This window comes from Marinagarivorans algicola (assembly GCF_001292705.1).
Classification (GTDB): Bacteria; Pseudomonadota; Gammaproteobacteria; order Pseudomonadales; family Cellvibrionaceae; genus Marinagarivorans; species Marinagarivorans algicola.
Genome location: NZ_LGAK01000011.1, coordinates 57,672 through 115,342 on the forward strand (window position 1 = coordinate 57,672; position 57,671 = coordinate 115,342).

Genomic DNA, 57,671 nt, shown 5'->3' on the forward strand with positions numbered 1-57,671 from the left:
CACGCACAAATTGCTCCATTTGTGTATCCACAACCCATGACTGATACCAGCGATGGCTTGTTTGACCAATCCAATGGCTTGTTTGAGCACCCAATTGGTTTTGGATCATCAGCTTCTCTTTACTAATGACCCGGCCAGTCCAATCACCGGGCACTAACACGCCAATGGCAATAATCTCCAGCATAAGTGCCAGACACAGTAGCCAAACCGACTTATGCTTGCTCATGCCAAATCTCCTCTTCTACTCGGGCCAGCATGGCTGCAACGGTTGGCGTCATAATACGGGCTTTAATCACTTGTTGAAGCCGCTTTGTCGTCGTATGGCCACTGACATAACGCACGTCGATGCGTCCTTCAACCAAATACGCCATCCGATTTGGACGATTACGAATCCAGGAGTAGAAATACACACCATCTACGGCAGCCCACTCGAAATGGTCAGGATCACGCAGGCGAATCCCTGTTAAAGCACTGGCGGCAGTCCAGGTCAGTGCCTCAATGAAATGCCACAAGCGTACACTATCATCACAACTGACTCCTTCATAACTACCCAAGCCATTACAAAGGCACAAATCAAAGATGGAATGGCCATCTAACCTGAACGCATCCGTTAAATAGTCCGCCAAGCAATAGACCGAGGCCAAAGCATGAGGCCAGTCTGTTTCAAGCAGTCTTAAGGTTTCCTTGAACTGGGGGTTATGTTGCTGCCACTGAGCAAGCATTTCTTTACTGGAAAGTGTTGTCATTTTCAGACAGACAGAATGATGCATACAGACTCCTTATGCTGCCTGTGTAGAGCTGGTTAAAATAGGAATGCGGCCTTTGATCACACGTCCACCAGAAAGCTTGGCGATGTACTCCAGGTTGGGGAGCTGGCCTAATAACTGCGGTGGAAACATATCGCCTTCTTCCTCCATCAAGCGCTCACCATGATTGCCGGTAAACAATGCTGGACTGTCCGAGTTGGAAGACATACCTTGAGTTTGCATGATGTACTGCAATCGAGTTTTGGGCAGATTGTCGGTAATGTACTGCTGCGTTTCGGCGTCCATCACCCGAAGGGCTATCAAGTTGTTGATGTTACCTAACACCTGGCGAGCTTTAGCTTCACTGCCAGTACGAGCAGCAAAGTCAGCAAAGGTCTGAGTAGCAATCACACAACGCATTTTTGCGCCACGGCCTTTGTTGAGCAGTTGAATGAAGGGATCATTGACGACTTCAGCCGCCTCATCGATGAAGATATTTACGGGACGATTTTCAACACCATAGTTATAGCGGTCCCCGGCTACGGCGGTGAGATCTGATAAAAGCAACGAACCAATGGCACTGCCCACCATGGCGTCAGTTAATGAATCCAAGCCGATATACGCCACTTGGGCATTGTTGATAATTCGGCCAGAATCCGTAATTAACCGGCTGTCATCCACATCGTTTGCAATAGGTGATAGCAGTGGACCTAGTTCACTTGATGTGAGCATATTGAGCACCGGCATCAGTGAAGCCACCATTTTGGAATAGTGGGTTCTATCATGTTCAAACATGCTCAAAAGCCCCTCCAAATCGGTATTGGCAGCAACGGGCTGAATGCGTTCGTAGTAGAAAAGCAGCATCGCCATAGTTTGTTTAGCCAAGGTGTTGGCCTTTTCGGTAAAGCGTTTAATCTCCACACTAAAGTTCGGATACACCTGCTCACCCCAGGCTGTGACGGCTTTTACTACCAAGCCTTCTGGACCGCCTTCCAAGAATCGTCTCAGTGTTTTCAGATCAGGACGTTGTGACGTAAGCAACAAACCTTGCACGATGTTATTCAGTGCCATTTGGCCAAAGGCTTTAAATGGATCAGCACCGGTTTCAGATGGAATTAATGCCGCAATTCGGCTGGCGATTTCAGTGCCCCGATTAAAGTTTCTAAGGGGATTGAGACGAACCGAATACTCTGGAAAACCCGGATGAAAATACACAAAGCGCTCAGGACTACCGGCGGCAATACAGGCTCGCTGTGCATTATCCTTAAGCTCTTTATCTCCCTTGGGGTCAATAATAATCACGGCTTCATTGCGCAAAATGGCCTGAGTGATCATCGCATCAAAGCATCGGGTTTTTCCGGCACCGGTCGTACCGACAATTAAGGTATGCCCCTCGGTGTGACCAACTGGTTGGTACACATCTTCTTCTTTCGGCTCCACACCATGGATCCAGGGCGAACCCATTTGCTTGCCGTGACCTTGGTTAAGCAAGGTTTGCTTATCCCGCTTTAAGATTTCATAAGCGCGTTGAGCATGTCGTTGGTCCCATTCAAAGCCATAACCTAACCACAATTCATCAGGATGTTTTGCCATCACCTTTTGCAAATGCGACAGCTCCATAAAAGTCAATGGTTTGCCTTTTAGTCCCTTTTGCAACTTATAAAGACGGTAAGCCTCAGGCAGGCGGTACAACGCCATGCCCGAGGAAATCCCTGTCATCCACCAAAATGGCTCAGGTGGTAGCTCAGTGAGCATTTCTGCGGCAATCGCCCCAGTGGCCCCAACCAGCCAGCCTGCTGCTGCCATGGCTTCATAGTTCGTGCGCCAGGGCATCTCGTATGCGTTTTCTTTCATTCATGCTCCGCAAAATAACCGTTTGCAATCGCTTAATTTCAAAAGGATTAACGTTTAGCGTGAGCGGTAAACAGAACCGTTTCCCCCTCATCAAACTGGCATTGGTCACTGGCCGAGATCCCCCGAAGCAGCTGTCCGGCTGGAACGCCATGCTTATTGGCGACTTGGCGTAAAGTTTGAATCGTGACGCGAATACCATCGGCACTATGATCCACGCCTGGGTAATCGCCATCGGTCAGTAAGATGGGCAAATCTTTCACAAAATTAACCATCTGTTGCCGCTGCGCGTGTTTGAGGTCTGTACTTGAGTTCGCATTGGGCTCAATCGGCTTTTGATTACGCTCCGCTCTTTTGGCGGGCTCTTTTGCTTGGACATTGGTTGTCTCAGTTCGACTCGGACGCTGTGAAGCCTCTTCGATCTGAATTTCTGCCGCCGGTTCTGCGTCTTGTTTGGATAGGTCTATCAGTGCAGTGAGCCCTTTAGAAACTGGCACTTTTAGCAGCAACCCTTGCTCCTGAACACCATCATTCGTAGTCACAGTTCTAGCCTTACGTGTCGGGTTTGCGGGATCTAATTCAAGCCAATCTAATCGACTGAGTTCAGCAAGCAATTTTCGGGGAGCACACCAATGTCTTACGGCATCGGGATAGCGGATCAATATCTGTTCACCAACCATGACCAACGCACTGCCTGCCTCTGGGAGCCACGCCAAAGAATCAGGGAGATTCAATGCTTCTACATCGTGCTGGTTTGCGTTATTCGCGATTGCAGCATCGCTTGAATGGTGAGGCTTTTCGCATCCATCACCTGGAGCGTCTTCAATTATCTGAGGATTTTTAACATTGTCTGCATGACGAAGTTCATCATCTTGTTCGGACGGTTTTGTCGATGGCAACTCAGCCGATTTGCTGTGTTCAATTGATGATGACGCTTCAGGCAAGTCTTGCTGCTCACTGGAACGACTCTGAGGTTCTGCTTGTGTTTGCTGTGTTGCTTCCCACTCAGGTTTACTAAACAGCGTAACACCACTTGGCACATTCGAGCTGAACAATAAATCGGCCTCAGAAATATGCAGCATGGGTAGCCAGATTGGCTTGCCGTCTTTGATCAGCACTTCAGGGGCAAAGCTTTCATATCGCTCATTTGAGGCGGATTTAGTGGCCAATCTTCGCTCAATGAGGATGTCCGCAAGGGTATCGGGATCTCTTGGGATGCCAGGTATCTTGTCTTTGGCCAATAGCTCAATGATGTCCTTAGCCGCGCTTTTCCAAACCAAGTAAAGATGGGTTGATTGATTCGATTTTCGTAACCAGACTCTGGCGTCTCGCTGATTGACCAGCCACTGGGAACTGGCAAGTAATCGCCTCATGGCATCAAGTAGATAGCGTTCTACTGGGACACCAAGGGCATTGTCGTCAACGGAAATTCGTTGAGCTTTCAGGTCTCGCTGAACACTGGTTTGGTCAGCTTCAATGACCAGTTTAGACAGGACATGCTCGGGATCGGTATTGCCAATCGCTTCCAGCATGGCTTGCAAAATTTCAGGGCCCGGTTGGGTTAACCAGGCGAGCAACTCAGGTGTCATCACCCGGTTTAACACCAGAATTGAAAATTGCTCGTGCCGCTTGCACCGTCCGTCGCGCCAGCGAATGAAATAGCGTTCAATGCTGTTATTTGTGGTCCACTGGGATAAGGTTTCTAAAAAAGGGTTCCACTGATAGCGTCCATCTTCGTCTGTGATGGACAAGTCTGAAACTGGCTTACCAATATCATGGAACAAACCGCCTAATGCCGCCGCAACACGCCACCTTGGTTCTAGCTCTTTTTTCTCAATCGGTGTGCCACTGGCAACAAAGATGATCCCTTCAGCAGCTTGTGCCGCCCAGAAAGCAACTTCCAAAGAATGACGTAATAAACCACCAGCACCACTGTGATGATGATGCTCAGAAGCTGGCAACAAATGAACATAAGCAGCCAGATGATCAATGCAGGGCTGAATCAGCCTTTGAAAATCACGCTGATTAAAGCCAAGTACCTGGCGCAGTTTGGCAATTAGCTCGTCTTGTGTGGACTGCACATCTTCAGGTGACGCAGCTGGCAAACCCTTCAGGAATGGGGGGTAGCGTGGAATTTCTGTATTCAGTTGCGATGACAGGTCTGGTAGTGCTTTGGTTTGAAATAATAGGTTTTTAAACATAGTGAACCTCCGACACGATAGTGTGAAGGCTCAACCACGGTTGTTCAGTTCGATAGATTCAAGAATATTGCATTAAACTATCTCGCCTATTTCAGGCCACTTAGTAGCTCGAGCTCGATTGTTAATATTTTGTTGGTTATATTGATACTTACGTATTGTGCATAAAAGAGGAAGAAACTATCATACATAGTAGAAGGGCTTAAGGTGTACTTCAGTTTGGCCCTTTCAACAGTTACTAAGCTCTACTTCCCGCTTCTCTATATTTATAACGCTCATTATTAAAAACTCAAATCTCATGTCAATAATGGCTGGGTAAAGCAGATCGAAACTCAATGTAAACCTAGTTCAGTTATACGCGCAAATTAACAAGTCAGCGCTCGACATGTAGATCACTTTGCGACTTTCGTTCCGTACACAGTTCTCAGATCGGCTTTATGTTCTTCCTGTACAGTGTACACAACAGTGGACCGCGTACCGCTGCAATTTGTAATTCACCAATCAGCAGGCTCTATCAACGAAGTAATTAAAAAGATACCTAAATCGACAAACAACACTTTATATCGACGTGAGACTCTATCAATATGCAGTTCAATGTCTATGCAGCACCGATTGCTATCAAACTTAAACAATGTTGACTGGTCGAAATCAAGATACCGTTTCACTCTCGGAAATACGGCCTTAAACAAGGTTTCCTTGGCCGAAAATCCTATAGTAAAACTTTCAACCTTGCTTAACCCATTCTGAGCTAATAAAGTCAATTCTTTGTTACTGAGTATGTTTGATAGCGATTCCGATTGCTCGGAAGCTATCTGATGCTCAATATCCATTCCTACAAGCAGATTATTATTCCGTAACACCAATACGCCAATTATGTTCTTAGAATGGGTGATGCTGCCAACAAAACCTGATGGCCACAAGGGTTCACGATGGATCCCTATCGACACATCGGTATGAAAACTTCCAAGCTCCTCTAGTGCCCGTTTCGCCAACAATCGGCCGGCGAAAAACTCAATCTGACGACTACGTACCGCATTATCAATGTTTTTCGGAAACAGGATGTCTTTGTGCTCTTGGCGAATGTAGTCAAACCCCTTATCGTTAGTTCGCATCATTAAACAAATTGCTCCGTAACGTTCACAAACCGGCAGGCGCTCAATTCGCCAAGGGCAACTTAACATGACTTATAATATCTCAACCAACTGTGCCCTCCCTTGTTCAATGTCGGTGAGTTCCACAAAGTTTGCGCATTGCCAGATTTTAGATCGCTTAGCCTGCTCTGCCATCGGTACAGTCCAAGGCGCGTAAACCCGAAACGCGCGCTTACCCCCTTCTAATTTCTTAGAGAAAATGTCCTTTTTTACCAACTGTTGACGCTGGAAAACAAACACACCAAAGCGTGGATGTTCATCTGCGAATATGATCACCCTGTCAATTCCATCGCTGCAGTCAAACGGCGCAATTTCGCTGGACGGTGTCGGACGTTTCCAGAGAGTAACAAACTGACCGATTTTTTTGGGGGTATGTTTAGCCTGACGATACAAGCATGTCTGTCCATCCATCTCAAAACGGATCGCCCCATACTCAGCACTTTCTTGTTCTCGCTCAATGTTAATGGCTGTTTTACCTAACGGTTTTAAGAACTGTTCCTGAAACAGTCCAAATGAATTGGGCACGCCACCCAGCGACGGATCTGTCTGCCAAGGTACGTCTTTGTTATCCAACAGCGCCATTCTAATCTCCTTAAATTTAAATTAATTCTAGTTGTAACAAGCCGGACCAAGTACGTTCATTAGGATAACCAAATGCGTTGTTCACGTATTTAATTCCTTGATGAATTGTTTTCGTGTTGACGTGACTGTGTCCATAAATGTGTATATCTGGTCGTAACCGCTCAACTTGTTCTCCCAACGTAGTGGAACCCAATACAGGCCATAAATAGGCAAGCCGCTTTGGTATGTAGTCCGGCAGCAATTCAATCCGCGGCATAAAATGTGAGACACTAATGCGCCATTTGCATTCTACCATCTCACACAAGGTAATCTCATTCATATTATGAAAATGTGCGGCTAGATCTATCACTGACATTGGCCAATTGCACAGTCTAAAGTCAGACCAAGACTCTTCAAGCTGCTCATTGAGTGGTGCGAATGAGTAATCGTACCAGCTGTATAAAGGAACGACATCTATACCATTTAGTGTTACTCGTTCCGTTACCACCCCCAACTCATCAGCGGCCTTCAACACCCAGTAAAACTTCTCCAGTGAATTACTAAACCGACTACGATGCACCCATGCCTCATGATTACCAGGAACAAATACCACCCACTGAAATTTATGTGTCAGTGTGGTCAATATTTCGGTCAACAAACGTTCATCATCGGTTAAATCACCAGCGACGATCAACAAATCGTGCTGGTAATCGAAGTCGCTCAACTGTCGAACCCATTGCCGATTGGGGCCGAAGTCCACATGCACATCCGAGACTGTAAATACTCTCATACGCCGTACGCAATCTTATACCGATCGCCCATCATCAACAGCTCGTCTACTTTACTAGACAAGCTGCTATTGAGCGGCGGGTAGACGTGCTGACCTGGGTGGTGGTATGCAATCAGATTGGTGAATGAACGAGCAAACTTCGGTGCTGCTTCAATGAAAACCGGCATGTCGTTATCGCCGACGATCTGCAATACCGGAAGATCTAAACTGAGTCCCTCATCAAACAACCCGTCTTTTACAAACAGCGGAGGTTGCCACGGTGAAATCGCAAGAAAGAACTGGATGTCCTTCAAGCCATAGTCTGCGCCCATCGCTTCCAAGTGCAAAGCGGTGGTTAAGATCGCAGCCCCTTCGCAGAAGCCTGCCACGCCGTCAAATGGACCGTATTTATCCAGAAGCGTATGCAGATAGCCGAGTGAATAATTCCAATTTTTCCTAACTTTAATTGGCTCTGCAGGATCTGAGTTGCCATGAAACTCTGCCCACAATGTTTCGAAACCAGCACGCCATTCTCGATAGGTCGCAGTACGGTCATAAACCCCCAGTGATACCAACCCATCGAGTCCTACTTGTCGTAGCTGCTCTTCATTGGTGAAGGCTGGCAACTCAAATGGTGCATCTGGTACGGTAAATTCCAAATCAGTTCGAGCCAGCCAGCCAGTTCGCTCCAAAAGTGAACGAGCCAGACGTCCATTTGTTCCCTGTCCAGGTAAAAACAGAACGCGTTTCTTACGTGGCGTAAATACTGAAAATTGGCCGAACTTTTCCGATTGCGTTCGCTGTTCCAAAGGGGAACTAGGCAGACGACGCGCCAGAATACTGTGCACTGGCCGCAACAGCGACCACATTGATGAGGATGAGGATGACAATCCCAACAGTTCACTGTACTGCTGCCATTCACGCTCACGTTCAACAATAAAGCGATCAAATGGTAGTAACTCCTGCGTACGCTGCGCTGTTAGCTTTTTCGCAGGTTCGATGAAGTCCCACAGTTCCATGAAAATCCGCTCGGCGACGGTTTTGCCCTGTTGATCGTTACCAATGCGACGCAGTGCCGACTTAAACAAATCGGGATGACGTCGAAAATGGATGTAGGCTTTGGCAAAAACTTGGACAAAAAAAGCATAACTGGAACACAGCAGGGTTTTCACCTGACGAGGTACTTGTGCGCCATCATTATAGGTAAACAGATTGGCGTCACCGTTAATCCACAACCCCCGAACATCTGCGTCCTCTCCAAACAACTGATTGATTCTTGGCTCAGTAGAAAAGCCCAGACATTTGAGCAAGATGTCCGCCGACAACTGCTGACCTTGCTTTGTCGTAACACCGCGCGAATTAACGGACTCGATTTCATCCACCACTACAGACACTTTTCCCGCCATCTGCGCCAGGAAAAAAAGATCTGAACCAGGTGGTACAGTGGTCTGATCAAGTACCCTCTCCCCGGCGTCATCGAAGGTGAATGACGGCAAGTCATCAATGTTGATGCCAGTGGCACGATAAAACGGTCGCATGACTTCCATAACATCGCTCACCGACATGACCCCAGGAGCACTGTTCAATAACCAGTTACAGAAGGTGGACATAACCAGATTACGTCTTCGACATAGGATCGTGACGTGGTTTGCCCCGTTTTCCAGTGCAGTGCGCATATTCTCCAGCGCAAAAGCACCGTGCCCGACGATAACGACGTTGGCACCGTTGAATTTTTCTCGGGAGAGGTCGTTACCTATGCCATAAGCTATCGCCCCCAGAAATGAGGCCTCCTGCGGGAATTCGTGCCGCTTCGGCGTATGTAAACCGCCGGTCATAGAGACCACCCCGGAATAGCGTTTCTCCGAGGTTACGTCGTTGCTTAAGAACCTGACCTGATATTCTTGCTCTCCTGTTTTCTCAATTGCGGTAACTTCGGTTTGATATCTAACAGGTTGATTCAGCTCTTGCGCAATACGATTACTATCTTCGTGGATTTTCGGTTGTGCAGGGAAGGCAACCTGCCATCGATGGTCGGTATCGAGCGGTAATTGAGTGCTGTCAAAATCGTAAGCGGGCGAATCGATCTGCAGTTTCGAATCCACATTGGCGTGCAGGTTCCAAACTCCACCAGCAGCACGCTGTTTATCAACAACTTCGACCTGCAATCCCGCCAGCTCCAGCTGTCGAGCAAAACTCAACCCCCCGATCCCTGCACCAATCACCAATACCGGCAATTCGCTGTCCTCGACGGCAGCTGACGTCGCGCCTACTTCCGCAGTGCCAGTCAACCCTACCACATGACGTACCATGCTGTTGATATCCGGGCACTCCACCACGAAGGCAGAAGGTAACGTGACATTCAGGCTCATCGCGATCTGATTGCGCAGCGACATACTGCCAAGCGAATTCAGGCCGTTTTCCATCAATGGCTGATCATCGTCGATGATCTCCCCCAACGCCTCATAAACCGCTTCTCGGATTAACTTACGGATCGTACTGTACTGAACGGGCGCGTGTGACGCAGGTGGTGCTTGGTCACCATTGACAAACGCATCCAAAAACGGTGTACGCAAAGAAATTTTTGACCAATCAAACGGTGACACGATCACTGAAGCCTGAGACGGAGAATTTGCCAGAACCGCTTGCAGAGCGTTCCCGCCCATCTCTGCATCAATCGATCCCAGGCCCAGTTGTTCGGCCCGTTGCACAGCCCCCGTCCGCACAGCCATGCCACCGCTGGACCAAGTCCCCCAGTTGATGGCCACAGCAGCGAAGTCAGTCTGTTGCCACTGCGCCATGAGCACATTCAAAGCAGCGTTCGCCGCTGCGTAACTGGCCTGTCCTGGTGAACCCAATTCACCTGCGAGTGAACCGTACCCGATAAAGAAGTCACTTGGTTGTAATGCTGATCGCAGATTGATGGCTCCGTTCACCTTAATGTCGAAACTGGTTTGGAACTGTTCGGGTGTCTGTGTCTCCAACACACCGTCGGTGAGCACACCCGCGGTATGGATCACGCCTGCGACCGATGGCAGCCCCTGCTGAAACAAATCACGGAATGTCCGGGTTAAGCGAAAACCATCGGCAATATCACAAGCCACCAGCGTCAGCTTGGCGTTGATTTGCAAACCCTTTAATGCGGATGATGCAGACTGAGAGTGGTCCGAACGGTTGATCAGTACCAAATGGCGAGCGCCCAGATCGACCAGTCGTTGTGCTGCGGCTAAACCGAGGTCGCCAGCGCCACCACTGATCACATAGGATTTCTCGGCTGAGAGCGTAATCGATGTGTCATTAAGGGTCACTCGCGACAATTTGGGCACTTTGAGTTGACCTTGATCATCGATCAACAAATCCTGTTCGGCATCGTTCAGACAGACGACAGGCCAAAGACTGTCCAAGTGTTCCCCCACCGTGACACAATTGAGAGACAAGGTCGGGCGCTCATGCCGTGCCGTACGCGCGAGCCCATACAAGCCTGCGTCGGATGCGTGCGCCTGTCGGCGTAAAAAGGTCACCTTCGCAGGAACTGCATCACTCTGCAGAAGGGCCAGGGCTAGGGCCGTCGATTGTTCACTACCGTCGCTGATCAGCACCACTCGAGGCCACCCCGTTTCTTGCAACACCCCCTCCAATTGCTGAGGATCGGATATGCGGGCATAGAGCCACGAATCTGGCAAGTTGAACGGACACTGGCCCGGTCCAATACAGAGTACGTTAGATTCCACGACCGAAGCCACCAATGACGAGTTTTGCCATCGCGTCGTATATAGATGCGACTTCGAACCTTCGGTGCCGGAATGACGCGCCGGACGCTGCTGCGCTGCTGGCGCAGCAGCCGGTGATTCATTTTCCCAGCTCAGTTTTGTGCGTTTAAAATTGGGTAATTTCTTAGACATGGATAATTCCTTTAATTTGGTGAACAGTCGGATCTACCGACTCAATCCATTGGGGATGCGCGCCATCGACGATGCGCTGCGCCATCTTGATCAGCGTGTTGCCTGGTCCGAGTTCAATCACTGTCGTGGGTTGTTCAGTCGATTCGAATAACGCTCTCACAGCGGCCAGGTATTTCACGGACTGCACCATTTGCTCACCCCAGTAGTCTGCATCGGTCAGCGCTTCAGCTTCAGCTTGACCTGTTAGCGTAGAGATAAATTTAACGTCTGTCGGGGTATGCAGTGAGTGGCTGCTCAAATGTTGCCTGAGCTTGTCTTGTGCTGGGTCCATCATCGGCGAATGGAACGCGTGTGAAACCGGCAGCTCAATGAACCCACCAGCGTGATGCTGTTGCAACCAAGGGATGAGGGTTTCTTTAGCACCAGCGACTATAGTTAGCTTCGGACCGTTTTCGGCTGCGCACACAATACCTTCTGGCAACGGTTCCAGTTCAGAACGCGCGACCATCAGTGCCGCCATACTGCCCGGTTCACAATCCATCATCGCCTGTCCACGAACAACGGCCAGTTCCAATGCTTGATCAGGGGACATAACACCGGCGGCGACGGCTGCGGCAAACTCCCCCACCGAGTGACCCAGCACGGTTGCCGGCCGAATACCGCGGTTTTGCCACATTTCCAGCATGGCCAATTGCATGGCGACCAAAGCGGGTTGCTGGGTACGTGTTGGCGTCAGAAACCGCGTATGTTCATCACTTGGCTCCAGCAATGCCGGCAACAAATCAATGCCATACGACTGCAACTTGCTCGTATAATTTTGTAGCGCATCACGGAACACCGCATCTGCCGAGTACAAGGCTTTTAAGACACCGGATTGCAGTGCCCCCTGACCTGTGAACAGCATGGATACCCCTTCGTTGGAGGAGCGACTCGCTGGTGATTCAGGGTTGGTACTCGCTTCCCCATACGACTCCAACACAACATGTGCGTTTGTGCCGCCAAATCCAAATGAGGAAACACCGCCGATGACCTTGCCAGTGGACAATGCCGTAGCTTCGGAACCAATGATGAGTTTAGAACCGGTCAGATCAATTTTCGGGTTGAGCATTTCAAAGTGCGCCAAACCTGGCACCTGACGTCGTCTCACCGATTCCACTGCCTTGATAAATCCAATAATACCGGCAGCACCTTCCAAATGACCGATGTTGGATTTGATTGTGCCGACAGCCAACGGTTTCTCGCGACCCTCACCGGTCACCCGCTGCAGCGCATCGATCTCAATAGGATCACCCAGAGGCGTCCCCGTACCATGGCATTCGACAAAGTCCAGATCTCGGCCGCGATAGCCAGCATCGTCCAGCGCGCGCTGAATCACTTGTTGTTGCGCTTTACCATTCGGTGCGGTCAACGATGCGCTGCGTCCGTCCTGGTTTACCGCGGTGCCCTTAATTACTGCGAGGATGTCATCGCCACAGGCTTCCGCGTCACTCAGCCGCTTGAGCACCACAGCACCCACGCCTTCCCCTCGGCTGTAACCATCAGCACTGGCATCGAACGAGGCACAACGACCGGCGTGCGACAGCATATTGGCGGCACAACAGCCAATGAACGAGCGATGGCTTAGCATCAGGTTCACACCGCCGACCAACGCGGCAGAGCAATCCCTCTGGCGTAATTTGTTCACAGCCAGATCCAGTGCAACCAGCGACGATGAACATGCGGTGTCCAACGTCATCGACGGTCCCGACAGACCGAACAGGTAAGAGATCCGATTGGAGGTAATTGACGCGGCAGACCCGGCGCCAAAATAAGGATCGTGCAGCAAGCGATCACCGTGCATATGCGCCCAGTCATGGCTCATCTGGCCGACAAAAACACCAATATCCTGCGATTTCAGAGAATCCATATCGTAGCCAGCCCGATAAAAGGCCTCGCAGGCCACTTCCAGTAGCAGTCGCTGTTGCGGATCCATGGCTCGAGCTTCGACCACCGGAATATTGAAAAACTCATGATCAAACGCATCAACGTCGTCCAAAAACGAACCATGCTTGGTGTACGTTTTGCCAAGGACCGCCGGATCCGGATCGTAAAAAGGGTCCAGATCAAATCGATGCTTGGGTACTTCACGCATCAGTTCGGGCTTAGTCAGCAGCATTTGCCACAGTTCGTCAGTATCTTCAACCGCCCCGGGTAGCTTGCAGGCAACGGAAACCACCGCGATGTCATGGTTTCCATTCGACGGTAACTCAACCGACGTCGTCGCCAACGTTGACACTGCCGCTCTTGACGGCACAGGTTGTTCAACAGTCGTGATTCGCTGAGGAGCCAGTGTCAACAACTCGGCCACCATGTCATTAATGGATGGGTGGTTGATGGTGAAAATGGCGCCGAGCGATAGCCCGACACTCCGACCTATCTCTTGGGCCAGCGCGACACCATTCAAGGAATCCAGGCCTTTCGCCATAAGAGGATCGTCATCGGATACATCCTGACCGAGAGCTTTGCGAACCGCACTTCGGACAATCAGTTTCAGTTCGATTTCGCTGATCGTCGCCACTGTGGTCTCCTGGCGATTCTCTGTCGGGGACACACGTTCGACCGGTTTAAACGCTTCTATCAATGGCGATGTGAGCATGACTCGAGACCAGTCAAAAGGGCAGTAACACCAAACACCGGATTGACCAGACCGAAGAATACGGTCCAACACTTGCAGGCCTTGGGCTGTCGATATGCTGCCAAAACCAGCATCGATTGAGCGGGCGGCGGCGCCGGAACGCACGGCCATGCCAGTATCAGACCACGCCCCCCATTGCACACTCACCACCTGTACACCCCGTCCGGACCAACGCTTAACCAGCGTGTCCATCAGCGCATTCGACGCAGCATAACTGCTTTGACCCAGTGAACCGAACACCGCTGACGCTGATGAAAACATCATCATCACATCGCTCGGTTGGCAGATTTCAAACAAATGTTCTGCCCCTACCACCTTTACAGCCATTGATTGAGCAAGCATTGATGGCGTCTGATTGGTTAGAATGGCATCGGTCAACACACCCGCAGTGTGGAATACGCCCGCCACTTCCGGCCAATGGGCCAACGTGGGTTGTATCGCGCTTTGCAGCCCTGCTCGTTGTGAAATGTCGCAAGCCACATAAGCCACCTGAGCTTTACCTTGGAGCACCTTCAATTGCTCTGCAACGGCAGCGCTTAGTTGCACTGACCGACCCACTAACAACAGGTGCGTCGCCCCCTGCGAGATTAACCAATTGGCCGTGGCCAGACCCAATGCCCCCAAGCCACCGCTGATGATATAAGTCGCCGAAGTCCGAACCGCCTGTTGCGCTGACCGAGGCAATGACGCAGGCATCAATCGGTCTACGTTCCAACCCTGCTCATTCGCACGAACAACCGGTTCGTCGCCGGGCAAGGGGTGTTCAAACAAGCGCGCAAGTGCTTCACTCGAAGTCAGCACCACACACTGTATAGAACGATCCGGATGCTCCAACAAAGCGCTTTGGCATAAGGCTTGGACATAGGCGGTCCAATCACTGCCCTCAGATAGCACCAAAATCACCGAAGGTATTGCCGGATGCGAGAATACAGACTGCAATAAGCTCAAAGCATCGGCGGCGCTTGCAAGATCCCGCGCATCCCAAATAAGCTGAGATGAATTAGAGGCCTGCACGCTGGGGGCAAGCGTCCAAGTCTTCCGGGAAATCATTTGCCAACCAAACGGAAGCTGCAACGTAGATTCCGATTGAGCTGTCACCAAGACACCGGTAGATACCTTGAGGTCAATGACGGGCGCATTCGCTGGCTGCTGAGTTACCTTGTATAAATGGTTCAGGACATCGCCCTCGGGCCGAAACTGCCGACATTCCAGTCCCTGCAGATGGGCCAGACATTGACCATCAGCCAGGAACAACCAGACGTCGCCGACCAAACCTTGCGCGTGGACATCGCTCACACGGGCGTAGGCAAAGAGCTCCGTCGGTTGCTTAGAGACGACATAAAAACGGGCCTCTGCCACTCGATAAGGTACCAGCAATCGATCGTCCTGCTCAGACAGGAGACCCAGTAATTGAATGCCTGCATCCAGCGTCGCCGGTGCAATCAAAGCTAATGACAGCGTGGTTGCATTCAATGCCACCTTCACATTGGCGACACCTTCACGACTGCCCACATAAAGTTGATGAATATTTTGATATCCAGCACCGAACTGAGCCCCCAAAGTGCCGAGCGCCGCCAGCCGGTCGTGGTAAGGAACTTCTGTGCATCGCTTTATGACTTCCTCGACGTCATGTTCAAAGGCAGCAGGATGCATCAGATCCACACAGCGACCCGCCTCAGCGACTCGGTACCATTGATCTTCTTGAGCCAGCTCAATGCTCAGCCCCGACGACTGAACACAGCGAATCTCTGCTCCTGAGCCATCAACAATGGCCGGTTGGGTAAAGACCACCTGCTGCACAGCCACGCCCTCGCCATTGCGCCGGCCAGTGCGCAAACGCAGGCCTGCCAGCATGGTCAAATGACTGGCTGCCGGCACCAAGACCTGATCGGAAAATCGATGATCGGAAAACAACGCCGCCAATTCCCCATTGAGTCGAGCGCCAAAGCCAGTGCCTGTCTGATAGCTCAACAGAGGATTGGGCAAACGTCGCCACGGCAGATAGACTGGTTGATATGGTGCTGCGGCACTAGGATGCTGCCGAACTCCGCGTGGATGGGTTGACAGCACCACATGCGCGTTGGTACCGCCGAAGCCAAATGAAGAGACGCCCGCGATCAGTCGAGCGCTGGCATTCAACGGCATACCTTCGGCGGAAAGGTGCAACGCGGTATCCTTCACGTTGATGTTTGGGTTCAGTTTTTGGAAGTGACAGATTCCGGGGGCGAGTCGACGATTCAATACTTCTGTGGCTTTAATCAAACCGACGATACCGGCGGCGCCTTCCAGATGTCCAATATTAGACTTAGCCGAACCTAACACTAAAGGCTTATTACGATGTTCACCGAGCACCTTGTTCAGCGCATCGACTTCTATTGGGTCACCTAATGGAGTACCCGTACCGTGGCACTCAACGTAATCTACAGACGCAGGATCGATGCCAGCATTCTGATAAGCCTTACGCAGCACAGCTTGCTGTGCTTTGCCGTTCGGTGCAGTCATGGTGGCGCTGGCGCCATCCTGATTCACCGCGGTTCCGTGGATGACTGCAACAATCGGATCGCCGCTGGCTTCTGCATCGCTTAATCGTTTTAGCACGACGGCGCCGGCACCTTCACCACGACAATAACCGTCAGCGCTTTCGTCAAAGGAAGCGCAGCGGCCGGAAGGTGACAACATATTCGCTGCGCAACTGCCGATGAAAGTACGCGCATGCATCATGACATTCACGCCACCGACCAGCGCGGCATCACAGTCATGTTGGCGCAATTTCTCAACCGCGACATCCAATGCCACCAATGACGAAGAACAGGCCGTGTCTATTGTCATACTTGGTCCAGTTAACCCCAACACATACGAAACGCGGTTTGCCATGATTGAAAACGAAACCCCAGGACCGAAGTACGGGTTATGTTCCTGCTCTGCACCTTGGGTGACCATCCAATCCTGGTTTGATACGCCGACAAAGACGCCTATGTTTTCGCCTTTCAGGTCGCTTCGCGAATAACCCAACTGGTGGAAGGCCTCAAATCCGGTGCTTAACATCAAGCGTTGGTGGGGATCCATCGCTTCAGCTTCGATTTGCGGGATGTCAAAAAAGACATGGTCAAAATATTCCAGTCCATCCACAAATCCGCCTTTACGCGTGTAACTTTTACCCACCGCATTAACATCCGGGTCATACACTTCATCAATGTCAAAGCGCGAGCGGGGGATTTCACTAATAGCGTCACTCTTGTTTTCCAATAACTGCCAAAAGTCTTGCGGCGAACACACTCCACCCGGCAAGCGACATGCTGTGCTGACGATGGCGATGGGTTCGCGTGCATTCGATCTTACTGAATATGACAAATCGTCGGCAGCTTGCATCAACGGCACGGCAGATCTTGTGTCTTTCATTCGGGTCATAGTTCTGGTCGGTGCCTTTTGTGCTAATTCAACCACCATTTCATCGATCGTAGGGTGATTAATCGTAAAGATTGCGCCGAGCGTCAGATCAAACATTTGACTGAGTTCTTGAGCCAGCACAACGCCGCTCAGTGAATCCAATCCGTTGGCCATCAATGAAATGTCATCATCGACATGTTTACCCATGGCTTTTACTGCCGCGCGGCGCACCCCGTCACGGATCTCAGATTCGCTCCATACCTGTTCGAATGCTTCTGTATCAACTACAGTTGCTTGCACATCTTGGACGGTAAACGCTTCAAAGTATGGCGCTTTGGAGTCAAATTGAACCCAATCCACTGGGCAGACGCAGACACACCCGTTAAATCCACGTTGAAGCAGATAATGAATGAAGGCTGTGCCTTGTGCGGGATCAATGCTTTGGTAGCCCCAAAGTTGAGCCCGTTCCAGTGCACCATGACGAGCGGCCATTCCGGCCTCAGACCAGGGCCCCCACTGGATGCTCAACACCCGCGCTCGGCCGCTTTGCCATTGACGGGCCAGGGAATCCAGTTGGGCATTCGCATAGACATAACTGCTCTGTCCTGGTGCCCCAAACACAGAGGCAGCGGATGAGTACAACAGCATAAAATCGGTCGGAGCGAGATACTCGCGAAGATGGACCGCGCCTTGTACTTTTGCCGCCGCAGCGGTACGGAACTTTTCCATCGATTGATTGGCCAGCGTGGCATCGGCTAGCACACCGGCGGTGTGGATAACACCCGCCACCGTCGGCCATTGTGCTTGTTGCAACCAGGAATAGAGTGCTTGCACTTCTTGTGCTGAAGACACATCACATTGACGAGTAATGACCTGTACGGCGGAATTAGTCTCTAATGACGGCAGGCTCTGCCGAGACAAACGCACCACATGCGTTGCCCCCTGTGCCAGCAAATACTGCGTCGCCACTTCGCCCAATGCTCCGTGACCACCACTGACGACATAGGTTCGGTTGGCCTGCACCGCGATGGCTTCTAAATCGGGAACGACTGCGTTGGAAAGACGGATGACCGACCCCTGACCTGCTTGCCAACGGTAATCCTCATCAGGCCCCCAGATATCGCGCGTTTGTGCGACGTGCACTATGTCTTTTCGCGGTCCTTGCAGACAGCGCAGATCGAGCGACGGATTTTCCAACCGAACACTACGTACCAAGGCGATGATCGGTGATGGTTCTGGATGTTCCGTCGGTACAAGTATTGCTAACGGAGTGCTCGGCTGACGATCATTAAACCACTGCAGCCAAGTCAACGTTGTCTCAATATTGGTTTCATCCGCAATCCAAACAATACGCTCGACAGAAGGTGACCACCACTCAGGCAACGATTCCATTTGATGAATCTCATAACCGCTCCAACCTGACGCCAAACCGGACAGGTCGTTCACAGAAGAGGACAACAACACACCGGAAGTGGTCTTTAGAGGCATGGGGGTGGCTTTCCAGTGCGTGTCGTACAAATGTCGTGCCAGTGGATTCTGGTGCTGCCATGCGCGACAGGTCACTCCCCTCAACGCCGCCAGGCATTGCCCTTGTTCGCTGTAGATATACACATCTCCGCTCACCTGTTTTTGATGAACAGCCTTTATCTCGACATAAAGCCAGACCGAATCGGGCTGATGTGAAAGTGTAGAAAATGTAGCTTCATCGACGGCGAATGGTACGCAAAGGCCTGTTTGCTCAAGATGAGGTAAGCCCAACAACTGCAAACCAGCATCTAGCACAGGCGGTGCCAACAGTGTCAGCGTCCATTCAATGGGCTGCAATCCAGAGACAGACACTTTAGCGAGTCCTTCACGGTCGTTGAGCCAAAGCTCATCCAGACGTTGATAACCGGGTCCAAAATCGATGCGCTCACCCACCGCACGAATTTTATCCTCGTAGCGCACCCGCTCAGTACGGGCCTGAACCTCGACTAGGTCGGGCATTGTCGCGGCGTTCATCACGGGTTCGGCTCTGGCTGTCTGGCTTTGAGCAACCATCTGCCATTGGGATGACCGACCGACCTCAATACAGGTGAAAGTATCCTGCTGAACGCAACGTATCGCCTCATGCTCGGAGAGGATCGCGGGGCTGGTGAATACCACATCGCGTATGCAAACCACACTTGAGTGATCGCCACCATGAGTTAATTCCAGGCCGGCCATCATCGTCAAATGACTGGCGGCAGGCACTAGGCTCATACCTTCAATTGCATGATCTTTCCACAGCTGCGCCAAAGGCCCGTTCAGACTGGCGCCCAAGTACCCATCAATCGTGCGACTTAACAATGGATTTGCCAAACGTCGCCACGGGAAAGCTGTTCGTTGAAACGCCACGGTCGGCTTCGCTTCATTTAATACAGGTTGTTCGTAGCTACTCAGCACCACATGCGCGTTGGTACCACCGAAGCCAAATGACGACACGCCGGCAATCAGCTCTCCATGAGGTTTGAGAAGCTGAGTCTCTGCCCCGACAAGAACCATAGGATGGGTCGAAATATTCGGGTTAAGTCTCTTGAAATGTACCAGCCCGGGTGCCCGGCGATGGAGCAAAACTTCCACCGTTTTTATTAGCCCGACGATCCCCGCTGCCCCCTCCAGATGACCTATATTGGATTTCACGGATCCCACCACCAAGGGGGTATTACGCTCTTTAGCCAAGACATTCTGCAATGATGCGATCTCGATTGGATCTCCCAGCGGTGTCCCGGTCCCGTGACATTCCACATAATCCACGTTCTTCGGTTCTACATGAGCATTCTTCAGCGCCTCAGCGATCACGGCCTCCTGTGCGCGACCATTGGGGGCGGTCATTGAAACACTTTTACCATCCTGGTTCACAGCGGTTCCGCGCACTACAGCTAGGATCGGGTCTCCGGCCTGCCGGGCATCACGGAGCCGTTTCAGAATTACAGCTCCGGCACCTTCGCCGCGGCAATACCCATCGGCGTCAGCATCAAAACTGGCACAGCGCCCCTGCGGAGACAAAGCCTTGGTGGCACAGGCACTGACATACATTCGAGGTGAGGCGATAATGTTGACACCGCCTACAATTGCCATGCTGCAGACTCCTCTACGCAGTTTTTCAACCGCCAGATCAACGGCCACCAACGACGAGGAACAAGCAGTGTCCACTGTCATGCTCGGACCGTTCAATCCATATAAGTAACTGATACGATTAGACATGATCGAGCTCGAAACGCCGGCACCGAAATACGGATTATGCGCCTCGTGATCACGCCCCATACTGCTCCAGTCGTCGTTCGCCAAACCCACAAAAACAGCCGTATCAGTCCCCTTTAGGTCTGATCGGTCTACGCCGGCTTCTGTTAACGCTTGGTGCACAACTTCTAACAAGACGCGCTGTTGAGGATCCATGACCTCCGCCTCGGCTTCTGACAGACCAAACAACCGATGGTCAAAAGATTCTGCCGAATCGATAAATCCCCCAACACGGGTATAACTTTTTCCTCGTGCATCGGGATTGGCATCATAGATGCTGTCGACATCAAAACGCGTTAAGGGTATTTCGCTGATACAATCCTCGCAGGCTTCTAGCATGGTCCAGAATTGTTCCCGGCTGTGCACACCGCCCGGCAACCGGCAGGCTGCTGAGACGATTGCAATCGGTTCATTTACCTCTTCCATTTGCGGCCGCATGTCAGTATGAATTTGTGCAGCCAGAGCCTCTCTGAAGCGATAGAGAAAGTTAAAGTGATGACCTTCGACGTGACGAGGCAGAAGATTTTCCAGCGTCGCTCGACAACGTTGCTCAATGTCGGCGTCTGACTGGAACGAGCGCGAGGCCTCTTTCATCATGTCCGATTGCTTGTCCCAATCCGGGATCGTGCTTCGGTACCAGTAAGCCGGAGCTTTAACCAGCGCCTGATAATGGTGCCCTTCGACCAAACGCTCAAATGGTGCGGCATCTTCCGGTGCGGTGAAAGGCGCCAGATGACGAGGGTCAAGCAGGATTAGCCCAGCCAGTGCATCCGGGCGTCTGCGTTCCAGTTGCAAGCCCATTTCGATGGCTAATGTCGCGCCAAATGACAGCCCGCCCAACCAAAAGCGAGGGTACAAGCATTGCTGTTCGAGCGTACCCAGCAGCTCTGCAGCGAAGTCTGACAATGACCGCCCCTGCAGCTCCCATGGGATTTCGGGCATGACGCCGTAGACAGGAACGTTCAATTCTGCGGCCAATGGACCAAACGTTTTCTCTATATTGCCCATGACGCCGCCAACCAGGAATAGAGGTTCGCCCTCAGTGACATCATTGAGGGATTGCCAAACATAACTGAGCTGCGGCATGTCTGTTTCTGATTCGTCAAAACCGACCTGCGCCAATTGTAATGCCAGATGTTCGACGACATCCTCAACGGTCGGGTAGTTGAAGACAAACTGCGTCGGAATATTTACCGTATCCGGTAACGCGTTGAGTAACGCTTGGCGGAACTGCACGAGATCCAGAGACGAAAGCCCGGCTTCCATGAACCCCATTTGTGCATCAATTTCACCGCTCACAAAGACCGACAAACTTTCTGTGACCGTATTGAGCACACTCGTTCGCGACCATTGAGAGGTTGGAACGTTTGGTGTCGCCACATTCACACTATTCTCCCGACGGGTTAACGATGACGGCCGTTTTTCCGATTCAATTGGCGATACACTGATGATGCCGCGAACACCGTTTAGTAACACGTGAGTTAAAATCTGATCGCCTTGTTCGGGTTCAACGATGCCAAAGCCTTCGTCAGCCAGCTTATCGACCAATCCAACACGATAGGCCATTCCGGTTTCTGACCATGCCCCCCACTGAATCGACGTAACCGGTTGCGATGCGTATTCCTCGACCAAACCGTCCAAAGCTGAATTGGCTGCGCAATAACTACTTTGCCCAACAGACCCCAAGCGAGCGACGATCGACGAATAGGCAACCATGAATTCGCTCGGTTGCAGCTCGTCTAATAACAAACGGCCTGCATCGACTTTGGCTGCAATGACACGTCGAGTCCGGGCAACTGTCTGATGGCTGATCAGACCATCATCGATGACACCCGCGGTGTGGATGATTCCGGCAACCCCCCCAGTCAGGGTCGCAGCGAAGGCGCGCATTGCCGAGGCATCGGTCACATCGAGTGAAACATAACGTACTTTCGCATCAGGCAACTCCGACTGCAGCGCGGTGAATCGCGGCTCAACCTGAGCCTGTGTCTTGCGACCAAGCAACAACAAATTGCGCGCGCCGCAGCGATGGAGTATGCGCACAGCGCGAAGACCCAAATCACCTAATCCACCGGTAATGACATACATCAGGGAGGAACTGAGTGCACGCGGCGAATCGTTAACCTGATCTAAGGTCTCATACTGCACCTCGAACCATTTCTGTTGAGCCGATCGCAGCTCAGGTTGTGTCAGCGACAGCGCCCCGCGAATAGCAACGGCAGGTAATTCGCTGTCGGTACTGACAACCTGGACCATCAGACCCATTTCGCACTCTGCTGCACGTGCCAAACCACGCACACCGGCGGCTTCTGGCAATGAATCAGGTATCACCACTACCAGTCGGGACGGTATTTGAGTATGTACAATCTCTTGTAAAAGCTGAAGTAAATAATAAACGTCGTTGCTACCGAGCCCGCATACGTATGCCAACGGTAGTCCAGACCGACCGTTTAGAAGAGTGGCGATTTCAGCGAATCCGTCGATGCGCCCGTGCGACCAGCCCATCGGAAGGTCATGAATATCCATTGGCGAAATCACCAATACATCGCTATCCGACGCTGGCGTGGGTGTGGATATGTTTATCCAACGCGGCCGCCTCACCCATTCTGGCAGAGGAGCAAGAGACGAGCTTGTGGATGAGAATGATGCGGATACTGGTTTGTGCAGCGGTTTCTTGGCATTCAATGCCGGCCAGCCGAGCGTCGCTGGTGCCAGCGGTACGATTGATGGCACACCGTCAGCCGTATCAATAGAATTCAGGTAACACACCCTTTTTTGATCTTCCAGCAAAACTCGGCTTAAATTCAGCAAAGTAGGGCTGGCACCGAACTCGATGATGGCTTCATTTCCTTTCAATTGCAGTTTAAGTGCCTTGACTGCATCCAGGAACTGTACTGTGGAAACCATCTGATTCGCCCAGTATTCAGCCGAACGCAATTCATGAGCCTCTTTCTCCACAGAGAGCGTCGAGATAAAATCAATGTCGGTTCTCGGCTCGCGCAGCGTATAGCTTGTCAGTACTTCTGCAAATTCCTCTGCTGCTGGCGCCATCATCGGCGAATGGAATGCATGTGAAACCGGTAAATGGAATACTTTGCCTTCGTATTCACCGTTGAGGTTTAAAGCGGATTTATCTGCACTGGCGATAACCGTTTGCTGGTATGCATTAACCGCACTGATTGAAGCATGAGCAGGTAATTTAAACTGCAAAACTTCAAACCGTTCATTTATCGCTGCCATGTGTCCTGGCGGACAATCCCCCATTAACGCACCTCGTTTGGCAGCCAACTGGATTGCATCTTCTGCAGACAACACGCCCAGTACGACAGCCGCAGACAGCTCACCGATTGAGTGACCGAGCACTGTTTTGGGGTGCAGGCCGCGTTGTTCCCACATTGCAACTTGCGCCAATTGTACAGCCACCAACGCCGGTTGTTGTAGCTGCGTCTGAATCATCGCACGCTTCGCAGCGTCACTCGGCGTTAAAATCATCTCTAACAAAGAACCGCGAAGGTGTTTCGCATCAATGTGTGCTTCTGCCACCGACAGGTATTCAGTCAACGCCAGACGGAAGGTGTCATTCTTCTGATATAGTGCATTCACCGAACCGGGAAGCAATGACCCCTGCCCGGAGAACATCCACACTGTGGGATTTTTCATAATACGTTCAGATCCTTCATAGGACTGGAGAATAAGATGTGCATTGGTCCCACCGTAGCCAAATGACGACACCGCACCGGTTAAGGTGCCCACTGAGCCCAACGCCGTCACCTCGGTCGGTATCTTAGCCTCAGAATCTGTTAGCTGAATCTTTGGATTGAGCCTCTGAAAATGGCGGTTCGGCGGAACTACCCGATGACGCATGACTTCAATGGCTTTAATGAGACCGGTGATGCCAGCGGCACCTTCCAGATGGCCCAGATTCGTTTTTAATGCGCCTAGAATGATGGGTTGCTCACGCTGCTCCGCCATCACTGTACGAATCGATTCCACTTCAATTGGATCACCCAATGTGGTCCCAGTACCATGACACTCCAAGTAGTCGACATCAGAACCTTTGAGTTCGGCGTCGGCCAATGCTGCCCGGTATACGGCCTGTTGAGCCAATCCATTGGGGGCAGTCAGCGACGCACTCCGACCGTCTTGATTGACGGCGCTTCCACGAATGATCGCCAGGATTGGATCACCGTCGGCTTCAGCGTCACTCAAACGCTTCAGCAACACGGCACCCACACCTTCTCCTCGAATGATGCCGTCGGCCTGCTCATCGAAGGTCGCGCAGCGTTCATTCGGTGACAGCATCCGCGACTGACAAGTAAATACATATGGTTCAGGGGACAAAATGAGGTTCACGCCGCCAGCAACTGCCAGCGAACAGTCCCCCTTACGTAATCGTTCCACAGCCATGTCCACGGCCACCAGCGAGGAAGAACAGGCGGTATCGACCGTCATGCTCGGGCCTTGCCAATCAAACACGTATGACAATCGATTGGAAGTAATCGACGGCGCACTGCCAGTGCTTGCGTATTCCCTCGAATAGTCGAAATCCATCATCCAATCGTAATTCATCTGACCGATGAACACGCCGGTATCAGAGCCCGTTAATTCCTCCACAGTATAGCCAGCATTGACGATAGCCTCATAGGTCACTTCCATCATGTGGCGTTGCTGCGGGTCCATGTAATATGCCTCGGCACGACTTATGCCAAAAAGGTCATGATCAAAGCCCGTGATATCACCGATAAATGCGCCGCGGCGAACGTAAGAACCACCGCCTTCACCGATTGACGGCGAATAAATTTGATCTATGTCGAAGCGAGATTTGGGGATTTCTGTAAACACATCATCACTGCGCAACAGCTGATGGAAGAACTCGTCGGACGAGGTCACTCCTCCGGGTAAACGGCAACTGGTGGCGATAATCGCAATGGGTTCGTTTGACCGATTCGCAGGTTTAGACACCTGCTTGGGTGAAGTTGCCAACCCCTGCACCAGATAGGCTGCCAACTTGTTAGCCGTTGGATAGTTAAACAGTAAGGTGTAAGAAAGTTTGGTTTGATAGGCCTGATTTAATCGGTTTACCAATTGCACGGCATACAGCGATGTCAACCCCTGCTCCGCCAGGCTTTGCGTCGGAGACAGCACATTAGCCGGAACATTTAAGACCTCCGCAGCCAATCCCAAAATGGTCTTCACATCTTGAATATAAATGGATTCGATTTCATGCGATTCGTTACCGCTGGCTTGCGCTATTAGCCGCAACTGCTTCATATCGACTTTACTGTTGGCTGTCAGTGGAATCGTCTCTAACTGAATCCAGGTGTTCGGAGCCATGTAATCAGGCAAGTGCTCTTCGACATAACGACGTACCTGCTGCTTCGCTGCTGCTCCAGTGTAGAACCCCACGACACGGGAACCTGCACCGGGAATGTGCACCACTGCAGCTCGCGCAACGTCATCAAGCCGTTCCGCACATCGTTCAATTTCAGACAGTTCCACTCTGTGACCACCCACTTTAACCTGGGAGTCTTTCCGGCCGATGATTTCGATTTCTCCATTGGCCAGATAACGACCTAAATCTCCAGTCTGATAGATGCGACCAAACTCACCGCTATCAATGAATTTCTCCGCTGTCAGCTCCGACTGGCCGAAATAACCCTTTGCGACTCCGATACCTCCAATGTAAATGTCGCCAACGACACCACAGGGTCGGTATCTGAGCTGCTCATCGAGCACCATCATGGTCTGATTGGAGAGCGGTTTTCCATAAGGCACCAAGTCGGTACCCATCAGGAAGGTGTCTGCTTTAACTGTGTGGTAATTTGACCAAATAGACGCTTCTGTCGCGCCACCCAGAGCATGAATCTGAAGGTTCGGAAACACCCTGCTGGCTTCACTCACCAAGTTGATGCTGATAGCATCGCCGCTTAAAAGCACAGACTGAATGGGCATTTCAACCTCTTCCGGGCGTGAATGCACAAGCATTTCAAAGGACGTCGGTACCGTATTCCAGACAGTCACCTGATGGGCCAGCACCTGCTGCCACCAGTAATCCGGATCGATGGTGCTGTTGGGACCGCACATTACCAGGGTGCCCCCCGCACCCAATGTGCCAAAGATGTCCCAAACAGAAAGATCAAAACCCAGTGATGAAATACCAAACGTGACTGTGTCCTGCCCGGGTGCAAACCGATCATTGATGTCCAAACAAGTGTTCACGGCACCCCGGTGATCGATCTCAACCCCCTTAGGCGTCCCAGTAGAGCCAGAAGTGAATATGATGTAAGCAAGTCGATCTTCACCAATATCCAGAGCGCTCCAGTCCCCGGTCGGGGTCAATGTGGTATCGACAACCATCAATTCCACCAGATATTGCTGCTCTTGTCGGTGCCAACTTCTGGGTTGCTCGTTATCGATAAGGGTTTTAGCCTGAACTAACGCAAACCGGCACCCTGCCATATGAATGATGTTGCGAATTCTATCGTCCGGATGGCTCGGGTTGAGCGGCAGGTAACTGGCACCAGCCATCAGGATCCCAATGGCAGAAGCAACCTGTTCCCATCCCTTTTCCTGTACGATAGCCACTGGCTCTTCAGCGCGGACCCCCCGCTGCGTGAGTAACTGTGCAATCGCCTGGGCATAGTCAGACAACTGTTGGTAGGTCATCTGAATATCTTGATCGATAACCGCCACTTTGGCTGGGTTCTCAGACACCTGTTGCAATACCATCTCATGCAACAACTTGGGGACGGGGGAGTCTTTCGCAAACTCCTTTTGCGTGGTGTTGCTCTGTTTGCGTAGTTGCATAGTCGCTTCATCTAACGTGGCGACCATGGGTAAATGCTGAGCACCTTGTTGTAGCGTCCGCCAGAAGCAATCCAACATTTGTTGCATCAGCGCCCCATCAAAAATGCTCGTGTCGAAGTCCCAGTTAATGTGCAACCGCCCATTGATTTCCAGGACCTGATGATCGAGTGACAGTTGCGGTGTTTGCGTCTGCTGATGCACCAGGGAGAAGTTGACACCATCAAAGCCTTCCAGACGATCCGTAATCCCCAGAAAGGAAGTGAATACGATTGGAAAACCTATGTGCGGATCTTTTTGAACTTCTCTAAGCAGACGCACCGTATCCAATCCGGTCAAGTCATCTTGCTCGAATGCCAGATTCAATTCGTTCTGTACTTGAGTGGCTCGCGTCAACAGCGGCTCTACCCCAATAACCGGACAGAGCACCACGTTCGTAAACTCACCGACAGCATGGTCATAGGACACATCGGCAGGTCGATCGGAGCGAGTAATGGTCAACGTAAAGTCACTGTTTTCAGAATAAAGGCGTACTACATCACTGAACACGGCAATCAGCAACGCGCTGGAAGTAATCCCATTGTCTTGCGCCAACTGTTTCAGCGAGGCCCACTCAGTGACATGCAACTCGCGCGATACCCGTGCAAATGATGCTGCGTTTTTGTCGTCATGTTTGCGGCGAGGTAACTGTGGAGCCTTCGGAAAACTGGCTAATCGCTCTTGCCATTGTGCAATGACATCGTCTGAAGGCTGACGTTTGGTTCTTATTTTGGCAAATTCCAGGAATGTCGCCGGCTCAACCTGGACTTCGCTAGTACGGCCAGCCAATCGTTCTTGATAACATCGAGATACGCGATTACACAGCTCAACGACACTGGTCGCATCCATGAACAACATGTTAACAATCAGCAATAACCTCACTTCTGAACCACTACGAGCAACCGCGACATACCAATAATTCCCGTTACGATGGAACTCATTCAATATCGTCTCACGATACACGGCAAAGTTTTCAACATCCGCCACTAGATGTGAAACGGACTGCCAGTCTGAACGCGGTTTTACGGTTTGTTGAGTGCCGCCCTCGATTGCGGCGTGACACATCGGCTCATTAAGCACCACTTGGTCCAACGCTTGCCAAAAGACATCAAGATTCAATCCATCGACTTTGAATTCCTGATACACCACGCAGGGACACCCCTCATCGCTGCCCATTAAATAGGACTGCTGAATATCAAGCACAGGGCTAATCAATACGTCGGATGTTGCTTCTGCTTTCGAGGAATCGTCTTCGATAATTATCAGCCGCTCTAAAACATTTTTTAAAGGCAAGCCATAAAGTTCCTGAAACGATGGCTTGGGTTCGAGGTTTTGTCTCAGGCGCGCCAAGTCGACTGAATCAAAACCAAAGGAGCTAACGAGCCGGGTTATATTCTTAACCAGTTCGTCTGTGTCGGTCCTTAATAGGACCGCTAATCGGTTTAGTCGAGAAAGCATGACAAGTCCTTTTAGTTGTATATCCGTGATATATCATTGAGTTATGAAAAAAAGTTCCAGGCTTTTAGCCAGTGATTCTGGTTGGTCCAGCATAATCGAGTGGCCCGCACGTGGGATCTTGACGGAACGCAAACTGGATAAATGGGTTTTCATCTGGGTGACTATTCCATCCGTCAGCACACTGGAAAGCTCCCCCTGAATGACCAAGACGGGCATCACCAGCCGACCGAGCAAAGACCAGACATTTTCCGACCGGAGAATGCCTCCTTCGCACAAAATAGCTTTCAAAAAGAGTGAATCGGTATTTGTGAAAATCAGTCTATCGACGATACGTATATTGGTAGCCGCCAGTCGTTCAATATCCTGATCAGAGCACAGCAAATAGCTGTTGCGTAAAAACGTCTTGTAGGTTTCGACAGAAGTGAACTTTGTTGGGCGCTCGTACTTATGCTTCAAAAATCTATACACGGTATCGTTCAAAATCGGAGCCGAATCCACCAATACCAAACTCAAAACCGACTCAGAATATTGCGCTGAATACTCCAGACAGATTTTGCCACCAAGAGAATGTCCCACCAGATGAAAACTAGATAAACTCAACTCGATACAAACCTGATGCAAATCCAGGCACAGCCGCTCAGTTTGATAGTTTCCCTGTTTTGCGTGAGCTGACAATCCATTTCCCCGTATGTCTAAAGCAACAACGAAGTAATGAACAGATAAGTACTCAGCGAAGGTAGACCAGACGATGGAGTTTTGATCAAGCCCATGAACTAAAACAACGGCAGGGTTCTGACAATCACCCCAAGTCCGAATCAGTAACGCCGTTTTGTCACAGGTTACGATAAAACGTTCAACAGGGCTCATCGAGCAATCGCAATTCAAACTGTTCTGAATGACTGTCTTTGAAACGAACTCCAATTCCAAGCAATCGAATGCTAGCATGTTTATCAACGAAGACTTCAAACTGTTCCGTGAGCTTTTCTAGGGATTCATCAGACCATGCTCGATGCTCTATCAAGTCACGGGACTCCACTTTTGTAAGTGGAATGGTTTTTGTCTTCGTGTTGAAATGCTCATCACGAAACTTTAAGATAGCTTGAGCGATCGTTCGCTGGTGAAAATGCGCATGGTCCAGTGCAGAAAATTTGTGGTGAAAGAGTACAGATAAATCGTCAATGGCTTTCTCAAGTCCACTGAATTCCAGTGGCTCGTAATACGTTGTCTCTGAAGTAAAGGTTTGACGCAACCGAAAGGGTTCAACTTCGGCATGGCATATCCCGTGACAAAACTTATATATTTTTGTTGCTTTGTTGGCACCCAATATACCGGTGAGCTTGGGTAAATGACTGTCCATGACATCCTGCGCTGTCGTTAGATTGATCGACTTCAAAAGACGTGCGCTGTTTGGACCAATGCCAGGAATTTTTCGAACTGGCAGAGACCCCATAAAATCGAGTCGCTGCTCAGGAGTAATAACACACATTCCATTCGGTTTGTTCCAGTCACTGGCGATCTTTGCCACGAGTTTATTAAATGAAACACCCGCACTGCAGGTTAATTGCGTGCGATTCCAAATATCAACCATGATTTGTTGCGCCAACAACGTCGCAGAACCATTACATGTTTGCACGTCGGTAACGTCAAGATAAGCTTCGTCTAAACCAACGGTCTGAACTTTGTGAGTATATTGTTCAAAGATCTTGCGAATTTCTGCTGAAATTGCCTTGTACAATTCAAAATTCGGATGCAGCAATCTCAGATGTTGGCATTTTTTAAAAGCCTCATAGGTAGATTGACCGGCACCAACGCCGAATTCCCTTGCTATGTAATTCGCTGTACATACAACGCCACGAGTTGGTGTGGGACCACCAATGATGATCGGGATATTTTTCAACTCTGGATGATCGCGTTCTTCAACCTGAGCGTAAAAACAATCCATATCAATATGGATGATCTTGCGAGTAGGAGAATACTCTGTGATATCCTTTATCGTATTTATATTCTGTAGCATTCCTTGCCTTATACATCTAAACTTTGCTTACATATTAAGTAGATAGGGCCGACTTGCAGAAAGACGCTACTACAAAATGATTGATGCTGCTTACCCCAAAGAATTTAAGGTAAGTCACGGTTAGGCCTTTGTTGCCATGTTACTAGACAGCTTGGATTTTCTCAGGCGAACATTTCATATGTTTCCCGATAAACTGGTTGAACAGCTGATAAGCGAAAGCAGGCATACATCCTCGCCATCTCAACGGTGACATTCTAGAAACAGCGATCGTCATGAATTCTAACATATGCACCAATATTAATACAAGCCATTCACATTCGGTCCTAATTACCACTAATAGTAAGCTACCTTAGAGCTATGCTTCTTGTAATCCAGAATCGTGCGCGAGACTCAAATCGGTAGAAGTGTGTTAAAATAGCTCATTGATTTCTCTTTGTTTTTAACTCATGGCTACCATTCAAGTTCAATGTCGTTTCTGCAATGAAACTGAACCTGCCCGTAAGCACGGAAAGGGACATTCAGGCTTTCTTCGCTTAAGATTTATCGAATGTAAGAAGAGCTTTCAACTCGACTACGTTTATGAGGCTCGTAAGCCTGATGTAAAAGGAAAAATAGTAGGGATGCCAATGAATAGCTATGGCGTTAGAGAGACTGCCCGAGTACTAATGTAGCGTACAACATGGTTCTAAACACTTTAAAAAACTCTCACCGAAGCAAGTGACTACCATTCCTTTCGATAAAGCGAATATCACGATTATGTGCGAGGTTGACGAGCAATGGTCATTTGTTGGTAACAAGAAGAATCGACGTTGGTTTTTGTATGCATGAACCACACTACAAGCGCATCATTCCCCATGCGTTCAGTAAACGAAATACGGATGCGCTGCAAGCCTTACTCGTTTTACTTAAACCATTCGACATTAGCTTCTTTTTCACTGATGACTTCAGTATTTACACAAAAGAACTACCAGGAGAAAACATGTTGTAGCCAAAAGGTTCACTCAGCGCATTGAGCGGACCAATCTGACTTTATGTTCAAGACTAAAGCGACTCGTTCGTAAAACGATCAGTTTTCAAATCAGAAGAGATGCATGACAAAGTTATAGGGACGTTTATCGAACGAGAGTTCTATTGATGATTCAACCGATTTGAGTCATGACTGATTTCAAATATCCAAGGGACTATGGAAGGGCTTTAAATCGATTGCGGGCATCTTTGTAATAATAGTGGGCATGTTCAATACAAATCATCCAGGAGGTTTGCTCTTGGGTTAACTGGTCTTCGCTGATTTCGCGCCACCAATGTTTGTTGGCACCTTTAACACCGTCATGCCAGCGGTAACCACGCTCTTTTAAATAGTCCTTTACGTCAAACGGCGCACCAAACGCACGAACTAACACAGTTCGCCTGTCTGCTTCAGACAACAAGTTTGCAACGGACTCGGGCAACAAATGAAACAGCCAGGCCATCGCCAAACAATCGGTTGCAGCTCGGTGTCCTTCATAAAACCAACCTAAGCGAAGCAGCAGGTACTCAAGTTTTCGACTTTCAAAACCCAGCGCCTTCCAATCTATGCCACTGGCTGAGCAGGCCCAAGATAGATGGCCTAATGTGGCAAACCGCTTTTCAAAGAAAGGACGATCAAACTGAGCATTATGCGCGACCACCAGCGGATCATCGGATAACCAACTCGCTACCAGTTCATCATCAATGCGCTGGCCTTGCACCATATCATCGGTGATACCGGTTAACTCGGTAATCAGCTCAGGGATTGGCTTGCCGGGATCTTAATACAGGCTGATCACATCAACAATCGACACAATACGCTTAGCTGATGGGCTGTAAAGCACCTTAACCATACCAAGCTCAATAATGGACTCATCATCGGCAGACAGTCCGGTTGTCTCTGTATCGAGCAGCACCATTGGCTGTTCATCACCGACCACCGGAGAGAGTTCAAGTGGCCAGGGCTGCGGCTCACGCGTTAAAGGAATACGTTCCAGCAATCTAAAATCTTCTGGTCTTTCTGGGATATCCGCGAGGCGCTCTAGCGGAAATGGCGCAGGGGCTCTTGTCATTGATGGTTCCTCTTCAATTCTATTGTTCGCTTTAGGTGATTTCACTGTGCCACAGTTTTTTCTAAATGCACCTTGGATACCTCAGCGTTTTTTTAATCTTTCTACTGGGTGAACCCATGTATGAAGGCTTTGGCTAAGCCTTTCAGAAAGCCTTAGCTAAACCGTTTAGGTAACCCTTACCGATACCCTTTACGTGTGGCTTAGCCAACCCCTTTTCAAACGGTCGCAAAAGGCTTGAACTGAGTTCGACTGAGCAATTTAATGATGCTCCTAACTTCGCTTTAAGCCAGTAAATTCAATACGAAGCAGAATTTTACTAACTGTTTTTAAACCCTTTGCGAAGGGTTCAACAAGCCTTGTCTGACGGTTACTTGACCCATGCGTTAACCAGTAGCAGTAACAGGATCAGTAACAGAAACAAGAGCAGTAGGCAGAAGCAGTATTGTCCAAGCCTTGCAGGCTTTGACGAGGGCGAGCGCTCCCCCACATCAAGCTTTTCAACACAAAAAGAAATCACCCACGACACAACGTCTTACTCGAACAACTACAGTTTTACCTACAATTTTACTTGTAGAAATCAGCATAGCATTAGATACTGTATAAACAAACAGCATTAATTATGATTTTTCGACGTTCGTCATGAGTGTCTCGCTGATAGGCCGTAGCGGCGCACTTGCCTTCATCAAAGCCAAGCGCCTTCGTATTCCATTGTTCATGGAACGTGTGTCTGCTGGTTTTCCCTCACCAGCGCAGGATTATGTTGAGCAAACGCTCGACCTTAATGAGCTGTGCATCAAGCGACCGGCTGCAACGTTCTTTGTGCGTGTTGAAGGTGATTCAATGATTGATGCCGGGATTCACCCAGATGATATTCTGGTGGTTGATCGCTCTGTCCAAGCCGAACACGGTGATATTGTTATCGCTGGCATCCATGGTGAACTCACGGTAAAGGAGCTTCAACTGAGGCCGTGCGTCAAGCTGATCCCAAGAAACCAGGCGTATGAGCCCATCCATATTCCTGAAGGGACAGAGTTAGAGATATTTGGTGTGGTCACCAATGTGGTGCGAAACATGCGCCGTAAGTCGTGACGATCCCATGCCTATATTTGCCTTGGTGGACTGCAACAACTTTTACGCCAGTTGTGAGAAGCTGTTTCGTCCTGATTTAAAAGATACGCCGGTTGTGGTGCTGTCCAACAATGACGGCTGCGTGGTTGCACGCTCGCGTGAAGCTAAGTTACTCGGTATTAAAATGGGCGTACCCGTTTTTCAAATCAAAGCTGAAATGCAGCGCCATGGTATTTTGGCATTCTCGTCCAATTACGCGCTGTACGCAGATTTGAGCAGTCGAGTGATGCGCACTTTGGAGGAGATGGCACCACGAGTAGAGGTCTACTCCATTGACGAAGCGTTTCTGGATTTAACCGGTATTGAGTCTGTCCTATCCCTTGTCGAGTTCGGGCAACAAGTGCGAGAGCGCATAGGCCACTGGATTGGGATCACCGTCTGTGTAGGCATTGCACCGACAAAAACACTCGCCAAGCTGGCAAACCATGCCGCCAAGAAATATCCAGCCACTCAAGGGGTTGTAGACCTGACCAATCCAGATCGGCAACGTCGATTGCTCGCATTAGTTCCGGTTGATGATGTTTGGGGCGTTGGTAGACGGCTTTCTAAGCGTTTAAATGCGTTGGGTATCACCACAGCCTTAGACCTCGCCAATGCCTCTCCTAGAGCCATCAGAGACCAGTTTTCGGTGGTTTTAGAAAGAACCGTCAGAGAGCTCAATGGTGAGTCGTGCATTGAACTTGAAGAGATCCCGCCAACTAAGAAGCAAATCGTCTGTAGCCGTTCATTTGGCGTAAAAGTAACGCAATTTGAATTGTTACGTGAGGCCGTATGCGAATACGCAACCCGCGCCACTGAGAAGCTTCGCAAAGAACAGCAGCAAGCCAAAGTGATGACCGTGTTTATACGTACCAGCCCCTTTAAGGACAACGAGCCGCAATACAGCAACTCCGCATCGGGCGAGTTGTTGATACCCAGTTGCGACACGCGGGATTTTATCGAGCTGGCCAGTCACTTACTCAAGCGGATATGGAAGGATGGTTTTCGTTATGCCAAAGCGGGCGTCATGCTGTCTGACTTTTACGATCCTGGCATGTTTCAACCAGGACTATTCGATGACGTATCGACCCACTCTAATAGCCAGCAGTTAATGTCTGTATTGGACACCATTAACCAAAGCGGTGCCGGAAAGGTTTTCTTTGCTGGACAAGGTAAGAAGAAAGATTGGTCGATGAAGCGAGAGCATTTGTCTCCCGCCTACACAACACGCTGGGACCAGTTGCCGCGAGTGAAGTAGCGCAGTTAACTCAATAGGCATTCACTCTGCGACGCAGCATGTTGAGCTTATCAACTTGGCGTCGAATATCACTGAAGAATTCTTCTTTCTCCATGGCCAGCGCTAACTCCCATTCTTTGGCTAGACCTTGGCAGTCCAAAAATGAGTATCTCAGCTTCGTCTTTGAAATACGCAGTCCCTTGCTAAAGACCACGCGCTTGCCTCGTTGACCGTGAAAGCTGTTGATGTACCACTCTATGCCAAAGCCATACTTAAAGTCTCTGATACGGACACCAAGCAGCCCCCAATCTTTAAAGGGCGCATTCTCACGAACCTTGTAATGGGTAACCCAAAAGTCATCAACTTCAGCTCGTGCCAGCGCTTTTAGCCTGTCCGTTTCTTGCTGAAGTAAATCTGATACCTCTGCTTTCCATTGTTCATTGACGATTTCTACCAAACCAATTTCCCCATCCAATTAACCCCAAAAGCCAAAACCACTATCCGTTTGGCTTTTGGATCGAAACGCCAAACGTAAAACTGCCGTAACAATCACTGTTTGGCGTCTCGATATAAATCAACTCGCGCAATCCCATACCTGACAAGGGATACAGCCCGATTTCACTTAAAAACGCCTAAAAAGACGTATCGTCATGAAGATACAAACCGTTTGGCGAGTTCAGGCCAGAATGCAAACGACGTTTGGCGTCTCGATTTTTTTGACTAGGTCATCCGCCGCCAAACAGAGCCTATTCTCATACTTTTGCGAAAATGCAATAGGCAGATAGATGAAAGGATTTGTCACCTTTCTGCCCACCGCCAGTGCACCGAATCCTGATAATGACATTTGAGTGAACCGCCAGAGCACTTGGAAATACCCAAGCGTGGCCAGTGCGGTTGATTGAAAACCGTTAGAGCACTTTGAGTGCACAGGAGATAAGTATGTTTGTACTAGGCGTAGATATCGGTTACTCAAACCTGAAGCTGGCAATTGGCCAATCAGGCAGTGAACCGAAAACCATTATTCTGCCTGCGGGTGCCGGTCCTGCGGATCGTATGCCAGAGCGTATCGGTGGAGGCGATGATGAAACTTGTTTGTATGTGTCAGTCGATAATGAGCGTTGGGCCGCTGGTGTTCCTGCTGGACGCCTTCAAGGCTGGGAACGAGAGCTTCACCCGGAATATCCCACCACAAAAACCTATAAGGCACTTTTTCATGCCGCCTTGTTAATGGCTGAAACAGAATCCATCGATTTGGTTGTCACTGGATTACCGGTTTCCCAGTTTCATGAACCACAACGTAAATCTGATCTTGTGAAGCGTTTAAAAGGTGTCCATCAAGTGACGCCTAAGCGCAGCATCACCGTTCATGACGTCAAAGTGCTGCCGCAGCCTGCCGGTGCCTATATGGATCTGGTTCAAACAGGTGGAGATTTGGGCTTGATTGAAGAAGGTCGCGTCGTCGTCATAGATCCCGGCTTTTTTTCTGTTGACTGGGTTGCCCTTGAGGCCGGAGAAATTCGCTACAGCTCATCAGGAACCAGTCTTCAGGCAATGTCCGTGCTACTGGAAACCATCGATAAGCTGATTTCAGAAGATCACGGTGCAAAAGTAGGTATGGATCGACTTGAAAAAGCCATGAGAACCGGCGACTTACAGGTCCTGCTATTTGGAGAAAAAGTCGATATTTCACCTTATCTGAATGCTGCCATGAAAAAGGTAGCGCCTGTTGCTCTTACAGCCATGCGCCAATCCATGCGTGACGAAAGCATTAATGCGGACTTGGTATTGATCGCCGGAGGTGGAGCCTTGGCTTATAAGGAAGCGGCCAAGGAGATTTTTTCACGAAGCAAGATTATCGTGCCGGAACAGTCTGTTTTGGCGAACGTCCGAGGCTTCTGGTTTTATGGGGCGTGATCATGAGAGTCGTCGTCAACATTCCCCCAGGGAGCCACCCTGAACTACTCAAAGAATTGGAAAAGACGCCGCCACGGGAACGTGCTGAGCGTCTGAGGATGCTGGCCACATTTGGGTTAATTCACATGAGCCAACCCAATCTATTAACGACATCTGTACCGGTGGATGGCCTTGCACCAGATGGTGACGTTACTTCTATGAGTACAGCGCCAGAACCCAAAGCAGAAACACGTAAACAATCATTAAAATCAAAACTAGGGCTGGGCTTATAACATGGCGTTATCAGTTAGCTGGCTCGATGCCAGGTTAAATAAAGAAGCAAAAGAAACCGTAGTAAAAGCCGACCGAGATGGGCTAAGTGCTCGGGTATCGCCCAAGGGCAAAATTGTTTTTCAGTTTCGTTATCGGTTCGATGGCAAGCAACAGCGGGTAGACATAGGTACTTACCCCCTTATGAAGCTTGCTGAAGCCAGGAATGAGCTGGATAGGTTAAGGGCAGTACTTGATCAAGGCCGAAACCCCAAGCTCTACCTACAGCAGGAACGGGCTAAGTATTCTGCTAATCAAAGCTTCGAATCGATTTTTCGAGACTGGATAGACTCTGCCGGTAAGCAAGGGCTAAAGGAGAAAACGTGGCACTACCAAAAACGCAGCAGTGAAATATATTTGCTGCCCCGACTTGGCAAGTACCCATTAACTGACATCAATGAATTGTCCTTGCGAAACTGTCTTCGTGAGGTTTCGGAGTCGTCCCCTTCAAACACAGAACGTCTGGTGTCTGTGCTGCACAAGTTTTATGACTGGCTGATTGATGAACAAATTTTGGAAATTAACGCTGCCGCTGGGATCACAGCAAAAAAGGTTGGCGGTAAAAAAGGAAAACGAACTCGGGTGCTAAATGACAACGAGATCAGGATACTTTGGCGCTATTTGCACGAGTCAAAAATCACTGAGAAGAATCGCATCTACATAAAACTGCTTCTGCTATTGGGCGGTCGCAAGGGCGAACTCATTCAAGCTGAAAAGCATCACTTTGACTTGCAATCTGCAATGTGGACAGTGCCCATAGAGATCCGCAAACAAGGTGAGAAAATTGGAGCGCCGATCATGCGGCCATTGATAAGGCCTGCTATTGAGCTGATTGAACTAGCGATGCAGATGAGCAAATCAACTTACTTGTTTCCCGCGAACGGACAAGAAGAGCTTGCCACAAATGGCTTTGATACCACTATTCCTAACAATGTGAAAATCTGGGCTCGCAGGTCGCTTGGTATTGAGATGGAACACTGGTCTATGCATGATCTTCGCAGAACGATGCGAACGCGAATGTCTGCCATCACGACGCAAGAAGTTGCCGAGTTGATGATTGGCCACAGCAAAAAAGGGTTGGATGCTATCTACAACCAATATCAGTACCTGGATGAAATGCGTCATGCTTACGACGTTTGGTATCAACAGCTAGAGACCATCATCGAGCCGACAGGCTTTCCGTTCAACTGGCGTTTCGGACAGTAAGAATTTGTAGCTACCAGTAGATTGGTATTTCTCATTGCGACCATGTCAAAAACCTTCTCAATGTTGTTTTTTGACTGGTCGCTTTAAAACTAGGCTTAAGCCGCATAGCTATCATCAGGGTTTAATCTGGTCATTTTTCAGCCTGAACTCTTGAGTTTCTCAGTTTGAAACCACATTTAATTTGTAGTGCTTTAGGAAGTGAAACCTTGGGTTCCATTGCTGTTCTTGAATGCACCTCCAGTTAGATTCAATTTATTGAGGATTCCAAATGGCGAAAGGTTCAAGTATCAACGGCAATGGCAGTAAAAATGGTGGAAATGATAGCTACACAATTACAGGGCGCGGCGAAGTAAGTCGAAAAACACTGGTTCGTGAAGTTAAGGAAGGTAAACATCCAGACACGCACATTTACAAGCGCAATGGTGTGGAGTACGCCCGAAACAATCCAAATCACGATAAGCCTGACAACATTAACGAATAATATTGTTAAGAGGTTAAGGGCGGAACTTTGCCCTTAACACTTAAACCCTGCTCAACCTTCACTGTTCTCATACTCCTCCAAGTCTTCAATGTGCCAAAGCTTGTTTCGTGTATTTCGGTTGATACGAGGTTGCGGCAAGCTGCCATCTTTTATTCTTCGCCAGAGCGTCGTATAGCTAATGTGGTATCGAGCCATAACTTCGTAAGACGTGAGAAAAGGGGTTACTTGGTGCGCTACTGCTGTCATCTGCATTCTCCTGAAAATCAATGTAAAGCTATCATCGCCTGATTCATCACTTGTTGATGGTCAGAAAGATGCATGATTTGTTCAGAAGATCAGGTCCATACAAATGAACTTTTAGGACAGCAGGAAAGCAACCGTTAACCAATTCAACCGGCAAACAATTAGAGATAATCGCGAACGTCTTACCATCATTTCTCGATTTTTAGCAGGAAAAATATAGGTAAGTTTTGGCCAGAACCCAGTAACCACAAGGCCTACAGCTAGGTTTGTGTCATGGAATTTGGCTAAAAACGGTAAATATGGTGATTTGTACTCAAGTTTGTACACACTTTCCGAGGTTACGTTTGAACATCATTGAAAAGCAAAGAAACGAGAAAAAGACAAAAAGCCTTTAAATTCAGTACGTAGAGATGTGATTGTGGCGTGCAATGAAAGGTGGTTTTAAGCGTTGAAAGGCTGGGCGGCATCAGGATGCGAGATGATAGCAAAGGTTCTGCGCTTATTGATTTCATTGATAAAATTGGCTTCAGCCATATATCTAAATTCCCATTTTGTACAAGTATTTGTACAAATAAATAAAGTTAACTCTAAACCCTGATTTCCAAGTTGTCTGCCACGGCCTACAGCCAGCAAAACCGCCCATCAAAGCATTGAAAAATTTGAGCGCTATTCTAGCAAAATGACTAAGCGTTATAAATCAAACACTCAATACTGCTTTTAGCTGTTCTAACGCTAGCTTATGTTTATCACTTGGCATTTTGGCCAGATTAATCTGTTTCCATTTAATAGCCGGAAAATCACTTACATCATCTAGATTAAGTAATCCCCAGTCCGGCTCATGGTTTTTAAACGATAGTAAAAACGCTTTTTTCACTATCGATAAGTGCTTGGTGAATAAGCTCGATCAAACGCTCTCGAACAGCTACCAGCTCTTCAAGCGGTACGTTCGTCTCGGCTATATGTGCAAGTTCACCTGCATAAATTTGTACACCATTGCGGCCAACAACCAGCCTTAGCCCATCACGCTTTGTTATGGGCCTCGGTGAGCTCTATATCTTTAAACGCGGCCTTTAAATCCGCGCTAATCGCATCTAGCGCTTCACTAATATATTTTAATGCTTCATCACGGTCTTTCATCGGCAGATAGACCAAATCAATATCAACCGACAAGCGCAAAGCATTCTTGCTTAGCGACAAAGGGCAAAACCTGCATCAGTAACTGCACTTGCTTGTAATAAATACTGTTTCTGTCCATCTTAGTTTTCGCTTTCCTTCGCCATATGCGACGGCACAGTGATTAAATAGTCCGTATCCAGTTTTCCGTTTTTGGCTACCACACGCTTACCTGAGCCTAAGTCATAACCCTTAACGTTTAGCTTGCTAAACCAAGGATAGGATTGACGTTTAGCCAACCAAAAAAACAAGCGCTTAGTCTTGACACTCTTACAAGCCTTCAAAAGCGTATCGAGCTTTCTAGGCGATAAGTTCACAAGCCCCTGCATAAGCTCGTCAGCATGCTCAAACGTCACACTTTCTGGCAAATCCATCAATAGTTCTAATATAGCCTTCTCTGGGCATGAAAAATATACAGGCGGTAATTCAGCCTCCCACTCATGCTCTTTGATAAAAGCTTTGTCTGCTAGCAGACCTTCAGGCCATAACCTGCTTGTACTGTGCCCTTCAAACTCAAATGGCAATGACAAGCGTACCATCCATGTTGGTAATTTACCTGCCGCATAGAGATGGATATGCGTTTTATTGCCCAATGACAGATACTGCGACAAACCGGATAAAGAAAGCGCTGATAACCCACCAACCACAACGGGCGGCACACCCGCCTCCTCGTTTTGCTCCATACGCTGCATAGAGGCCACTACGCCTTCCCAGCTCACAGAACGGGAATACTGGCTATACACACCTGTTGCTAATAGCAACAAGGTTTCTGTTTTTACGGCATTATCTATGGCATGAGCGCTCAAGCCCTGCTCGGCTAACCACTTTTTAGTGGCTAGCATGCCATAAGGTAAAAGTGCTTTAAGCGACTGCTTGTATGCGCCTTTTACGCCATCGTCCTGTAAAGTTGTGCTATTCACTAAGCGCACTGACCTTTCTATGGTTCTTGGCTATCAAGCCGCTAAAACACCTAAATGGTTTATGATTTATAGAATTTACGGCGAAAAACGCCGTAAATATCAATGATAATAAACTAGCATATTTCAAATAAGTTTACTAATATTATTTTATCCGGCGTTAATCGCCGTATAAATAACAAAAGACAAACCAAACACGACCAATTCATAGTTACTCCTTGCTACTGTATATGCCTTGCTCGACCAAGCGGCCGAGCTGTTGTAATTATTCCGATGTAAGTGCTAACAACGGATTAGAAAGAACCAGCGTCCTTGTTGACAGAAATACGGCTGCGACGCTCATCAGTGATGATGGTAAGTAAAGCAACTAGAGTGAGTAGCGGCGAAAATAAAATAAACTCTTGCACATATACCTTGACTAGCCAAATGCTTAAAGTTACACGCTAAAATAAGCCCCCCCCCCCAACTACAGGAGCAACCAAGTGCAATATTGAGTTTTGGTAAACGCTGGAGCGCGTTGCACCAACGGCCATGCGTATGACAATTTCGTATCGACGTAAGTTAATGTTGTAACTTAATACACCAAATATGCCTGCACTACATAACAAGAGCATCAAGGTAGGCACTATAACGATAATTAAAGACTCGCGACGGACGACCTCATTGTATTCAGCTTCAAGACCGTGAGACTCATATACAAAAAGTGACCCGTCAATTTTTTTGAGTAGGTCGCTGACTTGCTGTTTGTCCAGCTCTGCGCCGGGTGTTGTTCTCACCGTTAGCGGGAAGCCAAAAGACATTTTCGGAAAAAAGACTCTTGCTCCTTGGTCGTCTTTGAAGAAAGTTGGGTGATAACCATTAGCGGTGACGCCCACAAACTGATAAGCATTGTTCTGGTCAACTAAAACCGGACACTCACCTCAAAAAAAACTGCTAGAACAGCCCACTGACGGCGGTACTCGAAGTAAGGGTAATGTTTAATGAAACCTGCTGGCTTCTCGCTTTCGTACCCCTCCCTTTTTTTATCGCTATCGGTTGAGTTGTTCACTTCAGCGTAGAACCGGTTAATTATTACGCAAGCTTTTGAGTGAGTGTCACTGTAAGTGCCTTCCCTGAAAGTGCCTAGGCGAAGTTATAATTTTTATTAACGAAGCGGCAGCCTAGTGCAAAAATGACAAAACGTAGCCTTGGCTTTCCGGTAATAACTTTATTATGAGCAATACAAGAATGCTTATTTACTGCTCAAAGAACCAAATAGCTTGCTCTTCTTATCCGAAATCTTTATGACTGCAAATCCAAAGGAGTTACCTGATTCTGGAATCATTTTATAAAGAGACACATTCAGGGAGCTCAATTCACTGGCGTTTTTCATAAATCTATGCGAGTCATTCAGGGACTTAAATTTATATTCAATTGTAACATTATTGCCACTACCGGTGACCTTCATGATTTTTATGGATGGTAGTTTCTGAGAACGTAATTGTTCAAGCCAAGTAGACTTATTCGTTTCCATAGAAATAACATTTTCGTTATCGCCAGATTTACAGGGTTTATCTGAGTAGGATAATTTACCTGAATCACTCGTACATTTATAAATTGCTGCATTTATATCAGAAATAGTGAAAAAAAGTAGAAAAGTGATGCATTTTATAGTCATTGATGCCTCATAACGCCAGTATCACACGCAAAAACTGTGGCGTGTAGTTTGTATAGATGGGCGAATCCCGAATACAAACGAAGCAACACAGTTTTGGCGTGTAGATATTTTTATTGAATCACTTGGTACAGTAAACTTTTGCCTGGCGAGGGGTATAGATGCCCCAACTCACCATTCCCAAAAATCCATTTAAAAAACTCATATGAGATTCAACCTTCGCCACCTTTTCAGCGCCGCCGCAAATTTCTGCCGCGTTCATCTCTTGTGTTTGTCCTAATCCAGAAATAAAGAAAGGCTGCATAGTTTCCTTATTTGGTGTGGTAGAGTTATTACCGCCTGAAATTTCAAATGTTTGAGTTGCGCACCCCGAAATAGATGCAGCAGCAACAATTGCGATTAATGATTTCTTCAATTTCTTTCTCCTTCGGCTCTGAAAATTAAATCAACGAATATAGAGCCATCTATTCCCTGATGTACGATCGAAAAATTACAAACCTAACGCCCAATTAACAGGCAAAAAGTGGTTTGGCTAAAATACATGAACGTAGTGAACAAAAAAGCCAACTATTTTTTGCCCGCTTGAATGCCTTGTTAGCATTGCAGTTCACACCGAACTTACAAGCGGTAAACCTAACTTTTTAACAAGAGACGAAAACTGAATTTTTGTATAAGGACCATAAACAAACTCGTCGTGTTCGGCAAATTTGTGGTCATTGATTTTATCAATATAGTAAAAAGCGCAAGTTTTATGTGGACAAGCATAAACCGAGATATATTTTTCGTTAGTTTCTATACTTACTGGTTCATCAATACGCCCAATATATGCACCTTCACCAAGGCTATGCCCCAACGTTTTAGTGCCGCCAATGTAATACACTTCATAAGGTTGTTCTTCCCAAACAGGAGAACAACCTATTAGAAATAATGACGCCAAAACTAGAAATATTCTCACAAACTTCCCTACATGCTAACACCCGTTCTGACCAGCCTAGTTTTAAAAGCGTAAACAATACACCGCCCAACGCTAGAGCACAAGGACACCACACTAACCTATTTTGTTACACGTTTCTCACAAAGCTGGCCCGCGTGCCACCTAACAACGCATACACTACAGCCATCGACTTCTAGCCTTAGTGAGCTCTAGCCGTCGAGTATTAACCAAACAACCCAAAGCTGGCCTTAATGCCCTTATCACACAACTCACTTGCGCCTTGATAAATTTAGCGCTTGGGATGTCCTCATTATTCTTTTTAATATGCGTTATCACAAGATCCGACTCATAACGAGAATGACTTAAAATGAGCGCCTATCTCAGCAAAACGCATGGGTTAAGTGGTGTAATCACTAGCTAAACGCATAGGGGTTGAACCATGAAAATTTACGTATAACTCTTGTAATTTTGGTGGTACAAGCGGCCAACCTATTTCCTTAGTTGAACGCCGCACATCGTTTTGGTGTACAGCGCTCATCGCCAGCTCAGTGATGCTCACCAGCGTATTTTTAATGACCAGTATCGATACTCACGCACAAAGTACAAGCACACACAATCCAAATACACACCATCCCAATAAAAATCAGCTCGCCGCTAAAGCCTGGCTAAACATTCAAAAAACACCCCCCAATAAAGAGCCTATCATGGCGCACGCAATACCCGCGCTGCCGCCAATTAGCCACCCACAAACAGCCAGCTGGAGTCATTTTATATTTTGGCTTAGTGCTGTGTGCTTGCTAAGTTATTTATTTGTCCGCGCCATGCACAACGAGCCTTAAGCGCAACCAGAATAACTATGCCGTGATATACAGGCGTATTCGAGGGGAAAAAGCCACCGTTTAAGGTGGCTTAGCACATTAATACAATCAATAATTAGTGAGCAGGGTTCTTTGAGAAAAAAGTTTTCATGTGCTTAATCGCATTATACTTACGCGTTTGATGGATCCAGTGATCGCCTTTTTTATACTTAACATACTTAGCATTAGGGGTGCAGTCGTTATTAGGTAAGCGATAGGCTTCGCCACTGTTAAAACGGTCTTGCTCGCCATAAAACACCAATACGGGCTGACTGACAGTCAACGAAAAGCTCGGCGCAGGATTACACGTATTTAAAGTGGTTAACGGCCAATCCAATGCCTTGTAGTGGTTGTAAATGGCATCAATACTGGCGCCATTATTGGCTAACCACATTTCTTCTAAGGCCAAACCCAGTGACCAATCCATGCGGTTTTTGGCTTCTTCGGTGTAAACATCGCGTTTAAAATGTGCCACATTATTCGCCAGCGTTGCTTCGCGGCTCCACGGTGCAATATCGTCACGTGCTAGTGGTACATAAGCATCGATTAATGCACGCTGCTTATCAGATTCATGATAGGCGCGTGCGTACATTAAAGGGTGTGGGTTAGCAAAAATAACTGCACGCTCAACATTATTTGGGTAGTTTATGGCGGTGCGCCACGCTGTTGCGCCACCCCAATCATGCCCCACAACAGTAAACTTCTCATAGCCCAATGCTTTGGCAACAGCAACAGCATCGGCCGCTAAAGTGGTTACAGAATAATCAGCAACCTCAGTCGGAATAGTTGAAGGGTAATAGCCGCGCGAGGTGTAAGCCACGGTGTAGTAATCTTGACTAAAGGCCTTAAGGTAATCTTGCCATACTTCAGCACGTTCTGGTGCACCGTGCAAAAACAGCAACAAAGGCTTGCCAGGCTCGCCTTCGGCAAGGTAATGCAATACCTGCCCTGTTTCGATATCAATAAAACCTTCTTCGCCTGCCTGAACGGCCATACTCAATGCCAAGCATGAGGCTGAAACAAGTCCTACAATCATTTGTGTTATTTTTTTCATTATTTAATCCTGTATTGATGTTTCCCAATCGCCTATTGGCGATACTCCTATGGTACCTGCATGCAATCACTTGAAACGCCTAAATCCAGACTTGAGTAGTGCAAAACTAAAACATTGCCATGCGCACTCAAGAATGTATCACGTTATATGAGTATGAATAAACATCCACTTCACCGTGAATATACTTATTCATACTGCAAAGGGGTACCTGAAGCGTCGGCACTCTATCGCGCCAGCCAGTCAAATAATACTCATGGATCAGCTGTACTAGTCGTAAAGCCCACCAAACAACTCCAATTGCACCAAATACAAGCGCACGTCAAATTCCAACTGATGGTAATTAGGCTGCATATGTAAACACAGGCGATAAAAGGCTTTGTTGTGCTCTTTTTCTTTAAGGTGCGCCAGCTCGTGCACAGCAATCATATTTAAAAAAGGCTCGGGCGTTTTGCGAAAAACACCGCCAATACGAATTTCATTTTTGGCTTTCACTTTTTTACCGTGTACACGCGCGATGTAAGTATGCAGCCCTAGTGCGTTATGTAAGACATGCAACTTATTGTCGTAAATAACCTTACTTAGAGGCGCTGATTTTTTCATGTGCACGTTTTTAAGCTCAACCACATAATCACGCAATTGCTGATCGCTGGTCATAGTGTGTGCATGGGGGTAACGTGCAAGCAAGGTATCGCCCAAGCGCTGCTGCTTGACTAAAGCTTCAACCTGCGCTTTAACATTGGCAGGGTATTGATTTAAGTATTTATTAACGGGCATGTAAGGCTACTGATATAAAGTTAATGTTACTGTTTGTCCTGCAAAGTTTTCTCACGCATCCATACCGAGACTGGGCGCTGTTGAAGCGCTCTGTGTAGCACTACAGCGTAATAACCACCACTATCAGCAGTAGTACTGCCACTTGCTCAGCCGTAATAACTCACAATCACTCAATTAATAACGCTGCATCGGCTAAGGCCCTGCCCTCACACTCAACAACCCTGTATAATCAGCACTAATTTGCAATTAATTTTGCCCTCACAGCAGGGCCACAGAACGCGGGCATCATAATGAGTGACGATACAACCCCACAAGATAACAAGACCTATCAACCAGCTAATATTGAACAACACTGGTATAACATTTGGGAAGAGCGTGGTTATTTTGCCCCCAGTGGCGAAGGGACACCCTACAGTATTATGACCCCACCGCCCAACGTAACCGGTAGCCTCCATATGGGCCACGGCTTTAATAATGCCATTATGGATGCCTACATTCGCTATAAACGAATGAGTGGCAACAATACTTTATGGCAAGGCGGTTGTGACCATGCAGGTATTGCAACCCAAATGGTGGTCGAACGCCAACTCGGTGCCGAGGGTATATCACGTCACGACCTAGGCCGTGAAAAGTTTTTAGGCAAAGTATGGGACTGGAAAGAGCACAGTGGTGGCACCATCACTCAGCAAATCCGCCGTTTAGGTAGCTCCATTGACTGGACCCGTGAACGCTTCACTATGGACGAAGGCTTATCCACTGCGGTGCAAGAAGTATTTGTACGCCTACATAGCGAGGGCCTGATTTATCGAGGTAAACGCTTAGTCAACTGGGATCCCAAACTGCACACCGCCATTAGTGACTTAGAAGTATTAAGCGAAGAAGCCAAAGGCAGTATGTGGTACTTTAACTACCCATTAACCGATGGTACAGGCCACCTCACCGTTGCCACTACCCGCCCAGAAACAATGCTCGGCGATACCGCCGTTGCCGTAGACCCTAGCGATGAGCGCTATCAGGCTCTCGTAGGCAAAACCATTACCTTACCCATTACCGGTCGTGTTATTCCTATCGTTGCCGATGAATATGTCGATAAAGAGTTTGGTACTGGTTGTGTCAAGATTACCCCAGCACACGACTTTAACGATTACGACGTTGGCAAGCGCCAAAGCCTACCTGTCATTAATATTTTTGATCGCGATGCGAATATCCTTAGCCAATTTAGCGTATTAGAAAATGGGACCTTTAAAGAGCTCAGCACCGAAGCCTGCCCTGCCGAATACGCCGGCCTCGAGCGCTTTGCCGCACGCAAGCAATTAATTGCTCAAGCCGAAGCCGAGGGCTGGCTACTAAAAGTAGAGCCTCATGCATTAAAAGTCCCCAAAGGCGACCGCAGTGGCGTAGTCATCGAGCCATGGTTAACCGATCAATGGTATGTCGATACAGCCCCTATGGCCAAAGAAGCTATTAAGGTAGTAGAAGACGGCCAAGTTAAGTTTGTCCCCAAGCAATACGAAAATATGTATTTTGCGTGGATGCGCGATATTCAAGACTGGTGTATTTCTCGTCAATTATGGTGGGGCCATCGTATTCCCGCTTGGTACGACCATAACGGCAAAGTTTTTGTCGGCCGCAACGAGGCCGAAGTACGCGCCAAACACAATATTGGCCCCGAGGTGCAATTACGCCAAGACGACGACGTACTCGACACTTGGTTTAGCTCGGCACTATGGACCTTCTCAACACTAGGCTGGCCTGAGCAAACACCCGAACTAAAAACTTTTCACAGTACCGACTTACTGGTCACCGGTTTTGATATCATATTTTTCTGGGTAGCCAGAATGATTATGATGACAACGCACTTTGTGAAAAACGAAGATGGCACGCCGCAAGTTCCCTTTAAAACCGTTTATGTTCATGGCTTAGTACGCGATAGCGAAGGCCAAAAGATGAGCAAATCTAAGGGCAATGTTTTAGACCCTATCGATTTAATCGACGGCATCGATCTGGAAGCATTGGTGCAAAAACGCACTGCGGGTTTAATGAAGCCCAAAGATGCCAAAAAAATCGAAAAAGCCACTCGTAAAGAGTTCCCTAAAGGCCTCAATGCCTACGGTACCGATGCTTTGCGCTACACCTTTTATTCATTAGCCAGCACCGGTCGTGATATTAATTTTGATACTGGTCGCATTGAGGGTTTCCGTAATTTTTGCAATAAATTGTGGAACGCTGCAAATTTTGTATTAATGAACTGTGAAGCACAAGATTGTGGGCAAAACGGTAGCGATAATTACACCCTCAATGTTGCCGACAAATGGATTGTTAGCCGCCTGCAACAAGTTGAAAAAGCCATGGCCGAAGGCTTTGATACCTTCCGCTTAGATATCGCCAGCCAAGTGCTCTATGACTTTATTTGGAATGAGTACTGTAGTTGGTATATTGAACTTGCCAAACCCGCACTCAAAAATGGTGATGCCGCCGCACAGCGCGGCACCCGCCGTACCCTTATTCGCGTACTAGAGGCCAGTTTGCGTATGGCCCACCCATTAATGCCGTTTATCACCGAAGAGATTTGGCACAAAGTTAAAGACCTCGCCGCCACTCAAGGCGAGAGTATTATGCTGCAAAGCTATCCCATTGCAGATGAGACTCTTATTGATCACGATGCCCTCGCTGATTTTGAGTGGATGCAGTCGGTTATTGAGGGTGTGCGTAATATTCGTGGCGAAATGAATGTTAGCCCAGGCAAAAAAGTCCCCGCTATTTTTACCGCCGGCGATTCACACGCGAAAGCGCGCCTAGAGGCGAATACGGTATTTTTGTGCACACTCGCGAGCCTAGATAGCGCAGCTTGGCAAGATGACGCCACTCTAATACCGGCTAGCGCCACCACACTCGTAGGCCAGCTCGAGGTGCACGTGCCACTGGCAGGTATTATCGATAAAGACGCCGAACTCACTCGCCTAGATAAAGAAACGGGTAAAATGGAGCTAGAAATCAAAAAGCTTGGCGGTAAATTAAGCAACCCGGGCTTTGTTGATAAAGCCCCCGCCGAGGTCGTCGAAAAAGAAAAAACACGCTTAGCAGGGTTAACAGAGCAACTTGAAAAATTAGAAAAACAAAAAGAAAAAATTGCAGGCTTATAGCTGTCGCTAAATATCATCACATAAAAAAGGGCCTGCAAAAAAAGGCCCTTTTTATTTGCCTACTACTTAATAAATATTAGAAATAAAAGCCATGCACATATTTTTATTTCGTCACTATTTAGCCAAGCTAAAATAATTCACCTGCTAGTGTGCTGATGGCTTATTTTCTAAGCATTGAAGCGCCGGGAGCGGTTCAAATAATAATTCATTAGCGCCCAATTTTAGCATCTTTGAATAGCGTCTCATTTTTTATAACTCATTTGATATGTATTATTCCTATGTGTCAGGCTGAGTGTCTCCAAGATCGTCTAACATGTCGTTAAATACATAATTAAGTGCCAGTAGCTCACGTGCAATGATGGCAGTCGACAAGCCTCAACCCTCGCCATCACGTGGCCCTGAGCATACCAAAACAGACAGTGAACATGATTATTGCAATAATAGAAATAATAAATTTCAATATTAGCTAATTATTTCTATTATTTGGAGGCCTATAGTGAAGCTACCTGAAAGACTTAGCTACAAGCTCACTTAATGGAAGGCACTATATGTCACGTATTAATACCCCTTCAAACATCCAAGAAGCACCAGTCGCTGCTCAGCCTTTACTCGAAGCGGTAAATAAGCAATTTTGACACGCAAGTGGACCCGCGAATTAGATTACCGTTTAGTGAAAGAATTGTGGGCCTATACCGAAAACCGCATTGCTGTACGTTTTGCTTATGAATTTCGTGATGACTCAGGCTAGTGGTTCCGTGCTTACGGTAACGAAAATTGGGCATTCAACGCAGAGGGTTTAATGCAGCGCCGTATCGCCAGCATTAATGAGCATGTGATTGACGAGCAAAACCGCTTGTTTCATTGGCCACTGGGTCGACGCCCCGATGACCATCCCGGCTTAACCGAACTTGGTCTTTAAGTTTATTTAAATTATAAAAATATATATTTACCTATTAAGGAAATCATCATGAACACAAAATTCGCCGCCCAAAATGCGCCTATTAAACTGTACCGCAATCTGCTCTCGGGTCACTGCCACCGTGTTGAGCTGATGCTGTCATTATTAGACATCCCCTACGAAACCATCGACCTAGACATGGCCAATGGCGCTCACAAAGCACCTGACTATTTAAAAATTAGCCCTTTTGGCCAAGTGCCCGCCATCGATGATAACGGTATTACGTTGGCCGACTCCAACGCCATCATTACCTATTTAGAAAAGAAATATAACGATGGCTACGCGTGGTATCCGCAAGATCCTGTTAAGGCGGCCGAAGTACAACGTTGGCTATCGGTTGCCGCCGGTGAAATTGCCTACGGGCCTTGCGCTGTTCGCCTAGTAAAAGTGTTTGGCGTCGATCTTGATTACGATGTCGCCAAGAAAAAAACCGACGCATTGCTTGCAGTCATCGAGCCGCTTTTAAATACTCGCCCTTATCTAGCAGGCGAGGCCATCACACTCGCTGATGTAGCTGGTTATAGTTATATTTCCCACGTGCCAGAAGGCGGCGTGAGTTTGGAGCCGTATCCTGCGATTCGTGCCTGGCTTGAGCGTATTGAAGCACACCCACGTTTTGTGGGCATGAAGCGCACACCGGTGCCAGCTTAATAATTTTTTGCATTATTTTTTTCGCAAACGATCAGGACACGACTATGAATCAGCTACCGTCTTCTCAGTTTCACACTGGCGAAATTGCCGTTCAGCAACGTTTAGGCGTGGCTGACATGGTCGCACAATACAGCGAAGGGTTTATTCGCCCCGCTATGCCTGATCAGCATCGTGAATTTTTTTCGAATTTACCCATGGTGGTGGTTGGTATTACCGATCACGAGGGTTACCCCTGGGCCATGCCTTTATTTGGTCAGCCCGGTTTTATTCAATCACCCAATGCAAAAACGCTGGATATTTCAAGCTCACCGGTGCTGGCAGAAACACTAAAAATCAATTTTAACAAAAATCAAAAAATAGGTTTTTTGGGTATAGAGTTACACACACGTCGCCGCAATCGTATGAATGGCATGATTGCAGCAATAAGCCCAAATGGCTTTTCAATTAGCGTTGATCAGAGTTTTGGTAATTGCCCGCAGTATATTCAAAAACGTGAATTGACCTGGATTGATGAACCCCATACCTATTTCGATAGCAAAAATCTTTGCTTGATGCATGCACTCGACTCGCGCAGCACAGATTTAATTGACTCGACAGATACTTTTTTTATCGCCTCTAGAACCCAGATATTTTCAAGCAATGAGCGCAGTGGTATTGATGTTTCTCATCGCGGTGGTAAGCCTGGCTTTATTAAAATTGAAGGCGACACCTTATACTTCCCCGATTTTAGCGGAAACCGTTTTTTTAATACCTTAGGCAACATTCAATCTGATGGGCGAGTCGGTTTATATTGTCCAGATCATGCCACGGGTAACGCGGTATTTATTTCGGGTGATGCACACATTCTTTGGGATGCCGAGAGCGCAGCTGAATTTGAAGGTGCCGAGCGTATTGTGTCAGTCAAAATTCGCAGCAGTCTTTTTATCGACAATTTTTTACCTATGCGTGGCGATCTACAAGAGCTGTCGCCATCGTTAACACACACAGGCACTTGGCAAAAAAATCAACCCGAGCACAATAGCGAAGGTCAGGCACAGTACCGTAAATTTACACTCACTCAAAAAGTTAAAGAAAGCCAAGATATCAGTTCTTTTTATTTTAGCCCTGCTGATGGCCAAGCACTAAGCACTTATACACCCGGGCAGTTTTTACCCATTCGCATTTGGCAAGAGGGTGCAGACACAGCCATTTTACGCAGCTATACGCTATCGCGCGCACCTGAAAAAAATGCCTATCGTATTTCGGTTAAACGCGAAGCAAAAGGCTTGGCATCGCGCATGTTGCACGACACCTTTAACATTGGCGATAGCATTGAAGTTGGCCAGCCAGCTGGGCAATTCACACTGGCCAACAATGATCACGCCATCGTTCTTTTATCCGGCGGTGTGGGTATTACACCCATGCTGGCCATGTTGCACGGTTTAATTCGCGACATAGAGCAAGGCGCCAAACCACGCAAGATTTGGTTTGTACACGGCACGCAACACTCAGCCGGCCATGCCTTTGCCGATGAACTTAGCACATTGGCCAAACAACATGCTTGGCTGCAAGTACACACCGTGTATTCACAACCCAAACCCAGCGATAAACAGGGGCAAGACTACGACAGCGCCGGCAGAATATCGGTCGATTTACTCAAACACATTTTGCCCTTTGATCACTTTGATTTTTATTTATGTGGCTCAGCGCCTTTTATGCGCTCACTGTACACAGGGTTAAGCGCAACAGGCGTGGCTAAATCCAATATTTTTTATGAATTTTTTAGCGAAGGCTCGATTGAAGATAACAACCTCGAAGCCACACCAACCGCGCAGCGCGCCGAAATACATTTTGCTAAAAGCAATATCACCGCCATCTGGACACCCAAGGAAGGCACGCTATTAGAGTTTGCCGAAAAACAAGGGTTAAAACCCATGTACAGCTGCCGCACAGGTAACTGCGGTGCCTGTAGTTGCAAAATAAATGCAGGAGCTGTGAGTTATGCAAAACCCACCGCTTATACACCTGAAGAAGGTGCCGTATTAACCTGCAGCGCGCGCCCTGCAGCCGGCACGCCAACCATCAGCCTTGATTTTTAATAGCACATAGCCATTCACACCATGACCTTTGAGTGGTGGAGCGCACTATAAACACCTTGAAAGCCAATGTGATAAAAACCACCACATTATGGCTGTGCAAAAGTCGATGATGTGGATATTGTTTAGCGCAAAACGGTAGACTCAACACCCAAAATCGGCTTTAATTTTGCTTCGTGGTTTTCCATCATCTTCTTATCAATACCGTGAAATATTAAGTGCACTCAGCAACCTAAAAAATACTCACAGTCGCAGACTCATAGTGGCAAGCAAGCCAGTCATAAATATACATTAAGGTTTATTGATGCTAAGCATTAAACTGCAAATAGTGTTTACTATACCTGCCATGGGTAAATCTTTATCGGTAAATTTTTTGGGTTGTGTGATTTTAGAAATCAAATCACCTTACACTTACCCATGACGCCTACCTAATATGACAAAATACTCGCCTCTCTTCCGGCTAACCCTGCAAGATTATGTTGGCTTACTATGGTACCTAAAACTGTTCGCGGCTTTATTAAAACAGTTTTGTTAAAATGGAATATCGTCATCAAAGCTATCCATACTTGGCGGTGCCGAGGCTGGTGCGGGTGTAGGCGCTGGACGGGGCGCAGGCGCTTGCGGTGCTCCTTGTGGCGGCATCGGCTGATGAGGCGCAGGTTGAGGTGCTGCTGCCTGTGGTGCCGAGCCATAATGTGGCTGCTGAGCATTATGGTGGCCCGTGTTAGGCGCTTGCCCTGTAGGCTGCTGATAACCACTTTGTGGTGCCCCACCATAATTCGGCTGTGCGGCAGGTTGGTTATTGTAGTTACCAGCACCGCCCGCGTTATCACCACGGCCAGCATTATCGCCACGGCCACCTAGCATTTGCATTTCGCTAGCCACAATTTCGGTGGTGTAGCGGTCTTGGCCGGCTTGATCTTGCCATTTACGCGTACGCAAAGAGCCCTCAACATATACTTGGCTACCCTTACGTAAATACTCGCCCACAATTTCACCCAAGCGATTAAAAAACACCACTCGGTGCCACTCTGTTCTGTCTTGGCGCTGACCAGATTGTTTATCCGTCCAGCTTTCGGTTGTTGCAATGCTCACATTGGCAATTGCGCTACCTGACTGTGTGTAGCGCACCTCAGGATCTTGTCCTAAGTGCCCCACTAAAATAACTTTATTAATGCCTTTGGCCACGGTCTTTCCCCTTCGATAAATACTTTATAATACTTTGGATACTTTAAATGCTTTTACGGCTTTGTCGTATAACGACCCAATCACAGGTGCGCCTAGACAACTAACAGGTGCACCTGACCAATTAACAGATACTGAGTGTTATTAAGATTTAAGGTAGGCATCTAGCGTATGCTGCTCAAAGCTATCGTTAACTTTCAAATATAATAATTGCTGCTGTGCTACCCATGCACACTCTACCACGCCAGGCACACTCGCCATAAGCGCGGGTGCAGAAACCGGCTGAAGCTGAGGCATGCATAGCGAGGTTAAATAAGCTGGCGCTTTCATAAATAATGCGACTACAAACCACACAGCACAACTAGCCGCAGCCAAAAAGAACACTTCGTTAACGCCATAATGTTGCACAATATAACCGCCAGCAAAGCCGCCCATAGAGGCCCCTAAAAATTGGCATGTAGAGTAAACCCCCATGGCTGTTCCTTTACTACCGGCTGGCGCTTGTTTACTCAGCCAAGAGGGCAGCGTAGCTTCTAATAAATTAAATGCTGTAAAAAAGACAAATATTGCCGCCAACCACTGCCAATTCAAGCCTCCACCAACAGCCAGTCCTAGCAAACTCGCGGTCAGTAACGCAATAGACAATAACATGACACCTTTGACTTTGCGTTTGCGCTCGGCCATAAACATTAGTGGCACCATAGCGACGAAAGCCAATAGCATCACCGGTAAATAATAGTGCCAATGACTGTCATTGGCTTTGCCTGCCGCCTCAAGCACCAAGGGTGCAGCCACAAATGTTACCGTTAAGACAAAATGTAATATGAAAATTGCAAAGTTTAAGCGCAATAAATGAATATTTTTAAACGCTCGACCAAACAACGCAGGCACAGCAATGCCCTCCGCACCGCGCATGCTGTGCTTCGGGGGGTTGGGCACCGCCTTTAACAACACCACAATGCCAATAGCGGCCAATACAGATGACACCCAAAAAATAGCACTTAAACCACCTGCTGCTGCCAGCATTGGCCCAACAAACATAGCCACCGCAAAAGACAAGCCAATAGAAGCACCAATCATAGCCATGGCACGTGTGCGATTCTGCTCGCTAGTCAAGTCACCCACTAACGCCAGTACCGCACTTGCAATAGCACCTGCACCCTGCAAAGCACGGCCAATCATTAAGCCCCACACGCTGTCAGCATAAGCAGCAACAACGCTACCAATAACAAAGACCACAAGCCCCAAAAAAATAACAGGCTTACGCCCTAAAATATCTGATAACAACCCCAGCGGTATTTGAAACACCGCCTGCGTTAAACCATAAATGCCCAATGCTGCACCCAATAAAAAAGGTGTATGGCCCACGTATTCACGGCCATATAGCATCATGACAGGAAACACCATGAACAGGCCAAGCATACGAAATACATACAATAAAGCCAAAGCCCCTACAACACGGATTTCAGAAACCGGTTTAGCACTACTCACACGACACTCCAACAATGATGAAATAGCCCTTAAATGTAAAGCACCTTGGATGCTCGCAATTTTAGACTAAAAGATGCGCGATTCTAGCAGCCTCAAGCCACAGCCTAAAGTAATGACGTAACAATTTACACAATGAAGTGCATTGCAGAAATGAAGGGATTGACCAGAGACGCATGTAATTGCCATGCACTAATTCACCAAAAGCGTACGCATCTATCTCACACTTTACACCTAAATCGAGTATTCATAGGCAATAGCGAGGTGTGAACTCTGGTTACATCTTATGCTTTCAGTTACAATGCCGCGCAAAATGCTTGGTATTCATTGCTTCACAAGAAAAGCACATAGCCACACCAGAATGGCCACTCCAAGCGCACTCGCGAGCGACTGAAACAAGGCAAACATAGTGACCATTAACGAAGTTAGCGTCAACGAAAGAGAAAATAATGCACCAAAGGAGCCCCTGACAAAGGCCAACCTTACGCCACAAATCAAAGTGCCAACAGCCCTTCTAGATAAAGAAAGCTCTGAGGCACACCCTCCAGAAGACCCTGTTGTCGAGCAAGAGGGCATTACTTTATTTTCGACGCTTAATAGTCTTCAAACGGGCTTGCTTGCCAATTTAATTAGTGCTCAAACAAAATTACCCTGTGTGACTCAGAGTACTTTTAGTAAGCATTTAACCCACGTTAGTCTGATTATTATCGACTGCCAAGGCCGTACCGCAGAAGACCTCCAAGAACTTGTGCGCAACATCCAAAACCACAAAACCGACCTGCGTGTCGTGTTAATGAATGCCGTACAAAAAAGCGATCACGAAGAGCTCTTAGACTGGCCCTGTATTGTAGGCGTATTCTTTGATGATACCGACCAGGAGCAGCTTACTCGCGGGCTCAACTGTATGCTTGATGGTGAATACTGGGTACCCCGCCGCCTACTCCATCACTTTTTACAAAAGAACCGCCGCGCACCAAGCTCGCGCAAGCTCGAAATTAAACTCACCAAGCGCGAGCGCCAAATCTTAAAACTGATTAAAAATGGCGCCACCAACTCCGACATTGCCAAAGTACTTGATGTTAGCGAGCACACCGTTAAAAGCCACCTCTATAACGTGTACAAAAAAATTGGTGTGCGCAACCGTCTAGAAGCCAACAATTGGGTACGTGATATGGATAATATCTAACCAGCCACTGCTCAACCAAAGCTTTAACAGACTTCAAAGGCCCCTTGATCAGCCAAGGTGCCTTTTTTGAAGCGTGCACTCATACATTAGCCAATATTAGATATTCACGGCCGCGATTCTATGCTTTAAATCGCGCTGCATGTAAAACATAATCGAGCGATAAGCGATTAATAAAACAGCACTAGAGCCGATCATCCAACCCAGTGCCACTTCAGGGCGGCTTAATAACAGGCCG

At 48.2% G+C, this 57,671-nt stretch carries 36 protein-coding genes and 3 pseudogenes (2 of these 39 cut by a window edge); 14 read left to right on the top strand and 25 right to left on the bottom strand.

Annotated elements, in window-relative coordinates; translation table 11 throughout:
* From AC438_RS05045 to dinB, 11 genes are all read right to left on the bottom strand, one after another.
* Positions 1-226, bottom strand: the 5' portion of a protein-coding gene (locus tag AC438_RS05045) for an IncC plasmid conjugative DNA transfer DtrJ family protein (RefSeq protein WP_053980159.1). The gene continues 410 nt to the left of window position 1, outside the view; 226 of the gene's 636 nt are visible here — the first part of the coding sequence; its start codon is at positions 224-226; its stop codon lies beyond the left edge, outside the window.
* The gene (locus AC438_RS05050; RefSeq protein WP_053980160.1) at positions 213-770 is read right to left on the bottom strand and encodes a hypothetical protein; all 558 of its coding nucleotides are present in this window, start codon (positions 768-770) and stop codon (positions 213-215) included. The genes AC438_RS05045 and AC438_RS05050 overlap by 14 nt, the downstream gene beginning before the upstream one ends.
* 9 nt (positions 771-779) lie before the next feature.
* Entirely contained in the window at positions 780-2,600 is a 1,821-nt protein-coding gene (traD, locus tag AC438_RS05055; protein ID WP_053980161.1) for a conjugative transfer system coupling protein TraD, read from the bottom strand.
* 47 nt (positions 2,601-2,647) lie between these two features.
* Positions 2,648-4,798 (bottom strand): MobH family relaxase, encoded by a 2,151-nt coding sequence (gene mobH, locus AC438_RS05060; RefSeq protein ID WP_053980162.1) that lies wholly within the window; start codon positions 4,796-4,798, stop codon positions 2,648-2,650.
* Between the two features lie 491 nt (positions 4,799-5,289).
* Positions 5,290-5,976 carry a 4'-phosphopantetheinyl transferase family protein gene (locus AC438_RS05065; RefSeq protein ID WP_082353979.1) on the bottom strand — a complete coding sequence of 229 codons (687 nt, stop codon included), beginning with the start codon at positions 5,974-5,976 and terminating at the stop codon, positions 5,290-5,292.
* A gap of 3 nt (positions 5,977-5,979) precedes the next feature.
* Positions 5,980-6,528 carry a MepB family protein gene (locus AC438_RS05070; RefSeq protein ID WP_082353980.1) on the bottom strand — a complete coding sequence of 183 codons (549 nt, stop codon included), beginning with the start codon at positions 6,526-6,528 and terminating at the stop codon, positions 5,980-5,982.
* Between the two features lie 16 nt (positions 6,529-6,544).
* A complete protein-coding gene (locus AC438_RS05075) occupies positions 6,545-7,297 on the bottom strand; it encodes a metallophosphoesterase family protein (RefSeq protein ID WP_053980164.1) in 753 nt (250 codons plus the stop codon).
* Positions 7,294-11,175 (bottom strand): SDR family NAD(P)-dependent oxidoreductase, encoded by a 3,882-nt coding sequence (locus AC438_RS05080; protein ID WP_053980165.1) that lies wholly within the window; start codon positions 11,173-11,175, stop codon positions 7,294-7,296. The genes AC438_RS05075 and AC438_RS05080 overlap by 4 nt, the downstream gene beginning before the upstream one ends.
* Positions 11,168-28,798 (bottom strand): hybrid non-ribosomal peptide synthetase/type I polyketide synthase, encoded by a 17,631-nt coding sequence (locus AC438_RS16775; protein WP_053980166.1) that lies wholly within the window; start codon positions 28,796-28,798, stop codon positions 11,168-11,170. The genes AC438_RS05080 and AC438_RS16775 overlap by 8 nt, the downstream gene beginning before the upstream one ends.
* Before the next feature lie 33 nt (positions 28,799-28,831).
* Entirely contained in the window at positions 28,832-29,665 is an 834-nt protein-coding gene (locus AC438_RS05090; RefSeq protein ID WP_053980167.1) for an alpha/beta fold hydrolase, read from the bottom strand.
* Entirely contained in the window at positions 29,652-30,812 is a 1,161-nt protein-coding gene (dinB, locus tag AC438_RS05095; protein WP_053980168.1) for a DNA polymerase IV, read from the bottom strand. The genes AC438_RS05090 and dinB overlap by 14 nt, the downstream gene beginning before the upstream one ends.
* A gap of 446 nt (positions 30,813-31,258) precedes the next feature.
* Here dinB and AC438_RS17400 point away from each other — a divergent pair, with 446 nt between their 5' ends.
* Together AC438_RS17400 and AC438_RS17405 are read left to right on the top strand one after the other, a co-directional pair.
* Positions 31,259-31,483 carry an IS1-like element transposase gene (locus AC438_RS17400; RefSeq protein ID WP_420798148.1) on the top strand — a complete coding sequence of 75 codons (225 nt, stop codon included), beginning with the start codon at positions 31,259-31,261 and terminating at the stop codon, positions 31,481-31,483.
* Positions 31,484-31,568: 85 nt separating this feature from the next.
* Positions 31,569-31,907: pseudogene (locus AC438_RS17405) on the top strand (IS1 family transposase).
* A gap of 86 nt (positions 31,908-31,993) precedes the next feature.
* Here the strand turns inward: AC438_RS17405 and AC438_RS05105 are convergent.
* Both AC438_RS05105 and AC438_RS17480 read right to left on the bottom strand, forming a co-directional pair.
* Positions 31,994-32,587, bottom strand: a pseudogene (locus tag AC438_RS05105) (3'-5' exonuclease); the annotation flags it as partial.
* 12 nt (positions 32,588-32,599) lie between these two features.
* On the bottom strand, positions 32,600-32,890 hold the full coding sequence (locus tag AC438_RS17480) for a hypothetical protein (RefSeq protein ID WP_425311636.1): 291 nt from the start codon (positions 32,888-32,890) through the stop codon (positions 32,600-32,602).
* A 639-nt stretch (positions 32,891-33,529) separates the two neighbouring features.
* Between AC438_RS17480 and umuD the strand changes: the two genes are divergently transcribed.
* The gene (gene umuD, locus AC438_RS05110) at positions 33,530-33,979 is read left to right on the top strand and encodes a translesion error-prone DNA polymerase V autoproteolytic subunit (protein ID WP_011788455.1); all 450 of its coding nucleotides are present in this window, start codon (positions 33,530-33,532) and stop codon (positions 33,977-33,979) included.
* Between the two features lie 7 nt (positions 33,980-33,986).
* Positions 33,987-35,255, top strand: coding sequence for a translesion error-prone DNA polymerase V subunit UmuC (gene umuC, locus AC438_RS05115; protein WP_053980169.1), 1,269 nt, complete (start codon positions 33,987-33,989; stop codon positions 35,253-35,255).
* A gap of 10 nt (positions 35,256-35,265) precedes the next feature.
* Here umuC and mobI read toward each other — a convergent pair whose 3' ends face one another.
* Complete coding sequence (gene mobI / locus AC438_RS05120) at positions 35,266-35,709, bottom strand: conjugative transfer protein MobI(A/C) (RefSeq protein ID WP_032479290.1); 444 nt, start codon at positions 35,707-35,709, stop codon at positions 35,266-35,268.
* 464 nt (positions 35,710-36,173) lie between these two features.
* Here mobI and AC438_RS05125 point away from each other — a divergent pair, with 464 nt between their 5' ends.
* The 4 genes from AC438_RS05125 to AC438_RS05135 all read left to right on the top strand — a co-directional run bounded on the left by AC438_RS05125 (position 36,174) and on the right by AC438_RS05135 (position 39,144).
* Entirely contained in the window at positions 36,174-37,148 is a 975-nt protein-coding gene (locus AC438_RS05125) for a ParM/StbA family protein (protein ID WP_008305551.1), read from the top strand.
* 2 nt (positions 37,149-37,150) lie between these two features.
* Positions 37,151-37,420, top strand: a complete 270-nt coding sequence (locus AC438_RS16780) for a hypothetical protein (RefSeq protein WP_039995235.1) — start codon at positions 37,151-37,153, stop codon at positions 37,418-37,420.
* 1 nt (position 37,421) lies between these two features.
* Complete coding sequence (locus AC438_RS05130; protein ID WP_008305558.1) at positions 37,422-38,663, top strand: tyrosine-type recombinase/integrase; 1,242 nt, start codon at positions 37,422-37,424, stop codon at positions 38,661-38,663.
* A 268-nt stretch (positions 38,664-38,931) separates the two neighbouring features.
* Entirely contained in the window at positions 38,932-39,144 is a 213-nt protein-coding gene (locus tag AC438_RS05135) for a hypothetical protein (RefSeq protein ID WP_008305559.1), read from the top strand.
* Between the two features lie 1,263 nt (positions 39,145-40,407).
* Here AC438_RS05135 and AC438_RS16785 read toward each other — a convergent pair.
* The 6 genes from AC438_RS16785 to AC438_RS05165 all read right to left on the bottom strand — a co-directional run bounded on the left by AC438_RS16785 (position 40,408) and on the right by AC438_RS05165 (position 44,086).
* Positions 40,408-40,584 (bottom strand): nucleotidyl transferase AbiEii/AbiGii toxin family protein, encoded by a 177-nt coding sequence (locus tag AC438_RS16785; RefSeq protein ID WP_202904710.1) that lies wholly within the window; start codon positions 40,582-40,584, stop codon positions 40,408-40,410.
* 59 nt (positions 40,585-40,643) lie between these two features.
* The gene (locus AC438_RS05145) at positions 40,644-41,480 is read right to left on the bottom strand and encodes a type IV toxin-antitoxin system AbiEi family antitoxin (protein WP_202904711.1); all 837 of its coding nucleotides are present in this window, start codon (positions 41,478-41,480) and stop codon (positions 40,644-40,646) included.
* Between the two features lie 440 nt (positions 41,481-41,920).
* A complete protein-coding gene (locus tag AC438_RS05150; protein WP_156317000.1) occupies positions 41,921-42,352 on the bottom strand; it encodes an FtsX-like permease family protein in 432 nt (143 codons plus the stop codon).
* 356 nt (positions 42,353-42,708) lie between these two features.
* On the bottom strand, positions 42,709-43,134 hold the full coding sequence (locus AC438_RS05155; protein WP_053980173.1) for a DUF4124 domain-containing protein: 426 nt from the start codon (positions 43,132-43,134) through the stop codon (positions 42,709-42,711).
* A gap of 118 nt (positions 43,135-43,252) precedes the next feature.
* Positions 43,253-43,546, bottom strand: a complete 294-nt coding sequence (locus AC438_RS05160) for a Bor family protein (RefSeq protein WP_053980174.1) — start codon at positions 43,544-43,546, stop codon at positions 43,253-43,255.
* A 192-nt stretch (positions 43,547-43,738) separates the two neighbouring features.
* Positions 43,739-44,086 (bottom strand): hypothetical protein, encoded by a 348-nt coding sequence (locus AC438_RS05165; protein WP_053980175.1) that lies wholly within the window; start codon positions 44,084-44,086, stop codon positions 43,739-43,741.
* 551 nt (positions 44,087-44,637) lie between these two features.
* Between AC438_RS05165 and AC438_RS05170 the strand changes: the two genes are divergently transcribed.
* Positions 44,638-44,904, top strand: a complete 267-nt coding sequence (locus AC438_RS05170) for a hypothetical protein (protein ID WP_156317001.1) — start codon at positions 44,638-44,640, stop codon at positions 44,902-44,904.
* Positions 44,905-44,998: 94 nt separating this feature from the next.
* On the opposite strand, the gene AC438_RS05175 is transcribed toward AC438_RS05170, so the two are convergent.
* On the bottom strand, positions 44,999-45,976 hold the full coding sequence (locus tag AC438_RS05175) for an alpha/beta fold hydrolase (RefSeq protein ID WP_053980177.1): 978 nt from the start codon (positions 45,974-45,976) through the stop codon (positions 44,999-45,001).
* 267 nt (positions 45,977-46,243) lie between these two features.
* Complete coding sequence (locus AC438_RS05180; protein WP_053980178.1) at positions 46,244-46,750, bottom strand: YgjP-like metallopeptidase domain-containing protein; 507 nt, start codon at positions 46,748-46,750, stop codon at positions 46,244-46,246.
* Positions 46,751-47,040: 290 nt separating this feature from the next.
* Here AC438_RS05180 and AC438_RS05185 point away from each other — a divergent pair, with 290 nt between their 5' ends.
* From AC438_RS05185 to AC438_RS05200, 4 genes and pseudogenes are all read left to right on the top strand, one after another.
* Positions 47,041-49,893, top strand: coding sequence for a valine--tRNA ligase (locus AC438_RS05185; RefSeq protein ID WP_053980179.1), 2,853 nt, complete (start codon positions 47,041-47,043; stop codon positions 49,891-49,893).
* Between the two features lie 631 nt (positions 49,894-50,524).
* A pseudogene (locus AC438_RS05190) lies at positions 50,525-50,812 on the top strand (DUF1348 family protein); the annotation flags it as partial.
* Positions 50,813-50,860: 48 nt separating this feature from the next.
* Positions 50,861-51,502 carry a glutathione S-transferase family protein gene (locus tag AC438_RS05195; RefSeq protein WP_053980180.1) on the top strand — a complete coding sequence of 214 codons (642 nt, stop codon included), beginning with the start codon at positions 50,861-50,863 and terminating at the stop codon, positions 51,500-51,502.
* Between the two features lie 44 nt (positions 51,503-51,546).
* Positions 51,547-53,580 (top strand): 2Fe-2S iron-sulfur cluster-binding protein, encoded by a 2,034-nt coding sequence (locus AC438_RS05200; RefSeq protein WP_053980181.1) that lies wholly within the window; start codon positions 51,547-51,549, stop codon positions 53,578-53,580.
* 528 nt (positions 53,581-54,108) lie between these two features.
* Here the strand turns inward: AC438_RS05200 and ssb are convergent.
* Both ssb and AC438_RS05210 read right to left on the bottom strand, forming a co-directional pair.
* A complete protein-coding gene (ssb, locus tag AC438_RS05205; protein WP_053980182.1) occupies positions 54,109-54,765 on the bottom strand; it encodes a single-stranded DNA-binding protein in 657 nt (218 codons plus the stop codon).
* A 141-nt stretch (positions 54,766-54,906) separates the two neighbouring features.
* Positions 54,907-56,253 (bottom strand): MFS transporter, encoded by a 1,347-nt coding sequence (locus AC438_RS05210; protein WP_238376323.1) that lies wholly within the window; start codon positions 56,251-56,253, stop codon positions 54,907-54,909.
* 406 nt (positions 56,254-56,659) lie between these two features.
* On the opposite strand from AC438_RS05210, the gene AC438_RS05215 reads away from it, so the two are divergent.
* The gene (locus AC438_RS05215) at positions 56,660-57,436 is read left to right on the top strand and encodes a LuxR C-terminal-related transcriptional regulator (RefSeq protein WP_238376324.1); all 777 of its coding nucleotides are present in this window, start codon (positions 56,660-56,662) and stop codon (positions 57,434-57,436) included.
* Between the two features lie 96 nt (positions 57,437-57,532).
* Here AC438_RS05215 and feoB read toward each other — a convergent pair whose 3' ends face one another.
* Positions 57,533-57,671 carry the end of a ferrous iron transport protein B gene (feoB, locus tag AC438_RS05220; RefSeq protein WP_053980183.1) on the bottom strand. 1,928 nt of this gene lie beyond the right edge of the window, so 139 of the gene's 2,067 nt are visible here — the last part of the coding sequence; its start codon lies off the right edge, out of view; its stop codon occupies positions 57,533-57,535.

Coding starts and splice junctions, on each gene's coding strand:
- umuC (WP_053980169.1), top strand. CDS start 33,987: ATGCCTATATTTGCCTTGGTGGACTGCAACAACTTTTACGCCAGTTGT.
- AC438_RS05180 (WP_053980178.1), bottom strand. CDS start 46,750: ATGCCCGTTAATAAATACTTAAATCAATACCCTGCCAATGTTAAAGCG.
- AC438_RS05200 (WP_053980181.1), top strand. CDS start 51,547: ATGAATCAGCTACCGTCTTCTCAGTTTCACACTGGCGAAATTGCCGTT.
- AC438_RS05065 (WP_082353979.1), bottom strand. CDS start 5,976: ATGTTAAGTTGCCCTTGGCGAATTGAGCGCCTGCCGGTTTGTGAACGT.
- AC438_RS05155 (WP_053980173.1), bottom strand. CDS start 43,134: ATGACTATAAAATGCATCACTTTTCTACTTTTTTTCACTATTTCTGAT.
- AC438_RS16780 (WP_039995235.1), top strand. CDS start 37,151: ATGAGAGTCGTCGTCAACATTCCCCCAGGGAGCCACCCTGAACTACTC.
- AC438_RS16775 (WP_053980166.1), bottom strand. CDS start 28,798: ATGCTTTCTCGACTAAACCGATTAGCGGTCCTATTAAGGACCGACACA.
- AC438_RS05075 (WP_053980164.1), bottom strand. CDS start 7,297: ATGAGAGTATTTACAGTCTCGGATGTGCATGTGGACTTCGGCCCCAAT.
- mobH (WP_053980162.1), bottom strand. CDS start 4,798: ATGTTTAAAAACCTATTATTTCAAACCAAAGCACTACCAGACCTGTCA.
- umuD (WP_011788455.1), top strand. CDS start 33,530: ATGAGTGTCTCGCTGATAGGCCGTAGCGGCGCACTTGCCTTCATCAAA.
- AC438_RS05050 (WP_053980160.1), bottom strand. CDS start 770: ATGCATCATTCTGTCTGTCTGAAAATGACAACACTTTCCAGTAAAGAA.
- AC438_RS17480 (WP_425311636.1), bottom strand. CDS start 32,890: ATGACAAGAGCCCCTGCGCCATTTCCGCTAGAGCGCCTCGCGGATATC.
- AC438_RS05195 (WP_053980180.1), top strand. CDS start 50,861: ATGAACACAAAATTCGCCGCCCAAAATGCGCCTATTAAACTGTACCGC.
- AC438_RS05130 (WP_008305558.1), top strand. CDS start 37,422: ATGGCGTTATCAGTTAGCTGGCTCGATGCCAGGTTAAATAAAGAAGCA.
- AC438_RS05070 (WP_082353980.1), bottom strand. CDS start 6,528: ATGGCGCTGTTGGATAACAAAGACGTACCTTGGCAGACAGATCCGTCG.
- traD (WP_053980161.1), bottom strand. CDS start 2,600: ATGAAAGAAAACGCATACGAGATGCCCTGGCGCACGAACTATGAAGCC.
- AC438_RS17400 (WP_420798148.1), top strand. CDS start 31,259: ATGGCTACCATTCAAGTTCAATGTCGTTTCTGCAATGAAACTGAACCT.
- AC438_RS05170 (WP_156317001.1), top strand. CDS start 44,638: ATGACCAGTATCGATACTCACGCACAAAGTACAAGCACACACAATCCA.
- AC438_RS05090 (WP_053980167.1), bottom strand. CDS start 29,665: ATGAGCCCTGTTGAACGTTTTATCGTAACCTGTGACAAAACGGCGTTA.
- AC438_RS05135 (WP_008305559.1), top strand. CDS start 38,932: ATGGCGAAAGGTTCAAGTATCAACGGCAATGGCAGTAAAAATGGTGGA.
- AC438_RS05175 (WP_053980177.1), bottom strand. CDS start 45,976: ATGAAAAAAATAACACAAATGATTGTAGGACTTGTTTCAGCCTCATGC.
- AC438_RS05080 (WP_053980165.1), bottom strand. CDS start 11,175: ATGTCTAAGAAATTACCCAATTTTAAACGCACAAAACTGAGCTGGGAA.
- AC438_RS05185 (WP_053980179.1), top strand. CDS start 47,041: ATGAGTGACGATACAACCCCACAAGATAACAAGACCTATCAACCAGCT.
- AC438_RS05125 (WP_008305551.1), top strand. CDS start 36,174: ATGTTTGTACTAGGCGTAGATATCGGTTACTCAAACCTGAAGCTGGCA.
- dinB (WP_053980168.1), bottom strand. CDS start 30,812: ATGCTACAGAATATAAATACGATAAAGGATATCACAGAGTATTCTCCT.